The following is a 57,671-nucleotide window of genomic DNA, read 5'->3' on the forward strand; positions in this document are numbered from 1 at the left end:
CCTATTTGAGAGAACTAAATTTCAAAATGACAAAGAACGTTTTAGGCTTATTGAGCCAAATTTGTTTAATTTTTAATAACGTCCCAATTTTAATGGGACACTAGTGGTTTTACTTGATAAATAAATTATTGATTTTATGGATTGTAGAGAGCAGAATAGCGATCATTTCTTATTGCGATACACACATAACCATTATATCATAGCTGTTTGCAGTTCTAGTTTATTTTGAGGTTTTTTTATAGTTTAGAGGCTTCATTAGTATTATTTGTTTATTTTAACAAGCTTTAGTAAAATTTAACTATCTGCATCAATTTTGTATTTAACTAAATGATTGCTGAGAATGTATTTCTTACTTAATCTGCTATTAAAAGTTGAATGGAATTATATTAGTATTCCATTAGTTTATTCTGCATGATTTTTTAGTCATTATAAAACCATTACTGGTACTTTATGAAGCTGCTGAGTGTTATTATTTTCTTTATTGGTATTTCATACAATGTTTATTCAAATAAGAATGAATCGTATGTGTTTAAGCATATTTCTGTTGAAGATGGTTTGTCGAATAATTTTGTGAAGAGTATCTATAAAGATCATTTTGGTTACTTATGGTTTGGTACTTTAGACGGAATTAACAGGTATGATGGAGCTGAAATAAGAACATTTAATGGTTATTTTCCGAAAAATACGACAAGTGTCACCTCTATCTTTGAAGATCGTCATGGTAAAATGTGGATTGGTACAGAAACAGGACTTTTTTACTGGGATAGAATAGCCAGCACGTTTACGAAATTTAATAATGAAAAATTAGGGGATAAAAGAATTGATAAAATATTGGGCTATGGTAAGGATAGCTTGTTATTTTTTTCAGGCAGCGATTTCTTTTTTATAGATTCTCAATCGTTTGAGTTACACTCCATTTCCTTTCATAAGGATATTCATAATCTACTTAATCATATAACTGATTTTTATGTGGCGGATGATCAATTATATATTTCTACAGAAGGTGGGTTTATTGAATATGATTTAATGGCTCGAAGTTCGTTACTATATAATGAATCAAATTTTGGTGAAGATGATTGTTTGCATTTTTCCTGTCTGACGAAATATAATAATTTACTTTTTTTTGGTACTCCAAGTAAAGGGGTGATAAGTTTTAATCTTGAAACCAGGAAATTTTCGAAAATAGTGGGTACAGAGGGAAGTATTGTTTTATCACTTTCATGTTCTGAAGATTGTTTATTTGTTGGTACGGATTCTAATGGATTATTAGTTTATGATTTTAAGCAAGAGCAAATTAAGAGAATTGAACATGACGACAATTTCCCATCCTCCATTTCTTCTAATGCTGTATATTCCATATTGATAGATGAAAATAAGACTTTATGGACCGGGACTTATGCCGGAGGGGTTAGTTTTTCTTCTTTGAAAGACAATAGTTTTAAAATATTAAATTCGGTAAAAGACGTTTCGTTTTTTAATAAAAGCGTTAGATCCTTGTGCTTTTGCGATTCAGTTCGATTGATTGGAACCAGAGATGGTATGTATGTGTTAAATGGTCAAGAGAGAGTTAAGTATTTTTCAATGCAAAACTCTGTATTAAAAGCTAAAATTATATTGTCGATGTTTCAGTATAATACTGAAACAGTATTGGTAGGAACATATAGTGGAGGTATATACGAGTATTCTTTTAAAACTGAAAGTCTAAAAGAATGGAAGGCGGATTGGTTTAGTGGACAGTGTATTTATGCGTTTGAACAGGATCGCCTTGGAAATTTATGGATAGGTACTTTAGATGGGGTTTTTAAAGTTCATGATAATAACGTAACGAAGTACGATGCTCAAAATAGCCCAATTCAGGAAAAATTAGTATATGCTTTAAAAATTGATCGTTTAAATCGTTTGTGGGTTGGTACTGATAAAGGAGTTAAAGTTTACAGTAATTTGAATAATAAATTAGTGCGGGTAACTGATTTTAAAGCTTTGTCCGGGTATAAGGCAAACAGCTTTTATTGCGACTTGGGAAATATGATGTGGGTTGCTGTAGAAAAGCATGGACTTTTTGGCATTAATGAAGATCTTGAGGTTGAACTTAGTATCTTGAAAGAAGATGGTTTATGTGATAATTCTGTTTCAAGTATTATTGAGGCTGAAGCAGGGGAATATTGGATAAGCACTTTAAAAGGAATAAGCCGTTATAGTTCATATAATCATTCGTTTGATAATTTCTTCTTTTCAAATGGTTTGCCTGGTTTGGTGTTTAATCCAAATGCTGTTATTAAAGACCAGTTGGGAACTCTCTGGTTTGGAAATGAAAAAGGATTGGTATACTTTGATCCTAAGTCTATTAAAGAAAATACAAATGAAAGTAATCTGGTACTTACTGATATTTATATTGGAGGCAAACAGATTAATGAGAATTTAGTCAATAGACTTGATATTCCGGTTGAAAATGTTGAAGTCTTAAGATTAAGAGGAAAAGACAATAATATTGGTTTCAGATTTATCAATTTGTTTGTGCCGCTTGCTGCAGAAACCAGATATGCTGTAAAGTTGGAGAAAAAGAATTCTGATGACAGTGAATGGATAAAATTGGATTATCAAAGAAAGGTGTACTTTAATTCTTTAAAACCAGGAGAATATAAATTTTATATGGGGGTTGTGGATAGAGCAGATTCGGTGTTGCCTAATAGTGTGAAAGTTTTAAGAATTCGAATTGCTTCTGAATGGTATCAGAGTCTTGCCGTTTTTTTGGCTGTGCCCTTTTTTTTAATCATGGCTGTTTTTCTTTTTATTTACTTGATAAAAAAAGCCCGTAAAAAATTGGCAGCCTATAATGATCAGACTAAAGAAAAGTATGAGTTTTCGCGTTTGGATGAATCTCACAGCAGTAAACTTTTTTCAGAAATTAAAAATTATTTGGTTTCCTCGCAGCTATATTTAAATTCGGAATTAAAAATTGCAGATCTTGCTAAATTAATGAATTACTCCACTCAGGAGATTTCGCAGGCAATCAATCAAAATTTTGGACAGGGATTTACCGATTTTATCAATCATTATCGGGTATTGGAAATTAAAAAGGAAATGAAAGATCCGGCAAACAGGAATTTAACTCTAACTGCAATTGCCGGGAAATGTGGATTTAATTCAAAATCATCCTTTTACAGGGCATTTAAAAAAGTATCTGGTCAAACCCCAGCTGAATATTGGACTGAAATACACGACAAGTAAGCTGAAATTTCATGAAACATTCAACAAATGTTAGACAAATGGTTTATCTGTAGTTGTATCTAACTCTTTAGCCTTTTCTATAGGTTCCGAATTGGTACATTTCTCAAATGTGTGCTGGAGTTTCCTTGAGTAATATCGTAGAGGTTAAAAGTAAGTAATGAGTAGTTCTGTAAAAGATTCATTTAAACACAGCAATAGCAACAATTTTAAATATTGCATTGTGATAAGTAGTTTATTAAACCTTCATACATGTTACTACTTGTGTTAAGAAAAGTTTTAAGTGGAAAATTGTCTCCTTGAGCTCCTTTTAAATTTTCGTTATGACAAAACAATTGGCTTAAATCGACATTTTAAGTTGAATATTGTCATGTTTAATGAATCTATTATCTTTTTTTATTTTCTCAAAATGTAGCTTGACAGAGGTTGTTTTCAAGCGTTAATATTGAGTGTCAGATTGTAATGTGACACTTATTATACTTTGCAAACAATAGATAATAAGTATGTTATGTGTTGTTGTTTTTTTTATTCCGTTTATCTCTAATGTTCTGCTATGGCGTTTCACTTTAAAATGACACAGTATAAAGTTTGTTTCATTATATAACTCCAAACCAATTTCCAGCAATAAAAGTTTACAAATATTAACAATTGGTCTAGTTTTGATGATATCAACGTTAACGTTTGCGTTTTGGCGCAACATGATAAAACTAGTTAGTATTGTCTTCTAAATTAATATGAACTTAAATTTAATTTTCATGATTAAATCTATTAACTGTTGCAGCAAAAGGAATAGCAGATTGCTCAACATTAAAATCTGGTTTAAACCTATTGCAGTAGCATGTTTGCTGATGCTGCAGGTATTAAACGTGCAGGCAGTGTTTGCTAAGGATAGTTTCGACGAAAGTAAGGCCGAAACCATGCAGGCTGAAAAGAAAGTCAGTGGTAAGGTGGTAGATGATCAGGGTTTTCCGGTTCCTGGTGCTTCTGTAGTTATAAAGGGAACAACAACTGGAACAATTACCGATATTGATGGTAATTATGCAATTACTTCCGAAATAGGATCTGTTTTGATATTTTCTTTTATAGGTATGGAAACGCAGGAGGTAGTGGTTGGTGATCAATCGCTTGTTAATATTACTCTTCTTACTTCATCTATTGGTCTGGAGGAAGTGGTGGCCGTAGGTTATGGTATGCAAAAGAAATCTACAATGACTGGTGCTGTGGAACAGGTGTCTTCTAAGGCGCTTGAAAGTAGAGCTGTTTCTAACCCAGTACTTGCTTTGCAAGGTCAAACTCCTGGGCTGACAATTACCAGAACATCTTCCCGTCCGGGTAATGAGGATATAAATATGCAGGTTCGTGGAGCTACTTCTGTAAATGGGGTTAGTCCGTTAGTGGTTATCGATGGAGTACCTGCAGCAACCGGTAATGCATTTTTTTCAATGAATCCCGATGATATTGAAACGGTGACGGTATTAAAAGATGGAATGGCTGCCATATACGGATCGAGGGCTGCCGGTGGTGTTATTCTTGTAACAACGAAGAGGGGTAAAGGCAAAATGAAAGTTGATTACACCGGTAATGTGCGTATTAATACACCCGGTATTAAAACTCCTACTGCAAATATGCAGGAATATGCGACTTTGTGGTTAGATGCTAATGCACAGGAAACATCACCTCTTTGGTGGTTTGCCGGAAAGGACGAAATGTTGAGAATGCAGCAGGGAATTGAAGGAATATATTCTACGACACACTGGGGCGATATATTTATTGGTCAGGGTGACAGATATCCTGAATTGTTTCAGACACGTACTTCACAACAGCATTCTTTAAGTGTTTCAGGATCATCAGATAAAACGAACTATCGTTTTTCAGTTGGTTATGCCAATAATGTGGGAAATCTTGCTACCGCTTACGACGGGCAAAAACAGTACAACCTAAAGTTGAATTACGATTTTAAAGTTTCTGATAGAATAACTTTAACGTCAGGTGTTACTTATCAGAAAGATCATACATCTTCCCCTTCAGGAGGGATCGACTGGTCAATGACTTCTCAGGATCCTCCGTTTTTTCCGGCTAAAAATCCTTATGGACAATGGCATTCTAATTTTGGAAATGCAGGGAATAGAAATGCGACAGCTCTAACTACCGATGGTGGAAGAGATGATAAATATAATAGCTTAACAAGAATTGATTTGAAAGTTAATGTTAAACTAATAAAAGACCTTGAATTTGAAAGTTCTGCTTCAATTCAGGAAAACCAATTTAGAAGGGAAATTTATAAATTGACTGTTCCGCTTTATACGTGGGATGGAGATCCAGCTGCCGGTTCGCTTAATTCAACCTCCAGTATCAGTGCTGAGACTCAAAATATTTACTATCAAAATTACAATTCTTTATTGCGTTATACCAAAGAGTTGGGCAATCATCGTATTTCAGCATTGGCAGGTGTTTCTGCAGAAAAGAACGAATTTAAGAAACTGTTTGCCTCTCGTTCACCCATTACAGACAATGGAGTGTACGACCTTAATGCGGCAGATTATACGGACAAAGCCGGCAATAGCGGTGGTAGAAACCAATGGGGATTGTATTCTTACTACAGCAGGTTAAATTACAGCTATAATGATACCTACCTGTTTGAAGTACTTGGACGCAGCGATGCATCTTCTAAGTTTGCAGATGGTTCAAGGACAGCTAATTTCTTCAATGTTTCCGGAGGTTGGGTATTAACGAACGAAGATTTCGTGAAAGATCTTAACCTAAGTGCAATTGATTTTTTGAAGTTAAAGGTCAGTTATGGTGAAACCGGTTTACAGTCTGGTATTGGTTTGTATGATTATTATTCAACCATTGGTTTAGGTACTGTTGTTTTAGGAAGCACTCCTGCAACTCAACCTTCGGCCGGTATAAGTGGAAATGGATTAAGTATGGATCCTTCAACTACCTGGGAACGTGTAGCGATGAAGAATATTGGTTTTGAAATGCGTTTGTTGAACAACCGCTTGTCTGCCGATTTTAACTATTACGAAAAACTCAATGATGGGATGTTAATTAGACAGACCTATCCTTCTATACTAGGAGGAACAGCTCCATATTCAAACAGTGGTGAATTAGAAGTAAAAGGTTGGGAAGCAATCGTGAATTGGAGAGATAAAATTGGTGATTTTACTTATAACATAGGTTTTAATATTACCGACAGTCGCAACAAACTTGTTTCATACGAAGGAGCAACGACCTTTAATGCAGGATTGAATGATAGAATAATTGGTCGTCCGTTGGGTTCTTGGATGATGTACGAAACAGATGGATTTTTCCAAAGTCAGGATGAAGTAGATGCCTACTATGCCAAATATACAGGTGGTCCGAGTGGGGATGCAGATTTAACGGCTTTGAAAGCAAGTGATCCTACAGCAACCTTACGCCCGGGTGATGTTAGAAAGGTTGATTTGGATGGCAATGGCTATATCAGTGCATTGGGAGATCCTGCTAAAGATAAGGGTGATTTGAAATACATGGGGGATAGTGCTCCGCATTTTGTTTTTGGTTTAAATTTGGGGGCTTCGTGGAAAGGTTTCGATTTTAGCGCTTCTTTCCAAGGAGTAGGCAAACAGTATATCCAACGAGGAGATTATTTGGCATACCCATTTAATGCAATTTGGTGCAATCAAAATGCTTCTTTTATTGGGAAAACATGGACACCCGAAAATACAAATGCTTCTTATCCACGCTTAAGTACGTATACTACTCGCAACGGATACAATTATAAAAACAATGATTTTATGTTGCAAAATAACCGTTATGTCCGCTTAAAATCATTGATTATAGGTTATACTTTACCAAAGGAGTGGCTTACAAAAGCAAATATTGAGCGGGCAAGGGTATTCTTCTCTGGTAATGACTTGTGGGAAAGTACTTCGATTAAAGATGGTTACGATCCTGAGCAGGGGATTGGGTCAAATAACGCAGGATACCCATTTATGAGAACATGGTCATTGGGTGTTAATCTTAGCTTCTAGCCTAATTTATTAATTGATCAATAAAATGTAATATGAAATGTCCATGACAAGGATATTTTGACACACAGAGGGATGATTATTCCAGCATGGTAAGTTCCATATGGCAAATCAAAAACAAATTATAATCATATGAAAAAAATATCAATTCTTATAGTTACAGGTTGCCTGATTATACTGGCAGTTTCATGCAGGAATGATTTCCTGGATTTAGCTCCGCAGGATCAACTGACCGAAGCATCTTATTTTAAAAATCCTGATCAGTTTAAAGCTTCCACAGCTTCATTTTATGATAAGATGATAAGTTGGAAAAGTGTTGACAATGTTAATGTTTTCGCTTATATGGATTTTGGATCTGATCTTTCTTCTAATGTAAAAGACCGTGGTTATGCCGGACAAGGGAGTTACGGACTTGGTTCTCTTACTTTACCAGACAATGATCAGTTTTGGGATAATTCTTACAAATATATTCGTAGTGTAAACCTTTTACTTGAAAAAGCCAGAGCCTATGAAGGCGATAAGGATGATATCAAACAGTATGTAGCTGAATCAAAATTTTTTAGGGCATGGCATCACTTCTTTTTACTGCAGCGTTTTGGAGGTGTTCCAATTGATACTGTGGTAATTGATTTGGATTCCCCGGAATTGTATGGTGCGCGAAATAGTCGATACGAGGTTGTAGACCAAGTTCTTGCCGATTTGAATGCTGCGATTCCAAATCTGCCTACCGAACAGACTATTCCTGATGCAGACAAAGGCCGCGTGAGTAGATGGGCTGCCGAGGCATTTAAAGCCCGTGTTGAGCTTTATGAAGCTACCTGGCGGAAATATACCGGTACTACTACCGATTTTACAGGTTCTGCCGGGCCTGCTAAAGATCAGGTTACAGAATTTTTGACTGATGCTGTGGCTATGGCAAAAGATGTAATGGATCATGGAGGATACGAGTTGTGGGATTACAACACCGGATTAAACAACAGGAGTAATTTTTATTTGTTCACGATTGACGGAACTGGTTCTAACCCAATGGGATTGGATAAGCCAAGCAATAAGGAATTTATTCTACAAAGTATATACGATTATGAGTTACGTCAAAGTGCTGTTCAAATTACCCGTGAATCATGGAGATTAACACCTAGCCGAAAACTGATGGACATGTATTTGTGTACCGATGGTTTGCCTGCTGATAAATCGCCTTTGTTCCAGGGATATTCCGATGTAAGTAAGGAATTTGAAAACAGGGATTACCGAATGATATCCAATGTTTTGGGAGATGAATCTATACCTGCTGCAGGATCTATGAGTTTAACAGATGGGGTTCTCTATGGTTTTGGTAATTTTAAATTTACGAGCTGGAATTTTACAGAAAATTCTTATCGTCCGGATAACACAGAATCATCAAACTATCCTCAAATACGTTTGGCCGAAGTTTTTATGATTTATGCTGAAGCATTGTATGAATTAAACGGTAGTATTAGTGATGCTGACCTTGATATTTCTATCAATTTAATTCGGAAAAGAGCAGGTGTTGCAGCATTAACAAATAACTTGGTTTCTGCTAATGGCTTAGACATGCTAACTGAAATCAGACGCGAAAGAGCATTGGAAATGTACGGCGAAAACAATCGTTTTAATGATTTGAAACGTTGGGGTATTGCTGAAACTGAATTGAACCAGAATGTTTGCGGTATGGTAGTAGGCGATGCTTCTTATCCAACCGATTTTAAGGATGCAGCGGGTGTTGCGACAGATAAATACACTCCAAATAAATATGGGTATGGCGAAACTGTTGTAAAAACTGCAGATGGCGACTTGAATTGCCTTGTGATAATGCCTGCTTCCAGCCATGATTTTCAGCGGAAACATTATTTGTTCCCATTACCAACACAACAGTTGCTGTTAAATCCAAATCTTGTTCAAAATACAGGATATTAGGAGTATTGTAATATTTAATGAATTAAAAACATAGTATTTATGAAATCATATATAAAAAACATCCAATTCTTAGTGGTGTTTATGGTCTTAGCAGTCATATATAGTGGTTGCGATAAAGATCCCGAGATAAAGATGTATACTTATCCTGCTCCTCTCCCAACTGGGTTTAGCCCAGCCAGCGGATATGCAGGTACTTTGATTACAATTGAAGGTTCCGATTTTGGGGATTATAAGAACGCAGTCTCAGTATTTTTTAATGGTGTTGAGTCCGATTTGATCGTTTCATGTAAAGATGATGAAATCGTAGCACAAGTTCCTGACGGTGCTATTTCTGGGAAAATATCATTAAAAGTATGGACGGAAATTATTGATTCTATTGGTTCATATATAGTTATACCATCCTCTAAGGTATCTTATTTAAGCTCTGAAAGAGGTAAACCAGGCGATGAAGTTTCAATAATCGGTGAAAAATTTGGTACTGATATGGCAGATGTACAAATTTTTATAGGTGATGCCGAAGCTGTAGTGACTTCAGTTTCAGACAATGAAATAAAATTCACAATTCCTGATGCCAGTTCTGGAGCATTGGTATTATATGTAGGTACGCAAGTGATTCCTGTATCATATTTCCTTATTGGAGATGAACTGTTAACGGGTACACTTATTGGGCATAGTGGTTCTTGGGGCGATAATCCGGCAACATATATTACTGCTGCAGTTGATGGAGATATAACCACTTTTGTTGATGGTGCAACCAAAATCGGTTATGTAGGTTATGATGTTGGCGAAGGAAAAACAGCATTATTAACTTCTGTTCGTTATGTACCGCGTGCATCTCATCCGCAACGTATGACTGGCGGAGAAATTCGTGGAGCAAATGATCCTACACTTTTTGATGCTGTAACATTATATACAATTACAGAAGAGCCAACTGTTGAGGTTTATACTGAGGCGGCTATTACTACCAATGAAAGTTACCGATACATCTACTATTACTCAGATGAGGGAAACTGCAATATCGCCGAAATTGAATTCTATGGGAATATTACTGATGCGGTTATACCAGAAGGAAAATTTATGTTTGAATTTGATGATCCAACTGCAGCTAATTATTGGGTAGGCGTAAACAGCTCGACTCCCACAAATGTAATTGAAGACGGTAAATTAAAAGTGACTTTTAATGCAAGTCAGTTTGAAGGAACAAACAAACGCCGTGCCGATTTAAAATATGTTGAAGGAGGAATTTTCCCAGGCGATTCTCCAACAGGAGCATGGAGATATTCATCAGAGTATCCTATTCTGGCTTATAAAATTTCGTTTACAGGTACAGGTGCTGCTGCCCCGGTTGCGGGTAATATTAAATTAGATAGGTTTGATAATAAAAACAATTCATATTTAGTAGACTTCATTTCAGACAACGTTATCTATTATGATATATCTACTGTAATTACTGAGAGTCAGGATTTAGCTTCATGGCAACTTAAGATTGCAGATATAACGTCGACAGAAGAAACAGGTTATGAGGTAGATTGGATAAGAACATTTAAAAATAAAGAAGAGTTACAGGCATTTATTGGTCAGTAAGTAATTATTAAAAATCATGCCTGAGCATATAGTGCAGGCATGATTTTTCAAAAAAATTGGAATAATACTTTAACTCATGAAAAAAATATTTATTGCATTTTTAGTTGTCCTGCCATTTCTCATTTTTGGTTGCGGTGGCGGAGATGGATCTGCTGTTGTTGTGGAAGAAGAAAAACCACCAGTTGTAGAGGAAGAAGAATTTCCGATTGATCAAAACAAAACTTTTATACATCCGGGAATGCTTCATACAAAGTCTGACTTTGACCGAATAAAGTTGAAGGTTAAAGCAAATGCTGAGCCATGGCTGGCTGGCTGGAATATGCTGATTAAAAATTCGCACGCCAGCTTATCTTATAAGCCAAATCCTGTTGTAAAACTGATTCGGGGAGGAAATTCTGCGGAAGAACCGGAAGCTGATAATTACAGTCGTGCATTTAACGATGTTGCAGCGGCTTATCAGTGTGCTATCCGTTGGAAAATAACAGGTGATGATGCTTATGCCGATAAAGCTGTTCAGATTCTAAATGTATGGGCATCTACTTGCGAAAGAATTAGTGGGAACTCTAATGTAATGCTTGCAGCAGGAATTTATGGCTATCAGTTTGCTAATGCTGCAGAAATTCTGAGGGACTATGAAGGATGGGAGAGTGCAGACTTTGAGGCTTTTAAACAATGGTTGCTGGATGTTTTCTATCCACTTAGTTCTGATTTTTTAGTTCGGCATAATGGCACTTGTATTAGTCATTACTGGGCAAATTGGGATTTAGCAAATCTTGCTAATATAATGGCTGTTGGTATATTGACCGACCGGGCAGATATTTATAATGAGGCCATTGATTATTTAATTAATGGAGATGGAAATGGGCAACTAAAAAAAACAATTTATTTTATTCATCCTAGCGGACTGGGTCAAATACAGGAAAGTGGGCGTGATCAAGGGCATGCGCAATTATGTATTGGCCTGCTTGGAACTATTTGCGAAATGGCCTGGCACCAAGGAGATGATTTGTATGGTTATGATGATAATCGGGTACTGAAAGGAGCTGAGTACGAAGCAAAGTATAATTTTGCAAATTTAAGTGTTCCTTTTGAGCCTTATAATAACTGCGAAAATTGGAGTAGTACTGAAATTAGTCCTGATGGAAGAGGTAGTTTCCGTCCGATCTGGGCTAGATTATACAATCATTATGTTGTGGAGAAAGGACTTTCTGCTCCATATATTGAGTTGGCAGCTCGGGTGCACCTCCCAGAAGGTGGAGGTGGCGATTACGGACCAAACAGTGGAGGTTTTGATAATTTGGGTTTTGGGACGCTAATGTATTCATTGGAAAAATAAATTAGGAGATGTTTAAATCAATTTAAAAAAGAAATATATCTATCCTATTTTTTTGTGAGATTCTTGTGGGTGAGTTGTGGAAATGATAGCATGGTTATGGTTCATGATTCAAGCAATGACGACATTGTTGTTACCGTCAATAAAGTTTTTGTCTATCCTATACACCATGGATAATTTCGACAGGATAAAAGCGAAAGTGAATGATGCGAGGAGCCATACCCGTTCGAATGGAATAAGTTAGTTGCGAATAGTCTTTTTCTTCACCATGCAAGGTCTCATCAAAATGCCATTTGTTGAAAAGTTTCAAAGGATTAAAGTCATGCTAAAAAAGCAATTGGGATTCCTGGTGCCTGATTAATATGAAACAACTACAGAAATCCATAGCAAGTTTGAATAGGTAGATGAAAGAATCGGTTTTACAGACAGAAAGTTGATGTAATCCGTTTCCTAAAAGAATAAAAAGAATGGAAAAAAGATTTAATAAAATTGTAACTCTCTTTGCAGGTCTTGGACTATTGGTTTCATGTGTTTCCGAAAATAAGATAGAGGAAACTTTTGGAGCAAAAAAGCTGGTGGATAACTGCGTTGAAAAAACTATATTGACTATTAATGGCTTGACTGATGCAGATAGTCTGCCACGCAATATTTTGCAGGGACAAACTGAATGGAATAAGGTTGGTATTCATGACTGGACTAGTGGTTTTTGGCCTGGAATTCTATGGTATGCGTACGAAGCCTCAGGCGATTCAACAATTTTGAGCAATGCCCGTAAGTTTACCGAGCCTTTGTATGGGGTGTTGGATGTTCCGGTAGACAATCATGATTTGGGTTTCATGCTGAATTGTAGTTTTGGCAATGGTTACAGACTAACAAAGGATTCTGCTTATCATGATTTTTTGCTTGTGGCAGCTGATTCATTGGCTACTCTGTTTAATCCTAAAGTAGGAACAATTCTTTCGTGGCCTGCCATGGGTGAAAAAATGGGTTGGCCTCATAATACCATTATTGATAACATGATTAATCTGGAGTTGCTGTTCTGGGCATCGAAAAACGGAGGCAGTCACGATTTGTATGATATGGCGGTACGTCATGCTGAAACCTGTATGAATACTTTGGTTCGACCAGACTATACCATTTATCACGTAGCTGTTTTCGATACCATTAACGGGCATTTTATTAAAGGTGTGACTCATCAGGGCTATAGCGACAATTCGATGTGGGCCCGCGGACAAGGATGGGGAATATATGGTTATACTATGGTTTACAGAGAGACAGGCAATGAAAAATTTCTGGATTTGGCAGAAAAGCTTGCTGATAAATTTATTGAGCGATTGCCCGAAGATGGAATACCATATTGGGATTTTGATTGCCCATCTATACCCAATGCACCTAAGGATGCCTCAGCAGCAGCTGTTGCGGCCTCGGCAATGTTGGAACTTTCGACTTTTATGAAAAACGAAGAATTAACAACTAAATACAAGGATGCTGCTGTTTCCTTGCTAACCAGATTATCATCAGATGATTATTCGAGTAAGGATAAAAATAAAGCAATGCTGATGCATTCTACTGGACATTATCCAAATGGAAGTGAAATTGATGCTTCGATTATTTATGCTGATTACTATTACATGGAGGCTTTAGTGCGGTTGAAGAAAATGAACGCTAAATTGTTATCAGATAAGTAGGGTTGAAGAGTTAGAAACAGATAAAATGAAACGAGCAACGATAAAAATGTTTCTCACACACGAGGATGACTATTAGAGCGAGTTCCATATGACAACTGAAAAACAAAATTATAATCACATGAAAAAATATTTGGAGAACTGCAGCATAAATTTAAAATCAGGCTATTTCTTTATGAGGATATTGATACTGACCTTATTTATGGTGAGTACAATCTCTATTAAACCGGCGTATTCAATTGATAGCTTACTAGTTTATCCTGCTCCTGAAGGCGCAATTCTGAATAAGAATTTTACCGTTAGTGTGAGAATTCCCGGTAAGGAATGGCAGGAGATTTCTTCGTATTTGGTTAAAGTGGATGAAGTAAAAGAAGCCAATCATCATGTCGAAAATGCTTCGATGAGTTATTTCGACTTTTCAGGAGAAGTTGAAGTTGCTGTAACATTTAATAAAGGAACTATTCATTCAGGTCGGGTGCGTCCGCTGTCATACGGTATTGAATCACAGATAACAGGGAATACTTTACTATTTAAATTGAATCGTCCCCAAAATCTTTCGGTTGAAGTGAATGGTGACATTTTTCACAACCTCCATCTGTTTGCCAACCCAATTGATGAATTCATTCCTAATAAAGAAGATTCTAACCTGATTTATTTTGGTCCAGGTATTCATAGAATTAAAGGAGGTAAACTAAAAGTAGCATCTGGCAAAACAGTATACTTGGCGGGGGGAGCCATCCTGATGGGGCAGGTTCTTATCGAGGGGGTTCATGATGTGAAGTTACTCGGGCGCGGAATAATCGACCACTCTGTTAAAATGGGCGTTCGGATTGCCAATTCTCAAAATGTTGAGGTCGAAGGAATTTTCTGTACACAGTGTGCAACAGGAGGATCAGATAGCGTAGTTATCCGCAACGTTAAGAGCATTAGCTATTTTGGTTGGGGCGATGGGATGAATGTGTTTGCAAGCAACAATGTTTTGTTTGATAGAGTGTTTTGCAGAAATTCAGATGATTGTACAACAGTTTATGGAACCAGATTAGGATTTAAAGGGGGATGTAGTAACATAACCATGCAAAATTCCACGTTATGGGCAGATGTTGCCCATCCAATACAAATTGGTACCCATGGCAGCACGCCAAATCCAGAAGTATTGGAAAACCTAAATTATATCAACATCGATATACTTGATCATAAAGAAGCTCAAATCGATTATCAGGGATGTATGAGCATTAATGCCGGAGATAATAATCTTATAAGAAATGTAAGGTTTGAAGATATCCGTATAGAGGATTTTCGGCAAGGTCAACTGTTGAATTTAAGAGTGTTTTATAACAGCAAGTATTGCACTTCGCCAGGGCGGGGAATCGAGAACATCCTTTTTAAAAATATCACTTATAATGGAAATAATTCTGAAATTTCTATTATTTCAGGTTATAATGAAACAAGGAAAGTTAAAAACATTGTTTTTGAAAACCTTTTAATCAACGGCAGATTAATTACAGACGATATGCCGGGAAAACCCAAATGGTTCAAAACAGGCGATATGGCAAGGATTTATATTGGGGAACATGTTGAGGGTATTGTGTTTAAGAACAAATAAGAATATAATCAAGATAAACTTTTGGAATGTATCCCCTCTCCCATTCAGGTAAATGTGCCAAATGTAGGGCTTATTAGTAATTGAAAAAACTATAAAATAAATTCAGCATGAAGATTTTTTTCATAGATCACAGATTAGGTTTAATATTAATTAGTTTATTGATGATTGCATCCCTTCCAGGATGTAACCATCATCAAAAACCATCATCAAAAAATGAGTTTACAAATAAATCCAATTATGTCTCAAAAGTATGGAAATCAGATAATGAAGATGGCACCTACACCAATCCGATAATACATGCTGATTATTCCGATCCTGATGTGATTCGTGTTGGAGACGATTATTTTATGACTGCTTCAAGCTTTAATAGTAGTCCGGCTTTACCCATTTTGCATTCTAAAGATTTAGTCAACTGGCAAATAGTCAATCATGCTTTAAAACGACTATCACCAAATGAATTTTTCAATATTCCACAACATGGTAAAGGGGTCTGGGCACCCTGTATCCGGTTTCATAACAATGAATATTACATTTATTGGGGCGATCCTGACCATGGTGTATTTATGGTAAAAACGACTAATCCATTCAACGAATGGGAAGCACCAGTTTTAGTAATGAAAGGCAAAGGAATCATAGATCCCTCGCCTTTATGGGACAGTGACGGTAAAATGTATATGGCAACCGCCTGGGCTGGAAGTCGTTCGGGTATTAACAGTGTGCTTACCATCTGGCCATTAAAAAATGACGGAACCGAAGTGATTGGAGAAGGAAAACATATATTCGACGGGCACGACCATCACCACACAATTGAGGGACCCAAATTATATAAAAAAGGAGATTATTACTACATTTTTGCTCCCGCTGGTGGGGTAACTAATGGTTGGCAAACAGTTTTGCGTTCCAAAAACATTTATGGCCCTTACGAAGAAAAAATTGTAATGGCACAAGGAACTAGCTCCACCAATGGGCCGCATCAGGGGGCATGGGTTGAAACACAAACCGGAGAATCATGGTTTCTCCATTTTCAGGACAAAGGTGTTTACGGACGTATTATACACCTTCAACCAGTAAACTGGATAAATGATTGGCCGGTTATTGGGATAGATAAAGATAATGATGGATGTGGCGAACCTGTTACAGTTTTTAAAAAACCGAATGTAGGTAAAACCTGGCCTGTGTGCTCACCACAAGAAGATGATGAATTTAACTCAGACACATTGGGTTTGCAGTGGCAATGGGCTGCCAATTCTAATCTAAAATGGAGTGTATTAATTCGAAATCAGGGTTATTTGCGTTTGTTAGCCTATCCCAAAACTGAAGTAAATCAACGGCTTTGGGATGTTCCTAATTTATTGCTGCAAAAATTCCCTGCTCCATCGTTTAAAGCAACCACCAAAGTAAAACTGACCCTTGAATGGGAAATCTGGCAAGGCAAAAAAGCAGGGTTAATGATATCGGGGAATGATTACAGCTACTTGTCCATTTCAAAAGATGAGACGGGCTATTTAATCAGTCAAGTAGTTTGCTTAGACGCTAATAATGGCGGAGTTGAAAAAACGATAGTTAGTGCACGACTCACAAAAAATGAAGTGTTTTTGCGTGTAAATGTTTCAGGGCCAGATGCTGAATGCAATTTCTCGTATAGTGAAGACGGTGAAAATTATTTTCCAATAGGTATTACGCATAAAGCTAAACCAGAATTATGGATAGGGGCAAAAGTTGGACTATTTTGTACTGCCGAACCCGGGTTCAGAATGGGGGGATATGCTGATTTTGATTGGTTTGTAATTAATTAATAGGTTAAAAGTCTGCGCTTTGATTTGAAAGTAAAAGATGAATTGAAAAGTTTACTAAATAACATAAAATGAAATATTTGATTTGGTTTATTTTGCTCTGTTTTTCTTCGTTACTACATTCGCAAATACTAAAAGCTCACCATACATCAGATGGTTTAAATAATACTGTGCAGAACGATTATTATACTTATGATTATAATGCCCCCACTTCGCTTTCAAATGTTTTAAATGCAAAAGGAAAATCTTTAACAGATTGGATAAAACCAATGGAAGGTCAGGCATTGACCTTTATGATCAAGAATCCTCACAACGGAAAAGAATATCAATTAATTCCCTTGTACAATCTGTATCAGCAATAATGTTTGGTATACTGAAAGCTGCAATAATTAAAACATAAATGCTTAATAATTATGAAAAATATAAAACTCATTTCTACTGCAATTCTTTTAATCCTGCATATTGTAAGTTACACTCAGGATTCTAAAAAACAATTATTTTTACACCCCGGAGGATTACACACCCAAGCCGATCTTGACCGAATGAAAGCGAAGGTCGCTGAAGGAGCACATCCATGGATAGAAGGGTGGAATATTCTGATAAAAGACCATTTAGCTCAGAATAGCTTTGTTGCATCTCCTAAAGAGAATATGAACATTAGGCAGGTAATGTCTAAAGATGCCCATGCCGCATATCTAAATGCAATCCGTTGGTACATTTCCGGAGATGAAAGCTATGCTAAATGCGCAATACGTATTTTTAATGACTATTCATCTATTGTTAACCAAATTCCGTCAGGTGGTCGAACGGATATTGTTGGACTTGGAGGAATAGGTATTTCAGAATTAGCTATAGCTGCAGAAATTATGAGGATCTATAGTGGCTGGAAGAGTGTTGACTTTGATAGATTTAAAGTTATGATGATCAACTACTTCTATCCTGTTTGTCATGATTTTTTAGTGAACCATAACGGGGCATGTATAGATTACTATTGGGCTAATTGGGATGCAAATAATATTACAGCTCTAATTGCCATAGGTGTATTATGCGATAATCAATCTATTTATGATGAAGGAATTGAATATTTTAAATATGGAGCAGGTGCAGGTAGCATAAAACATGCAATTTATTATATCCATGAAGGTAATCTCGGACAATGGCAGGAAAGCGGGAGAGATCAGGAACATGGACAATTAGGAGTTGGACTTCTAGGTACGGCCTGTCAAATTGCCTGGAATCAGGGAAATGATCTTTTTGGGTATGATAATAATCGCCTATTAGCAGGAGCAGAGTATACTGCTAAGTATAACCAGATGCAAGAGGTGCCATTTAAATTTTATAATAATTGTCAGCCTGCAAATCATAAATGGCCCGCAATTAATGGCCGTGGCCGTTTAGATGATCGTCCTGTTTGGGAAATGCTATACAATCATTATGTTATTCGCCAAGGATTATGTGCACCTAACGTGCAAAGAATGGCAGAACTAATGCGTCCAGAACATGGCAGTAAAGATCATTTTGGATATGGTTCACTTACTTTTACATTAGAGGAATCCAGCAGTACACCACATCCAATTCCGGGTAAATCTGAAGATTTAAAGGCTACTGCCGGTGTTGGAAAGGTATTTTTAACATGGCAACCACCTAGTGATTTTACTTCAACAGGATATGTTATACAACGAGCTGAAAGTATAGATGGTAACTATGATACAATTGGCTCATGGTATGACAATACTTGTAATACATATACTGATAATAGTGTGTCGAATGGTACAAAATACTATTACAAAGTTGCGGCACTTAACCAGTCAGGTATAGGAGAATTTTCATCTGTTTCCAGTTCTAAACCACAGTCTATAACAGTTTTGCCATCGAAATGGAAAAAGGTTGATATAGGAGCTAATATTACTGGAAGTGCTGAATTTGCTGATGTAGCAGGATCAACTTTTATCGTATCCGGGAATGGTAATAAAATTGGAGATACTGAGGATAATGTTACTTACTGTTATACAAAAGTTTCGGGCGATTATATTATTACTTGTCGTATAAGTGATATAGCCGGATCATTAGCTAAATCTGGATTAATGATAAGAGAAACTTTAAAATCAAATTCATCAGCTGTTACAATGACCTTAGGTGAAGTGGGGGGTAGATTTTCGCGTATGGGATACAGGAATTCAACCGGTGCTGATATGTTATCTACTTTAGGCAATACTTATACCTGGTTACCGGCTTGGTTTAGACTTGAGCGTAAAGGAAATACATTTACAGCTTACGAATCCTCAAATAGTCAAACTTGGTTTAAGGTTAAGAGTGTTGAGATTCCCATGTTTTCATCCTATTACATTGGATTGGCAGTGGTTTCTCAGGATAAAAGATCAGAAAACAAAACAACATTTGATAATTTTACATTAGATGCAGTTAAGGAGTAATAATATATCTCAAATATTGAGGTAACATAATATTAAATGCTATGGAAAATATATAAAATAAAATGAAAATCAATAATTTGGCTCTTCTAATTTTGGTAGGTGTTTATCTGTTAGGTTGCAGTCCCAAAACCGACTCTAAAATATCAAATCCTATTGTAGACGGTTACTTTGCCGATCCTTCCATTGTCTTATATGAAGGCAAGTATTTCATTTATGCTACTATCGACCCATGGGGAAGTGATGAACTGGCAGTATTTGAAACCACCGATTTCAAACAATTTGAACAGAAGCACATCAACTGGCCTACCAAAAAGGCTTGTACCAGTCCTACATCAGGAAACAGCATGGTATGGGCGCCATCGGTTATACAGGGAACTAAAGAGCAGTTTTATATGTATGTTTCAGTTGGTAGTGAGGTTTGGGTAGGAACTGCAAGCCATCCTCTTGGACCATGGAAAAATGCAAAAGAAGACGCTTCTCCTCTTATTCCTGGCAATATGATTCCCGGATATCACATGATCGACGCGGAATGCTTTATCGATGATGACAATCGAGCTTATCTATATTGGGGCTCAGGTTTAAATTGGGTGAATGGTAAGTGTTTTATGGTTCCTCTCGCCGAGAATATGGTTGATTTCCTAAAAGAACCTTTAGACGTAACACCTACTGACTTTTTCGAGGGACCTTTCATGATGAAAAAGAATGGAACTTATTATTTGATGTTTTCTAACGGGAAAGCAATAGATCATACTTATAACATTCGATATGCCACAGCGAAGAGTCCTTTTGGTCCTTTTGAGAAAGGTATAAACAATCCTATTATTGAAACCTCTGCTGATAGTACAACTTATGGCCCCGGTCATCACTGCGTATTCTCATTTAACGGTCAAGACTATATGCTCTACCATCGTATTTTCCCTCAAAAAGAGAGTTATGTGCTTAGACAACTTTGCCTTGATAGTTTAAATTTCGATGCAAACTGGAACATAAAAAAAGTTAATCCACAGGGGATAGCTTCATTTATTAATAAGTAAAAGAAGTAGAGATGAAACGAGCCATGAGGAATTCTTTCTTTACACACGGAGATGACTATCATGGAGAGTTTACCTGGCATTTTAAAAACAAATTATAGACATATGAAACACTTATTTTGGATATTCTTTCTTGGTTTTTCAACCATGCTACAGGCACAGGAACTCATCACTTATGAAGTTCCCGGTGGAATGTTTTACTCAGCACATAACGATGATTTCACAGTGAAAGTCCGCACCCCTGGCGGCGAATGGAAAGATCTTTATGAGTATAAAGTTGGGGTGGATATGGACACCCAAAGCACTGCATCGATGGTTTCATTCGATTTTACCGGAACGGTTGAAGTGCAGGTTCGAAAGAATAATGGATTGGTGAACGCAGTGCAAATCCGTCCGTTGTCATATGGAATTACTCCAAAAGTACAGGAGCGAATCATTACTTTTACGCTCGATCAGCCACGCAAAATATCGCTTGAGGTTAATGGCGACAAGCTACAAAACCTGCATATTTTTGCCAATTCAATCCTGAAAGACATACCTGATCCAGATGATCCGAATGTGATGTATTTTGGTCCAGGTATTCATCAACCCAAAGACCTGCCTGGCGATGTATTTCGCATCCCTTCAGGAAAAACAGTATTTGTTGATGGAGGTGCTGTTATAAAAGCCAAGTTGTTGGTTGATACCGCGCATGATGTAAAAATAGTTGGGCATGGCATTGTTTTTCAACCGGAAAGGGGAGTTGAAGTTCGTCATTCACAAAATGTGACCATTGACGGCCCCATATTCATTAATCCCAAACATTACACAATATATGGAGGCCAAACAACTGGTTTGACTGTGCGAAATATTAAATCGTTTAGCAACCAGGGCTGGAGCGATGGCATTGACCTCATGTCGTGCTCAGATGTAATAATTGACGATGTGTTTATGCGAAATTCCGACGATTGTATCGCTATTTACGGGCATCGATGGCAGTTTTATGGTAATGCTCAAAATTATCAAGTTAAAAATTCAACACTTTGGGCCGACATTGCACATCCGATAAATATCGGAGGGCATGGAAATACAGAAGCTGGTGGTGATACCATTGAAAATATAACTTTTACCAATATCGATATTTTAGAACACGATGAAGATGATCGAAACTATCAGGGGTGTTTGTCTATAGCCTGTGCTGATAATAATCTGGTAAGAAATGTGAGCTACAAAAACATCCGTGTTGAAGATTTTCAGGAAGGACAGCTATTTCATTTCAGAGTTGTGTATAATCCAAAATACAGCTCAGCTTCTGGCCGGGGAATTGAAAATATTACGTTGGAAAATATTGAATACAATGGAAATGGTGCAAACCCATCCACCATTCATGGATATAATAAGGACCGATTAGTGAAAGATATTCAGTTTAAAAACTTAAAAATTAACAGTAAGTTGATTGAGAATGCATCTGACGGTAGCGTTAAGATTGGTGAATATACGGATGGTATAAAGTTTAAAAAGTGATATAACATGAGTTCGATTATTTAGGTGTGTTTTACTATTTAATGCACCAAATCCCCTAAGACTTTTACCCGGAATTTTAGGAAGACTTTGTTCTTCTTTAAGGATTGGGGGTATTTATTTGATATATAATCAGGAATCGATAAAATCGAATTAAATTTATAAAGAATTGATAATTATGATGGAATGCAATAGAGTGAAAATTACTGTTTTGATATGGATCTGTTTAACTTTTGCACCATTTGTCAATGCTGCCGTTTACCAATGGTCGGTACCGATAACAAGCATAGTTTCTTCTGAAACTAACGAACATCCTACTGCCTTTTTGTGGATACCTGAGCAATGCACGCAAGTTAAAGCTTTGATTTTTGGCCAGCATAACATGTGTGAGGAGACCATTTTTGAACACCCCGCTTTTAGAAAAAAAATGTTGGAATTAGGCTTCGCTATTGTTTGGGTTTCACCTGGCATTGACCAGCAATGGGATGTAAGGAACGGCTGTCAACAGGTATTTGACACAATAGTTAAAGCACTGGCAGAAACAAGTGGGTATCAGGAGCTGGAATATGTCCCTGTTGTTCCGCTGGGTCATTCGGCAATGGCAACTTTCCCATGGAACTTCGCAGCGTGGAATCCCGACAGGACTTTAGCCGTTATTTCCTATCATGGAGATGCACCCCGGACTAACTTGACAGGTTACGGCAGGGAAAATCTTGAATGGGGCAGGAATCGTAATATCGACGGTATTCCAGGGTTAATGGTTGAAGGTGAATACGAATGGTGGGAGGCCAGGGTAAACCCAGCGTTAGCTTTTCGGATGATGTATCCCGAAAGTTGTGTTTCCTTTCTATGCGATGCAGGGCATGGGCATTTCGATGTGTCCGACCAAGTTGTAGATTATCTCTCTCTTTTCCTGAAAAAGGCTGCATTCTACCGTTTGCCAGATAATCAGCCGGGTGATAAACCAGTTCTTTTGAGAAACCTAAACCCACATGATGGCTGGCTTGCAGAAAGATGGCATCCCAATCAGAAAAAGCGGGCAAATACTGCACCTCTTTTTCAATATATAGGCGATGTGCATGATGCGTTTTGGTATTTCGATAAGGAAATAGCTGAAGCTACTGAACAATATTATGCCCGGACACGGGGCAAAAAAGAACAATACATTTGTTACATGCAAAATGGTAATTTATTGTCTTTTAACGAAAAATCGCATGCGCGGATTGCAGGAAAATTTGAACCCGAAAAAGATGGCATTACATTTCATCTTACAGCAGTATTTACTGATACCATACGAAGTAGAAGAATAGATGACCATGCTAATGGGAACCCGTTGATATCAAGAATTTGTGGGCCCGTAAAAAAAATCAACGACACCGCTTTCAGGTTGGATTTTTATCGCATGGGCTTCAACAATTCAAAGCGAACAGGTGATATATGGTTTATTGCCAGCCATCCTGGCGATGCAAAATATAAAAGTACTGTTCAGCAGTTCAATATGCGTATCCCTATTGCCAATAAAGAAGGAATGCAGCAAACTATTGAATTTCCGACAATAGAAAATCAACAAACCAACGTACAGTCAATTAAGTTGGGTGCAACGGCATCATCAGGGATGCCTGTCTATTATTACGTAAAAGAAGGTCCCGCTGAAGTAAAAGCTGGAAAATTGGTATTCTCCCAAATTCCACCTCGCAGCAAATTTCCAATAAAGGTAACAGTGGTGGCCTGGCAGTACGGGCGTATAATTGAGCCCAAAATTCAATCTGCAGAACCAGTCGAACAAAGTTTCCTAATCACAAAAAACTAAGTTCAAAAGATATTGATTATGAGAAAGATTTTTCTATTTGCACTTATTTGTTTTATTACCCATTCGCTGTTTGCACAGAAACACAGTTACTTGTTGCATACAGACGTTAATATCGCCCGTCTGAAAGAACAAATAAAGACCGATGTTGAGGTAAAAGAAGCCTGGGAAAAACAATTGCAAAAGGCCGAAGATTTGCTGAAACGCGATAGGAATGGTGCGCCTGATTTACAGATACTGGGCTTGGTGTATCGTATGACAGGCGACACCCGATTTGCCAAACGACTCAAACAAACCCTATTGTGGGAAACTGAAAGAACAACATGGGAAGGTCGGGAATTACTGCAGCGAAGCCCAGCTTGGAAGGGTGGTTTGGAAACCGCTCACGCTTGTTTTTTTATATCTGTTGGCTTCGATTGTGCTTATGAATATTTAAGCCAGGCAGAACGAAAGCAGATTGCAAAAGGGATAGTGCGCTTAGGAATTAAGCCGGCTATGGATGATTGGTTGAATTCCGACACCAACATTCACACCTTTGATACCATGGGGCACAATTGGTGGAGTGGTTGTGTGGATATGGCTGGTTTTGCTGCCTTAGCTGTGAGAAACGAAATTCCGGAAGCTAAAAAGTGGGCGGAAGAAATCTCTGAATATTCTGTGGAGTGGTTTAACTATGCAGGCAATGTTCTGCAAAACAAGCCGGTATCATTCGGTCGCAATGGCGGATTTTACGAAAGCATTAATTACGCCAACTTTGGTTTTTCGCAATACCTGCTTTTCAGGTTGGCACATCAGAATGTACTTCCAAAAATAAAAATGCCCAATATTCCTCAGATGGAACCTATGGCAGATTTCTTCATTCAAACAACTTATTACTCAAGTGAGGAGCCAATGGTAGTTAATTTTGGTGATGGCAATTCCCATCGAAATGGAAATGCTTGCGTGCTTTTGCTTTGGAATTTGGGTTTTCAGAAAGATCGTTATGCCTGGTATCTCAAGCAAACAAACCATGGAGATGATAAAGAGGCACTTACGATTGATACAGCAACTGGACTTATCCTAAATCCCGATCTTGCTGATTTGAAAAAGGACTATGTTCCGGAACTGCCCATAACACAACTCTATCCTGATATGGGATGGGGCATGTTGCGCGATTCCTGGAAAAGTGATGCTTCATTTTTAGCCGTTAAATCAGGCTTTACATGGAACCATTCTCACGCCGATGCCGGATCGTATATTCTCTTTCATAAAGGAAAAAACCTGATCATCGATTCAGGGCATTCAGGTTATAGTTCACCGCTTTACACGCAATACGATTGTCAGAGTGCCGCTCATAATGTTGTTTTATTTAATGGAGAGGGTCAACGAACAAAAGATGCGTATTTTGGAGTAGTCAATTCCGGAAGCCTTCATAACTTAATAGGAACAGACGATTTTAAATATCTTTTAGCCAATGCAACCGGGCCGTATTCGCATATCTTATCACGTAATTTTAGAAGTTTCATTTGGGTAGGTGATGTTATTTTGGTAGTTGATGATCTACTGGCTGATGAGCCCGGACAATTTGAATGGTTGTTGCATTACAATGGAGAGTCGAAACGCCATGGTCTCGACTTATCAGTAAAAGATGGCAATGCCGAAGTATTGGTTCGTCCTCTGTTCCCAGAGACCTTTCCCAATGGTGGTTTACCCCACGATTTTCCAGAGCTAATGCGTTTGCAGGAGAAATTGGGTTATAAAGATCGAAATACACAACAAGCATATTGGTCAATCAGCCATTTTGAGAAAACGGAACGAACAAAATTTATTTCGGCCATTACACTGAAAGATGAAGAGAACAAAGATAATTTGCCGGTAATTGAGCGTTTTCAAGGCAATAATTTCTTAGGTGTCCGCATCACACAAAAAGGAAAAATAACCGAGGTATATTTCAACCTGCTGGCAGATGGACGTTTGAAGCACCGTAACAGCATGATTAATATGAACGGATGGGAAACCGATGCCTACCTTACTGCAATTACTTTTAATGAAGGTGATGATAAATCAAAAGTGGAAAACATCAACGATTTATTTGTTACTCATGGAAGCTATGTAAGAAGAGACGGACAAGTATTAATACATGCGTTGTCTAAATACACAGCACTGGTAAAAGATTTTAACGGGCGGGCAGATGTTATTTTTCAAGGGCAGCCAATAGTAAGTTTTAGCCTTTATTCGCCAACAAAAAAATCATCACTAATAATTAACAGGAAGGTTTGCGAAAGTAGTTATGATACTCAAAAAGAATTAATTAAGACAATTATTAAATAGCTATGATTAAATTTAGTAAAGGCTTGGTTTTAGTATTGTTGGTAGTAAGCAGCAATATATATGCACAAAAAGTAATTGAATCCACAAAACAGGTTTTAAAGTCACCCAACGAAAAATATGTGTTTGAATTTTTCCAGAAAAGTACAGATAATGGAAAGAAACAGATGCACTATAAGCTTTTTTTTGATGGCAAACCTGTGGTTTTGGAATCCGATCTGGGAGTTCTGATTGAAAATAAGCTGTTTGAATCGGCTTTAGGAATAGAAAACGATCCCAGTGAGTTGTGGTGCGAAAATCTGGATTTTAAAGGTGTTGATCGAAATACAGTTGATGAAAACTGGAAACCGGTGTATGGCGAACGCTGTATGGTAAAAAATAACTACAACGAAATGGTGCTTCATTTCAACAAGTTTGGAGCGCTTGGTGATTTGGTAGAGGGACATGCAGGAACCTCTTACGATAAACGGCGAAGTTATAATATGGATCTTGTTGTACGGGTATATAACGAAGGTCTTGCTTTTCGTTACTATTTTCCGGAAACGGCTAACGGTTTGTTCTTACACATTGTTGGTGAGCAAACCAGTTACTCTTTGCCCAAAGGTACCATGGCTTGGTATGAAGCCTGGGCTCAGGGACCATACAGCTATTTGCCCTTGGAAAATTGGACTGGTGAATGTGAGCGTCCCTTGACTATAAATCTGAAAAACGGATTGTACGTAGCATTACTCGAAGCACAAATGATTGACTACAGTCGGGGTAAGTTTATTCTGGACGATGAAAAACCAAATGCCATTCAACTTTCTATGTACGGTAAAGTGGATGCGGTCAGACCTTATTTTACTCCGTGGCGGGTGATTATGGTTGCCGAAACACCTGGTGAACTATTGGAAAATAATGATATTGTATTGAATCTGAATGAACAAAATCAACTAAAAAACACATCATGGATTAAGCCGGGAAAAGTGATTCGCTCGAACCTTACAACCAAAGATGCAAAAGAGTGTATTGATTTCGCGGTTGAACGCAATCTGCAATATGTGCACCTTGATGCCGGTTGGTATGGATCCGAAGTAGATGTAACTTCTGATGCAACCACCATTGCTGAAAATCGGGATTTGGATATGCAGGAACTGGTTAATTATGCGGCAGGCAAAGGAATTGGTGTTTTTTACTATGTGAATCAACGGGCATTGTATAAGCATCTGGACGAAGTATTTGAACAATGTCGTAAATGGGGAATAAAAGGAGTGAAATTTGGTTTTGTTCATATTGGCTCAAACCGCTGGACTGCCTGGCTCCACGAAGCCATCAAAAAAGCTGCCGAATATCAATTAATGGTTGATGTTCACGATGAATACCGTCCGACTGGTTTCAGCCGAACTTATCCAAACCTAATGACTCAGGAAGGAATACGCGGCAACGAAGAAATGCCCGATGCTACTCACAATACAATTTTACCATTTACACGGTATTTGGCCGGAGCTGGTGATTATACCATCTGTTACTATAACAAAAAGATTAAAACAACTCATGCCCACCAATTGGCGCTTTCAGTTGTCTATTACAGTCCCATACAGTTTTTGTACTGGTATGATATTCCAAGTGATTATAAAGGAGAAAAAGAGATTGCCTTTTTTGATGCCGTAAAAACAGTTTGGGATGATACCAAAGTAGTAAACGGGGAAATAGGTAAATATATTACGGTGGCCAGAAAATCAGGTAGCGAGTGGTTTGCAGGGGCAATTACGAATAAGGAAGCACGCGAAGTGGAGATTCCGCTTTCTTTTTTAGAGAATGGAAAGAAGTATAAGGCCTGTATTTATACCGATGATGATAAAATAAAATCCTGTACTAAGGTAAAAATGTCGGAAAGCGAAGTAGATGCCTCAAAAACATTGAAATTTAAATTAAAAGAGAGTGGTGGTGTCGCAATTCATTTTGTGATGGAGAAAAATAAATAATGTCATAAAAAAACAGCAAGTTGTGAGTTACACGGATTAGCTCATACAATCAATTCTATATTCATTCAATCAAAATAAAAATGAAAAAATACGCGATAGGTGCCGATATAGGTGGAAGCCATATTAGTTGTGCATTGGTTGATATGTTCGAAGGGCATATTGTAGCCGATAGTCATACTGAAATTAAGATAGATAATAAAGCTTCTGCTAATGAGATATTAAACGGTTGGAGGGATGCCATAGCTTCAACGATTGAAAAAGCAGGTCGTGAAAATGTTGTAGGAGTTGGTTTTGCCATGCCTGGTCCATTTGCCTACGATAAAGGGATTGCTCTATTTGATGAATCGGTGGCTAAATTTCAAAAGCTCTATAACGTTAATGTGGCTAATGAGCTTGCCGATCGTTTGCAAACCAATGGTTCAATACCATTTCGTTTTATGAACGATGCTTCTGCCTTTGCTGCAGGAGAAGCATGGTTGGGTGAGGCGGTAAAAGTTACGAAAAGCGTTTCGATTACTTTGGGCACTGGTTTTGGTTCCGCCTTTGTGGCGGAAGGTCTTCCGGTTGTTGAAGGGGAAGGAGTTCCGTCTATGGGATGTGTTTGGCATCTTCCATTTAAAAATGGAATCGGAGATGATTATTTCTCAACCCGATGGTGCATTGCCTGTTGGGAAGAGTTATCGGGCAAAAAGGTAAATGGGGTAAAACCTATTGCTGATGCTGCATCAACAAATTCCAAAGCTAAAAGTCTCTTGGAAGAGTATGGCTCAAATATGGGTGAATTCCTGGGGCCTTGGTTAAAGAGTTTTGGAGCCGAAATGTTGGTGATAGGAGGAAATGTGAGCGGAGCTTATAACTTGTTTGGTACTGCCTTTGAAGCTGAATTGAAAAAACAAGGTGTAGATGTTCAAATTGCCATCTCAGGATTAAAAGAAGATGCTGCCATTATCGGTAGTGCCCGTATGTTGGATGATGCTTACTTTAAGCAGATAGAGCAGGTGTTGCCTTTAATGTAATAACCAAGCTATTTTGGGTATTGTGTGAAAAGCGTGAATCAATAGAAACTTGTTAACCTCTTCTGTATGTTGTTTCTAGATTTTAATAAAAATATTTTGTAAAGACGATGACAAATAAAAAAATAAACATCTCGCAAATTATGCCGGTTTTGTTTGGCTTTTTTGTAATGGGATTTTGCGATGTGGTTGGTATCACGTCAGCTCATGTAAAAGAAGATCTTTTGGGTGGATACGATCCGGCATTTAGAGATACACTTTCGAATCTTATTCCTGTGGCACTTTTCTCAATGTTTTTGCTTTTTTCTATTCCAACAGGGATGTTGATGAATAAAATTGGCCGAAAAAAAACAGTGATATTGAGTAATGCAATTACTATTGTGGCCATGTTTATTCCACTTATAGAGTATTCATTTGTAATGTCTCTTATTGCTTTTGCTTTGCTGGGTATTGCTAATACCATCTTACAGGTATCTCTAAATCCGTTAATCGCAAATGTAGTAAAAGGCGACAGACTAACCAGCAGTTTAACTGCCGGACAGTTTGTAAAAGCAATTTCATCATTTAGTGCCCCTTTTATTGCTGCATTTGCTGCTTCTCAGCTTGATAACTGGCAATATATCTTTCCTATTTATGCATTAATTACCTTGTTATCTACTATTTGGCTACTGGCAACGACAATAAAGGAAGATCGAATAGAAGAAAAAGCCAATTCGTTTGGCAGTGTAATGGCTCTTTTGAAAGATAAAACCATTCTGTTGTTATTCTTGGGGATATTGTTTGTTGTAGGTGTTGATGTGGGAATCAATACCGCTTCATCTAAAATATTAATGGAGCGTTGCGGTCTAAGTTCTATTGAAGCAGGTTACGGACCAAGTGTTTATTTTGCATTACGTACTTTGGGAGCCTTTTTAGGTGCAATAATTTTAGCCAAATTTTCTTCTTCCAAATTCTTTAAAATAAATATTGTAGCAGCGGTAGTTGCATTGGTGATATTAATTTTTATGCAAAACCAGTATGCTATTTTTGCTATTTTTGGTGTTATTGGTTTTTCCATTGCCAATATTTTCCCTATTATTTTTGGAATGGCTATTCAGGCTCGTCCTGATAAAAGTAATGAAATCTCTGGTTTGATGATTACCGGAGTTTTTGGTGGTGCTGTTCTTCCATTTCTGATGGGAATCCTATCTGATGTGATGGGATCTCAGGTAGGTTCTGTAATCGTTATTTTAGGCGGGGCGCTATATCTTACATTTGCGGCTTTTGCTTTAAGCACTAAAAAAGTATAGATTGAGTTGTTCTAAAATTGGTTGTCAGAAAAATAACTAATTTAAGGACGGGACAATTAATTTATTAGAAATTTCACAACCTGAAATTGTTTGTAGCTCCAATAAGTATATCTTGAACCAATCTGATTATAAAAACCGCATGAAACATTCGTTTTATGCGGTTTTTATATTTTAGGGATCAGTAGTGAATTTATGGTATTTATGCGGAGCAAATAAGATGATTGACGTATATTGCTGATTTAAAGTATTTTAATATTCTAGTTTATTGTATTAAATTAACATTTTCGACATTAATTTGTATCATAAAAGACACATGAGTTATCATTTCAACCCTTATCGTTAACAAATTTTAACAAGTTGGAGTAAGACCAGTGATATATTTGCAACATGTTTAATAACCGAGTTTTATTTAAATCAGATTTCTATGATGATTAAAAAAGCGAAATTAAAAATTCCGGTGCAATCGTTATCAAGGCAGTTGCTAATCTTTACTGGAATTGCGCTAATGTTGCTTTCAGCAACTGTGGCATATGGGCAGACAGAGCGAACCATAACGGGTGTTGTTGTATCTGCGACAGACAATACGCCAATACCGGGTACGAATGTAGTTATAAAAGGAACTACAATTGGTGGAATTACCGATATTGATGGAAACTACTCTATTCAGGTTAACGAAAACGATGTCGTTGTTTTTTCTTTTATTGGATTTAGATCTCAGGAAGTTCTTATCTCCAATCAGCAGGTAATAAATATTATATTGGCTGAAGATGTATCCAGCCTTGATGAAGTGGTTGCCATTGGTTACGGTGTGCAAAAGAAGAAATTGGTTACCGGGGCAACTATCAATGTTAAAGGTGATGATATTGCTAAAATGAATACCACAAACCCATTGCAGGCATTGCAAGGAAAAACACCCGGTGTGAATATTTCATCTTCTTCCGGACAACCTGGAGAAGAAGTGAAAGTGACCATCCGTGGTTTGGGTACCATTGGAAATTCAAAGCCATTGTATATCATTGACGGGATCGAAGGTGATATTTCAACTTTAAATGCATCAGATATTCAGTCTATTGATATTCTTAAAGATGCTGCTTCCGCTGCAATTTACGGTGCACAGTCTGCTAATGGTGTTGTTCTTATTACAACAAAAAGAGGCACGAAAGGTAAAGCACAAGTCTCTTTTGATGCTTATTATGGACTTCAAAATGTTGAACGAGTAGTTCCATTGCTGAATGCACAGGAATATAAAATAATTATGGATGAGCAAGAGATAAATTCTGGTCGCGCTCCATTCGACTGGGATGCTAAGGAAGGGAATTCTTACGATACCGATTGGATGGATCAGATGATCAAAAAAAATGCAAAGACCCAAAATTACTCTTTTAATATTAATGGTGGTTCAGAAACTTCAGTCTATTCCATATCATTAAGTTATGTTTCACAGGAAGGTATTATTGGCGGTTCGGGAGTGTCTAATTATGAACGCTATGGGTTCAGGTCAAACACTGAACAAAAATTATACAATGATGTACTTGTTGTGGGGCAGCATTTAAACTTGAATTATATTAATAATAAAGGGATTAGTGTTGGAAACCAATATAATAATACCTTACGCTCAGCCTTTAACGTTTCGCCTTTATCGCCGGTATATAGTGATAATAACATTTATGACAGTCCTTTTAACGATACCAGCAATTCCAATTGGAATAAAGGGGATGGTAATCCTTATGCTGCAATGATGACTAATCATAGTTTGAATAGAAACCAAAAAGTTTTTGGTGACGTTTATGCAGAACTTCAGCCGATTAAAAATATGAAGATTAGATCAACTTTTGGTGTTAATTATTATTCTGGCAATAGCCGTAGTTTTACACCATTATATCAATTTTCGATTTATTCGTATAATACAGATCATGAAACGATTCGCCAGAGTATGAATAGTGGAATTTCGCTAACGTGGACAAATACAGTTGGTTATGATTTTAAATTAAATAACGAACATGCTTTCAATGTGTTAATCGGATCTGAAGCTTTAAAATCAGAAGGGGTAAGTATGTCTGCTAGTAACTGGAATCTATTATCGCAATTCGATGATTTTGATCACGCTTATTTAGATAATACTACAGGAAAAGCTCATTTAGAAGATGAGACTGATCCTGATAATCGCACAATTATAACTACAAAAGAAGTTGGTGGCGCACCTAATTTACATTATCGACGTCTTTCTTATTTTGGAAGATTAGGCTATAACTACAAAGAGAAATACATACTTAATGCAACATTCAGAGCTGATGGTTCGTCCAGATTTGCTCATGGCTACCAATGGGGCTATTTCCCATCTGTTTCTGCAGGCTGGACCATTAGCAATGAGCCTTTTATGGCCTCAACAAATAATTGGCTTGATCAACTAAAATTACGTGTTAGCTGGGGACAGGTTGGTAATCAGGCAGTTCCTGATTTAAGATTTGCCTCACTTGTTAGTACTTCAACCGCAGTTTCTGGTGAAAATCCGGCAGCATTTTACAACTTTGGTAATGCTGGGGTAAATACTCCAGGTGCATTTCAGAAAGCATTGGCAAATCCAGGCCTGCAATGGGAAACATCACAGCAGACTGACATTGGTTTTGATGCCTATTTATTGAAAGCGCGTTTGGGAGTAAGCGGTGATTTTTATATTAAAGATACAAAAGATTGGATAGTACAACCTCCTATTCCAGCCACAGCAGGAGCAGATGCTCCATGGATTAATGGAGGAGGAGTGAAAAACAAAGGTGTTGAATTGTCTGTTACCTGGAACGATCATATGGGCGATTTTAAATATTCAGTCGGAGTGAATGGTGCTTACAATAAGAATACTGTAGGTGTGATTAAAACATCGGATGGAATGATTCATGGATTGAGCAACATGCTTTACGCTAATTCACCAGAGTTTTATCGTGCTGAAAATGGGCATGCCATTGGATATTTCAGAGGTTATCAAACCGATGGACTTTTCCAGAGTGGAGCAGACATAGCAGCATGGAAAGCTGAGGGAAAAGGAATTTTGCAGTCTGAAGTTATGCCAGGTGATGTTAAATTTGTTGATCAAAACACAGATGGTGTTATTGATGACAATGACAAAGTGGATTTAGGAAACGGAATGCCTAAAATAACTGGTGGTTTTACATTTAATTGTGAGTATAAAAATTTTGATTTTCGCGTTGATGCTTCCGGTGTAACGGGTAACAAAATAGTTCAGTCGTATGGCCAGATTGGTGGTCAGTCCAATTATACAACAGCTATATTACAGCGGTGGACTGGAGAAGGTACTTCAAACCGAATTCCACGTGTAACTACAAATAACATTAACTGGGTGTTCTCTGACATGTATTTACACTCCGGAAATTATTTACGTATAAGTAACATTAACCTGGGTTATGACTTTGCTGATTTGATTCAGATAAAAACCATCAGTCAGTGTCGTTTATATTGTTCTGTACAAAATGCATTTACATTTACCAAATATAATGGTATGGATCCTGAGATTGGATATGGGGTTGAAAATTGGGTTTCCGGTGTTGATTTAGGATACTATCCACGTCCCAGGACTGTAATATTTGGAGTTAATCTTAAATTTTAGAAGAATTAAATGAAAATTATTATGAAAAGATTCAAATTATATATATTGATAGCTGGATTGATAGTCACAGGTGTTTTTTCATCCTGTTCAGATACCTTTCTGGATGTGGAATCGAAAACAATTCTTTCCAGCACAAACTTTTACAAAACACAGGCTGATGCGGAAATGGCATTGGTGGGTTGTTATGATGGTTATCAAGTAAAGAGTACTGCATTTTCTATTTATTTACTTTCTGGAGTTGCATCCGACGAATGCTTTGGTGGTGGTGGTGCTAATGACGGCAGAGGTTTACAATTGGTAGATAGATTTGATATAAGTCAGTCTCCAGCAGATAATAGTATCTTAATCGATACTTGGGGTAAGTATTATGAGGCTATCTTCCGTTGTAACTCCTTGTTGCAAAAACTTCCGGGTTTAGAAAAATGGGATTCCGGCGATGCTACTACTGATTCAATAGTAAAGAACCGCATTGAAGGTGAAGCACGTTTTTTAAGGGCAATAGAGTACTTTGATATGGTTCGTCTCTTTGAAAATATTCCTTTATTGAGTGTACCTACCAAGGAATATGTTCCTCAGGCAAATCCTTATGATACGTATAAGCTGATCGTTAGCGATCTTATATTTGCTGCAGAGAATATACCTGCAGATGCATATCCCAGAGCGGAGTCTGCTACGAATGACGGGCGTGTGACACGTTATGCTGCAAAAGCAATGTTAGCTCGTGTTTATTTGTTTTATACAGGCTATTATGGCAAAGACGATCTGGGTATAACCAAACAATATGTATTAGAAGGACTTGAAGATGTAATTTCCAGTAACGAGTTTGATCTTGTTACTGATTTTAAAACGCTTTGGCCTGCTGCAAGTTATGTTCCAGATGAGGATAATAATACATTGGATAAGTCAGCTTATGCAGGTAAAGGGAATGTAGAAGTTGTATTCGCTCAAAAATTTAACAGCACAACAGACTATAACGGAAATACGGATGGAAATCGTTGGCTTGTGATGATGGGGATGCGTAATACAAATTTCTCTCCTTATGGTAAAGGCTGGGGTGCTTGTACTGTAAATCCTCAATATGTTAATTCTTTTCCATCAGGAGATACCCGTAGGACAGCTTCTGTTATCGATATAGTTGGTGAAGGAATTGAAAGTTCATTTGATATTAATGATCAGCGTGAATATACAGGGTATACCGTGAAAAAATACACCCCGACAGCATTGCCAGATGGAACATCGGATACCGGTGGGGCAAAAGATTTTCAGATATCTCAGGATCAGGATTATATATTAATTAGATATGCAGATGTACTGCTTATGGCAGCTGAACTAGGTTCTTCAAATACCTTGGAATATTTCAATAAAGTGCATACACGTGCAGGTTTAGATGAAGTAGCATCAATTACTCAGGATGATATTATGACAGAGCGTAAATTTGAGTTTGCTTTTGAAGGTATCCGTTATTGGGATTTGTTGAGAACAGGAATAGACAACGCTGCAAATGTAATTGCAGCTTCAGCGCAAACAGTGAAGAGTGCCAACGTGCCGGATCAAGTAACTTATGATGCTGCTCAGATTAAAGCTACTAGAGGATTTATGCAGATTCCTAATACTGAGATCACGCTTTCAAACGGAACGTTGACACAAAATCCGGGATGGTAATTAATAAACTTTAAATGATTATTATTATGAACAAGATATTAAAATTATTTTCGATATTGTCTTTGGTGGCAATGATGTTCGCAGCTTGTACACCTGATGAATATGAATTGCAGGCGCCATTGGACAAAAGTGCGGTGAAATTCTCCGTAACAAGAAGCGAGCAGAATCCAAATGTATTTTATCTGAATAGTGAAACTTCTGGTGCTCAGCCTTATTGGGTTACACCTGTAGGTACATCCATAAAAATGAAAGATACTATAAATATTCCTTTTCCCGCAACGGCAGCCGAGATCTTGTATACAGTAGAAAGTCCAGGAGGACTGGTTACAGCTGATCCTTATATTTTTGACATTACTACCATTGATGAAGAATATGTGAGTGATCCGATGTGGTCAAATCTGACAGGAGGTATTGGAAATTCGAAAACATGGGTGTTAGATTTGGATGCAGATGGTGTAAGTAAATATTTTGCAGGACCCTTTTATTTTGGTGGTCCTGGATGGGAATGGGCTCCTGCATTTTCTGATATTCCCTGGGCAGGAGTTTCAGCTGGCGATTACGGAACAATGACTTTTGATTTGATTGGGAATGCGAATTTTACTTGTGACAATAAGATGTTCCCTGAGCTTTCAGGAACCGGTACATTTATGTTGTTTCCAGGTAAAAGTGAACTGATTACTTATGGTGCAGAGGTTATTCATGATCATGCTCAAGGTGATGGAATAGCAAACTGGAACGCAAAAATGACTATCAAGACTCTTACTGCAGATCAGATGCAGCTTATTTGCTATAAGGATCCAAATAATTGGTTAACATATAACTATATTACCAAAGATTATTACGATTCGCATTAATAGCTAGCAATTATTATTGAAAGTTTTAGAGGCTGATTGTTGAACTATTTATTTGCACAGTCAGTCTCTAGTTTTGTTGGCGTTTTGTAAATATTAAGGGGGTAGCTGATTTGTACCCCAGTGTGCTATGAAAATGATGAAGTATAAAAGTTTTCATGTCTGAGAGAACTAATCTTCGCTGTTAATAATTCAATATCTCCGGGGAGATTATTTCAAGAATTAATAATCCCGGGTGAGTCTACTGTATTTGCCCGGTTTTTTTTTCTTGAACTTACCATGATTTTTAAAGATTATATGAGAAACAAAATGAAAAATCAGTTTAAATATTTTTAAGATGAAGACAATTATTCGCGTTATTACTTGTTGTCTCATTGCTTTCCTGCGATGACGATGGTGGCTCGAATGATACCAAGGAGGAAATTGTACCGGCACTGTTGGCAACACCTTCCAGTCTGAATTTTGGACAGGACGGTAGCACCGCAAGCATTTCCATTACTTCCAACACGGTCTGGACCATAAGCAGCAACGCCTCCTGGTGTGTATCGACCCTACAGACCAGCAAAGGCAATGCAAGTATTAAGATCAATGCCGAAGCCAACGATGCGGAAGAAGAAAGATCGGCAACGGTTACAATCAGTGCCAGTGGCTTGCTGCCCTTTTACTGGGATACGGGCGGCGCCTTGGACCGTTCAAATTATACCGTGAAAGACCGGCGCAGCCTCGATACCCTAATGGCCGGAGCTGAATAAAAACAGGCAATTTGAATAAATAGAAAAACAGTAAGGGGAATTTTGGGTGGTTGCTGTTTGCCGGCAAAGCCTGGAACGCTATAGAACCCGAAATGAACTGTGGAATACACTGTCTGAATTCCCCTCAACGAATTTGGCGGATATGCCTGGATGTACAAACAGTCTGGGTTATAAGTCCGTTTTCTGTAGGTTCAATAATATAAATGCAAATATAAAATTAGGACAATTACAATGAGTAAAGAAAGATACATCGTGAAACAGGCAGCGTTTCTCTTGATAATGAGCTGTTTATTTATTTCCTGCCATCAGTCAGATTATAAACAAACGCAGGAGGGAGTACTAATATGGCCGGAAAACAGTAAGGAAGGTGATACGAAATTGATACAGCTTCAGGTTGTGTCGGATGAGATCATTCGTGTGGTGGCTACTCCGGAAGCAGAATTGAGGGATCGCAAAAGTTTAATCATTGTAGATCAAAAAGAACCCAAGGTAAAATATAACCTTGAGGTAAAGGAGAATAACCTTGAGTTGACTACATCAAAATTGAAAGTCAGAACTTCTCTGCAAACCGGTGAAGTTGGTTTCTATGACCTGGAAGGCAAGCCTTTGCTTCAGGAGCATAAAGAAACAAACAAGAAGTTTACCCCCATTTCAGTGGATGGTTTTAAAGGATATTCTTTTAAGCAAGTTTTCGATTCGCCTGATGATGAGGCTTTTTATGGTTTAGGACAACACCAAAGTGATGAATGGAACTACAAAGGTAAAAATGAGGAGTTGTATCAGTACAATACCAAAGTATCTATTCCTTTTGTTGTCTCGAATAAAAATTACGGTCTTCTTTGGGATAACTATTCGTTAACACGTTTTGGCAACCCTAATGATTACGGTCAATTGTCACAATTTAAGTTGTACAATAAAGAGGGAAAAGAAGGTGCTTTAACTGCAACATATACAACAGGAAAGGGTGAAGAATTTACAAAAAGGGATGAAGCAGATATTGATTATGAAAATTTGGAAACAGTGAAGAAGTTTCCTGCAGATTTTCCTTTTAATAATTCCAAAATTGTTTGGGAAGGAGAAATTGAAGCCAAAGAATCAGGTATCTATCATTTTAAATTGTATTATGCCGGATATACCAGTGTTTCGATTGGTGGTAAAGAAGTAGTTGGGGAACGTTGGAGAACAGCATGGAATCCGAATACTTATAAGTTTACCGTTGAACTTAAAAAAGGAGAACGTGTTCCTGTTAAATTGGATTGGAAACCGGATGGTGGTATTTCTTATGTCAGTTTGAAAGCATTAAGTCCTCGTCCTGCAGAAGAACAAGGTAAATTGGCTCTCTGGTCAGAAATGGGACAAGAACTTGATTATTACTTTATTCATGGCGATAATATGGATAAGGTAATTAGCGGATACCGTCAATTAACAGGGAAAGCAACTATTTTGCCTCGTTGGGCATATGGTTTTTGGCAAAGTCGTGAACGTTATAAAACTCAAGATGAAGTAGTAGGAGCGTTGGCTGAATTTCGTAAGCGAAAAATACCGATTGATAATATTGTAATCGACTGGTCATACTGGGAAGAGGATCAGTGGGGAAGTCATAAATTTGATGCTTCACGTTTTCCCGATCCACAAAAAATGATGGATGATATTCATGCGATGAATGGACATGCTATGATTTCTGTTTGGCCTAAATTTTATATCAATACGGATAATTATAAAGAGTTGGATGCGAAAGGTTATATGTATCAGCAAGCCGTAAAAGATAGTGTGCGCGACTGGATTGGGAAAGGTCACATTGGCTCATTCTACGATCCATATAGTCAAGGGGCTCGTCAGATGTTTTGGGATCAAATGAATAAAAACATCTATAAATTTGGTATGGATGCCTGGTGGATGGATGCGTCGGAACCAGATATTGTATCCAATTCGAGTATCGAATATCGTAAAAAATTGTCAACGCCTACGGCAATAGGTTCATCTACTGAATTTTTTAATACCTACGCATTAATGAATGCGAAAGGAATATATGAAGGGCAACGCAGTGTAGATCCAAATAAACGGGTTTTCTTATTAACTCGTTCAGGTTTTGCCGGATTGCAGCGATATAGTACAGCAACATGGAGTGGTGATATTGGAACGAGATGGGAAGATATGAAAGCACAGATTACTGCGGGAATGAATTTTGCTATATCGGGTGTTCCATATTGGACGATGGATATTGGTGGCTTTTGTGTTGAAAAACGATACGAAACAGCCAAAGAAGGAAGTGAAGATTTAAAAGAGTGGCGTGAGTTAAATACCCGTTGGTATCAGTTTGGTGCATTTGTGCCCTTATTCCGTGCCCATGGTCAGTATCCATACCGAGAAGTTTATAATATTGCACCGGAATCGCATAAAGCATATCAAAGTATCTTATACTACAATAAGTTGAGATATCGTTTAATGCCATATATCTATTCTTTGGCAGGACATGTTTATTTTGACGATTACACCATTATGCGTGCACTGGTAATGGATTTCACTAAGGATACCAAGGTAAATGATATTGATGATCAATATATGTTTGGCCCTTCTATTATGGTGTGCCCGGTTTATAATTACAAGCTGCGTGAGCGTGAGGTTTATCTTCCAAAAGGGAATTCCTGGTACAATGCTTACAACGGTAAAGTTTTTGAAGGAGGACAAACGATTAATGCTGATGCTCCTTATGAAAAAATGCCTCTTTTTGTAAAAGCAGGATCAATTTTGCCTGTAGGGCCAGAGATTGAGTACACCAGTCAAAAGTTAAATGCGCCGATAAAGTTAGTTGTTTATACTGGTACTGATGCTCAGTTTGAATTGTATGAAGATGAAGGACTAAACTTTAATTATGAAAAAGGCAAGTACAGTACAATCTCGGTCAAGTGGTCTGAAACAGACAAGAAACTAACTATTGGAGAGCGGAAAGGTGAGTTTGAAGGAATGCCTAAAGAGAGAATATTTACTATTGTGTTTGCCTCTGAAACCAATAAAGTAGATTTTAGTTTTGATAGCTACAAAGGCCAAGAAGTTAAGTATAAGGGGAACGCAATTCAAATCGAATTGAAATAGTTAACGTACGGGAAGCAATATAATCCCGGCAGGCAATTGTTTGCCGGGATTTTTTTAAGGTAAGTATGATGAATATCAGAATAATATTTTTTTTATTGTTGGCAATGCTAATTCAAGTGTCAACTTATGCACAAAAGGAAAGTGTACCCGAAAAAGGATTTGTAAGTTGGCTGCCTGCAGCCAAATGGCAAGATGCTTTACTGTCGGGTAATGGAACTATGGGAGCTATGGTGATGGGGAATCCGTTTGAAGAAACTATTATTCTCAATCATGCTTTGTTGTACTTGCCCAATGAAACTCCTTTAACACCGCCGGATATGACTCCATATTTGGATGAAATTAAACGTTTATCTTTTGAAGGGAAATATCAGGAAGTGGCCGAATTAGGTGTGAAAATTTGGAAAGATGCTGGTTATGGCAAGAAAAAATGGACAGATTCTTATGTGCCTGCGGCTAACCTAACGATTGATATGCCGGCGTCAAACGTAAAGAATTACCGGCGAATGGTAAATTACGAAACAGCTGAAGCCATAGTTGAATGGACTGACCAAAAGGGAACATTTAGCAGGAAAACTTTTGTTTCAAGGGCAGATGGTGTTGTTGTAACTCAAATAAAAGGAACAGTACCAATAAATGCTCAAATCTCTTTGCATAAACATCCGCACACCTGGGAGCAGAATGGTTTAATTGATTCACTGATTAAAAAATCGCAAACAAATATTGAAAACGATTTGATGCATTATCATGTGGAATATGGTAAGCCGCATTCGCATTCTCCGGATGGTTACGATGGTCTTTTAAAAGTGATTAACAAAGGAGGTGAGGTTTCAAAAATTAAGGGTTGTTATAAAATTGAAAATGCGGAGGAAGTAATCATTCTTACCTGCATTGAACCTTATAAAGGAACCAACGAAGAATCATTGTTAACCATTCAAAATAGATTGAATAATGCCGGCAATAATTATAATACTTTACTGGAGAGGCAAATAAACACTCATGGTGAACTGTACGATAGAGTTTCTTTACAGTTGAACGTTTCGGAAGAAGAAAAAGAAATGACTTCAGAAACATTGGTTTCAACAGTGAGAGGTGGCACCAGCGCAGGGATTATGCAGCGTCAGTTCGAGGCTGCACGTTACAACATCTTATGTTCTACAGGAGCTAATCCTCCAAATCTGCAAGGTATTTGGAGTGGAACATGGACACCTCCATGGTCGGGTGATTTTACTCATGATGGGAATGTAGAAGTTGCTGTTTCAAATCTGCTTAATGGCAATATGCCCGAGCTGATGATGGCTTATTTTGATTATCATGAGCGAATGATGGATGATTACCGAATTAATGCGAAACAATTTTATGGTACAAGAGGTATTCATATCGCAGCTCATACCAGTACGCATGGTCTTAATAATCATTACGATGAAACATGGTGCATGGAATATTGGAATGGTGGTGCCGGTTGGACAGCATCTTATTTTTACGATTACTATCTGTACACAAAAGACAAAGAGTTTCTGAAGAAGAGAGCTTTTCCTTTTATGAATGAAGCATTGATGTTCTGGGAAGATTTTTTAACGATGGGTGAGGATGGCAAATACATTGTAGTTCCTTCTTATTCTCCTGAAAATAATCCACTGGAGCGCCGTTGGCAGAATTGCATCAATGCAACTATGGATGTCATGATCATTAACGAACTAACCCGTAATTGGATATCTGCAGCTAAGATTTTGGGTCTTAGTCGAAAAGAGATACAGGAGAAAGAAGAATTTTTGGGTCATCTGCCCGATTATCAGATTAGTGAAGATGGTGTTTTACGAGAGTGGCTTTGGGATGGATTCACCGATAATCAGGCACATCGTCATGCCTCGCATTTGTACGGATTATATGAGGTGCCGGATCAAGATATTTTGGAGTCGGAAGCTTTACAAAATGCGGCTAAAAAAACGATTCATGAACGGATGAAGATTCGAAAGATGTACCAAGGTGGCGAAATGGCTTTTGGAATGTGTCATTTGGGTTTTGCGGCTGTAAATATGAAAGATAAAGCAACCGCATCCGAGATTCTCGAATACTTGTCTCGTTTTTATTGGACAAATAGTATGGCAACCACACATAATCCGGGTAATCTCTTTAATATGGATATTAGTGGAGGTTTTCCTTCATTAATCACACGCATGATTGTGACTAGTCGGCCTGGATATATTACCGTTTTTCCTGCTTTGCCTGATGACTGGAAAAAAGGAGAGATAACTGGAGCTTTGGCTCGGGGTAATATTAAAATAAAGCGCATTAAGTGGGATGACCGACAAGTTAAAATCCAGTTGTTATCAAAAAACAAACAGAAGGTAACATTGGAAATTGGAAATAGTATTCAATTGACAAATAGTAAAGTAAATGGAGCAAAATATAAAGTAAAAGATGGTAAATTGTTGCTTGATTTAGATCAGGATAAGATGGTTGAAATTGAGATTACCCGTTAATAAGAAGTAAAGGAACGAATATGAAACGTCCGTGTGACAATTGAATAAAAATTATAGATACATGAAAAAACTATTTATATATATAGGATTAACACTTGGAGTGATGACCAATGTAAATGCACAAAGTGATGCAAAAACAGAAAAGAAAATTGATGAAATAATCAATCAATTGACTCTTAAAGAGAAAGTAGCGATGTGTCATGCACAATCAAAATTTAGTTCTCCAGGTGTTCCTCGTTTAGGAATTCCGGAGTTGTGGATGTCTGATGGACCTCATGGAGTGAGAGGTGAAATAAACTGGGATGATTGGGGCTATGCTAATTGGACAAACGATTCGATAACTGCATTTCCTGCACTAACTTGTTTGGCTGCAACTTTTAATCCTGAGCTTTCTCATGAATATGGTGTAGCCATTGGAGAGGAGGCACGATTTAGAAAAAAGGATGTTTTGTTGGGCCCTGGCGTTAATATTTACCGAACACCGCTTAATGGCCGTAACTTCGAATACATGGGAGAAGATCCTTATTTGGCATCTGTTATGGTTGTTCCGTATATAAAAGGAGTTCAGGAAAATGGCGTTGCTGCTTGCGTTAAGCATTATGCACTGAACAATCAGGAAGAATGGCGCGGACATATCAATGTAAATTTAAGCGACAGAGCTCTTTATGAGATCTATCTGCCGGCATTTAAAGCTGCAGTTGAAAAAGGTCATGTTTGGTCCATAATGGGAGCTTATAATCAGGTTCGGGGCGAGCATTGTTGTCACAGCGATTTGTTGCTTAATAAAATATTGAAAGGAGAATGGAATTTCGATGGAACTGTAATTACGGATTGGGGTGGAACTCATGATACCAAACAAGCAGCTTTTAATGGATTGGATATTGAAATGGGAACGTGGACTAATGGATTAACTTCTTCTGCTAAGTTTGCTTACGACAACTATTATTTAGCGGATCCATTTTTGAAAATGATTCAAGATGGCGAAATTGACGAATCGGTTGTTGATGACAAAGTACGACGAATCCTGCGATTGATGTACAGAACCAATATGAACTTAAATCGGTCTCTTGGCCGCATGAATAATGTTGAACATACTCAGGTAGCACGAAAAGTTGCTGCAGATGGTATTGTATTATTAAAAAACAAGAATGAGTTTTTTCCAATTAATCCGGACACGAATATCAAGATTGCTGTAATTGGCGAAAATGCAACACGTTCAATGACCGTAGGTGGGGGTTCTTCAGAATTGAAAGCAAAATATGAAATATCACCATTGGAAGGCATTAAAAACCACTTCAAAAATGCGACTATCCTTCATTCAATGGGTTATGCTTCCGGACCATCAGCTTATGGACGTGAAATACCCTCTGAATTGAATGCCGATTCGTTGGTGAAAGCAGCCTTGGATGTGGCTTCCAAAGCGGATGTTGTTTTATTTATTGGAGGACTGAATAAAAATCATTTTCAGGATTGTGAAGGTGGTGACCGCAAGCATTTCGAATTGCCGTTTGGGCAAAGTGAGTTGATTGATAAATTGTTAAAAGTAAATAGTAATCTGGGACTTGTATTGGTTAGTGGAAATGCAGTTGAGATGCCTTGGTTAACGCAGGTTAAAGGATTAATACAATCATGGTACAATGGCAGCGAGGCCGGAAATGCATTAGCTGATGTAATTTCGGGCGACGTGAATCCTTCCGGAAAACTTCCCTTCTCCTATCCGGTTCAGCTAAAAGATAATGCAGCTCATTATTTTGGAGAGCTATCTTATCCGGGCGATAGTATTAATCAGTACTACAAAGAGGATATTTTGGTTGGTTATCGTTGGCACGACACAAAAAAAATTAAACCTTTGTTTGCCTTTGGTTACGGTTTATCTTATACGGATTTTAAGATATCCGATCTTACTACAGACAAGCAGATTTACTCTAAAGGTGATAAGATAAAAGTTAGTTGCATGCTTGCAAATACAGGTGAAGTAAAAGGATCAGAAGTTGTTCAGGTTTATATTGGTAAGCCAAAATCAAAAGTTGAGCGGGCTCTAAAAGAGCTCAAAGGATTTAAAAAGGTTTCTTTGAATTCAGGTAAAGAAGAACAGGTAGAGATTGAAATTTCTGTTGATGATTTAGCTTTTTACGATGAATCAATATCCGATTGGAATCTGGAAAAAGGCACTTATATTATTTATATTGGTAATTCCTCCGACAACACTATTCAAAAGCAGAAAATCAATATAAAATAGATAATTGGGGATGGTTTTTGCCATCCCTTTTGTATTTTAATCCTGAAATAAATTCATAAAACTTATTTATGTATCGATTAATTGGCATAATCCTGCTTTTTGTTTTATCAAGTTTCTCAATTCATGCAGAAAGACAGTATTCTTTCTTAAAGGTTAATAATGTTGATGGATTAGTTAACAACCACGTTAATTGTATTTATAAGGATACAAGAGGCTTTATTTGGATTGGAACAAGAGCAGGACTAAGCAGATTTGATGGGTTTCAATTTGTTAATTATACACATACAACAAAAGATACAACAACAATAGTCGATAATTACATTGAGAATATACAGGAAGATGTTGATGGAAATTTGTGGATTGGGACTTTGCAGGGGTATGTTGTTTTTGATGTAAATAAGGAAAGATTCTATAGGAATTTGTCAATGTTTATTGGACAAAAAGACTCTTCACAAAATATAGAAGATTTATACATTGATAAGAATAAACAGAAATGGATTAAGCCATATAATCAGAATTATTATCAGCGAGTTGATTCCCTTTCCGGTAAATTGATTAGCGTTTTTCCTGTACATGAAAAAGAAGAATGCTGTGTTGTGAATTTTCAACAAGCCAACGGAGATTATTATTATCTTTTAAGTAATGGAATTATTGAATGTTACGATGGGGTGAATTACAATCTTAAATTTAGAAATGATCATTTATCAGGGAAGTTGGGAGCCGATAGTTTAAGTACAGACCTATTTATTGATACTGAGAATGATATTTGGTTATATGGAAATAACGATGGACTATATAAATATCAAATATCAAATGATAAGTGGAATCATTACACGGTTCATTCAAATAAAATACGTTTAACAAGTAACATTGTAAAAAAAGTTATTCAAGATGATAAAGGACTAATTTGGGTTGGTACCGACCATGGAGGTATAGACGTTATTAATAAGTTTTCCGGAGAAGTAACCCAAATTTATCATCAATCCGATAACGATAAAAGTATTGCTCAGAATTCAATTACCGATTTATATATTGATAATAATAACATAATTTGGATTGGTACATTTAAAAATGGTTTGAGTTATTATCACGAGAGTATTCATAAATTTCCTCATTACAGGCATTTGCTGTCTGATCCATCAAGCCTGCCATATAATGATGTAAATTGTTTCGTAGAAGATAAAAAAGGGAATTTATGGATAGGAACAAATGGAGGTGGACTTATCTATTGGAATCGTCATGCAAATTCGTTTAAAAAATATCAATATGATGAAAATAGTCCCAATTCTTTAAGTAATAATGTCGTTGTAAGTTTATTTATTGATAGCGAAAATGAACTGTGGATAGGAACGTTTACGGGAGGGCTAAATCGTTTTAATGGAAAAATCTTTACACGATATCAATATTCACCAAATAGAAATAACGGTCTCACGAGTAACAATATATGGTCAATTAATGAAGATGATCAGCAAAATTTATGGATCGGCACCCTTGGCGGAGGTATCGTAATATTCGATCGTAACAATGAAATTTTTAAACCTGTTCCGAATAAAGGTAATGTGGATTTGCCAACAAAATTTGTTAAACAGATTTATAAATTGAACAATGGTAATTTCTTTATTGCAACAGAGAGGGGGGTGGTATTTTATGATCTTAAAGAACAGCGTTACAAGCATCATCCTTTTCTTGCAAGATCAACTCCGCTTCCTATTAGTAATAAAACAGTTAATGCGGTTTATGAAGATACCCGCGGTTTGCTTTGGATTGCTTCTCGTGAGGGCTTGATTGTGGTGAATCCAAATACCGGTTTTGTTAAGAATTTTACTGCATCAGATGGCTTATCAGAAGATTTCATCAGTTGTATTTTAGAAGATGAGTTTCAATCGATCTGGGTAAGTAAATCAGGTGGTTTAAGTCAAGTGGTAGTTAATCAGACTTTACCTGGAGAGGAATATTCATTTTCTATTTTTGATTACACGAAGGAGGATGGCTTGCAGGGAAAAGAGTTTAACACACAAGCTGCATATAAAACCTCTAAAAATGAATTGATTTTTGGAGGAAGCAATGGGTTTAATATGTTTCAATCCAAAAATATCAAATACAATCAGATTTTACCAAAAGTTGTATTTACCGACTTTCAAATTTTCAACATAAGCATCAAGCCCAATACCCCAATTAATAACAAAATTGTTCTTAAAGAATCGATTACCTCTGCCAAATCTATTGAGCTGCAGTACTCGATGAATGTTTTTTCCATCGAATTTACGGCACTTGACTTTTTTATTCCGAGTAAAATTAAATATCAATATAAATTGGAGGGATTCGACGATGATTGGGTGTCGTTGGATGCGAATCGAAATCGGGTGACTTACACCAATCTAAACCCGGGAGATTATTATTTTAAAGTTAAAGCATCTAACAATGATGGAATTTGGAATAAGGATTATGCAGAATTACGTATTATTGTGTTACCACCTTTGTATGCAACACCATTTGCCTACTTTATTTATATTTTATTAGGCATTGGAATATTGGGCTATTTCAGATATTCGATGCTTCGTAAAGAGCGCCTGAAATTTAATATTGAGCAAGGGCGCCTGCAAGCAGAACGCAATCATGATATGGATGAAATGAAACTGAGATTTTTAACGAATGTCAGTCATGAATTTCGTACACCATTAACACTGATTTTAACGCCTTTGGATAAATTGTTAAAGCAAACCAGATCCGAATCGGATAAAAGATTGCTTGATACCATTGAGCGAAACGCCAAACAACTCCTTAATCTGGTAAATCAATTACTGGATTTTCGTAAGTTGGAGTTGCATGGATTGCGATATAATCCATCTTACGTTGATATTGTTACTTTTTTAAATGACGTGACTCATAATTTTGAGGATGCCTTTAACAAGAAGCGCATCAAATTCACATTTGAGCATTCGACAGAACATTTTATATTCAATTTCGATAAAGAAAAACTGGAGAAGGTAATGATGAACCTATTATCTAATGCTTTAAAATTTACTCATGAAAAAGGGAATGTAAAATTAAAGTTGGAAATAAAAGATGAAGATGGAATTGTTAATATTATTATTCAGGATAATGGTGTTGGAATAGATGAAGAGGATATTGACAAAATATTTGTGCGTTTTTATCAATCCGAAAACAATAAGAAGCTTGGACTGTCTGGAAGTGGAATTGGATTGAATCTCGCCCGTGAGATGATTCAACTGCACAATGGTATTATTGAGGTGGAAAGCGAACGGGGTAAAGGAGCCAAATTTAAAGTGAGTTTGCCAATTGATAAAACAGTTATCATAGATAATGAAGATCTGGAAAGAGTAGATGAAGATTTTGTTAGGCCTGAACAAGAATCTGAAAGCAGTGAGAAAATCAAAAAACCAATTATTTTATTGGTTGAAGATAATATTGATTTCAGATCGTTTATGAAAGAAGCACTGCAGGAACAGTTTAAGATCTACGAGGCTCAGGATGGTCAAAAAGGATACGATACAGTTCATAAGGTACATCCAGATTTAATTATTAGTGATGTAATGATGCCCAATGTGGATGGTCTTGAATTGTGTACAATGCTTCGTAAAGATATCCGGACATCTCATATTCCGTTTATCCTTTTAACTGCACGAACTGCTGATGAGGATAAAATTAAAGGGCTGGAAATTGGTGCCGACGATTACATAACAAAACCCTTTAATATGGATTTACTCCTTTTGCGGGTTCGTAAATTATTGGAAAAAAGAAGTCAGTTCCAAAAGCAATTTCAAAAAACGGTTGATATAAGTCCAAGCGAAGTTCAGATTACTTCTATGGATGAAAAATTAATTAAAAAAGCCGTTGCAACAGTTGAAAAAAATATTTCAGAATCTAAATTTTCGGTTGAAGATTTAAGCCGTGAGCTAGGTATGAGTCGTGTTTATCTTTATAAAAAATTAATTTCGATAACGGGTAAATCTCCTATTGAGTTTATTAGAATTATCAGATTAAAAAGAGGAATGCAGCTTTTGGAAAAAAGCCAGATGAATATTGCAGAAATTGCCTACGAAGTAGGATTTAATAGTCCGCGTTATTTTAGTAAGTATTTTAAAGAAGAGTATGGTATTTTACCAACGGCTTATGTGAAAAGGCATAAGGAAGATGGAGAATAGCTGCATTTGATGTGGAATTAAAACATTTAGTTACCCTTTTGGAAACATTTGATATGTGAAAATATTGAGTTTGTAATTAATTTAGCCTTTAAATTGAAATGGAGTTATGAGTTCAAAATCTTTAGTTAAAGTAAGCCTTGTGCTTATGTTTTTTTATTTATTTCCTAATACTGCTTATTCCAATGTTTCATTGCCGGCTATTTTTGGCAACCATATGGTGATGCAGCAGAATTCTGAGGTGAAACTATGGGGTTGGGGCAAGCCGATGGAAAAAATTAGAGTAACGGCCTCTTGGGACAATGATACACTAAATACTGTGACCAGTAACAATGCAAAATGGTCGGTAACTTTAAAAACTCCTGAAGCAGGAGGTTCTTATTCAATAAAAATAGAGGGATACAATACTGTAGTTATCGATGACATATTAATAGGTGAGGTGTGGTTACTTTCGGGGCAGTCGAATATGGAATGGAAAACCAGCTTTGGAATTAATAATATAGGAAAAGAGGTTGAAAATGCGGACGATAATGAAATCCGTTTTTTTTCAGTAACACTTAAAACATCACCAACAAAGTGTATTGATGTTTCAGGTCAGTGGATGAAGTGTACGCCCGGGAGCATGAATGATTTTAGTGCTATTGGTTACTTTTTCGGAAAGGAACTGAATAAGGAACTTAAGATTCCTGTTGGGTTAATCAGCTCCAATTGGGGTGGAACGCCAATTGAAACATGGGTTCCGGAGCAAGAGATATTGGCTTCGAATGAGTTGACAGAATCTGCTCAAAAGGTGCCTTATTTTCCTTGGGCACCCAATATGCCTGGTTGTGTTTACAATGCAATGATAGCACCAATTATGCCTTTCCCAATGAAAGGAGTTTTGTGGTATCAGGGAGAAGCGAATGTTGATAATTCAGCAACATATACCAAAACCCTTGAGACATTAGTAAGAAGTTGGAGGAAAGGTTTTAAAACTGATCTTGCTTTTTATTATGCGCAAATAGCTCCTTTTACTCACTATGCTAAAGATGCAGGAGTAAAAATCCGTGAAGCGCAACGCCGTGCTTTAGAATCTATTCCAAATTCGGGAATGGTTGTAATGAGTGATATTGGTGATACTCTTGATATCCATCCACGTAATAAAATTGATGCAGGGAAGCGATTTGCACATCTGGCACTTAATAAAACCTATAAGTTGAGTGATTTTCCAGCATCAGGACCGCTTTTTAAGACTTTTTTGATTAAAGGATCAGAAGTAGAAGTAATTTTTGATTGTGCAGAAGGATTGCATTGTGAGAAAGCTGATTTGCCCTATTTTGAATTATCAGGAGAGGATGGAATCTGGTTTTCAGCTCAGGCTTTTATTAAAAATGATAAAGTACTTGTGAGATCAGAGGAAGTTAGGAATCCTGTAAATGTGAGATTTGCTTGGACCAATTCAGCCACACCAAAACTTTTTAGCAAGGATAACTTACCGGCTTCCTGTTTTACTACTATTGATTTTTGAAAACCATATAATTTTTATAAATGAGAACTATAGTAAAGAATTTTATTTTATTGTCCTGCGTGTTTGTTTTTGGATTTTGTAATGTTCAAAATCAGGATATTGCATTCGATCAGCCAAATTTAACTTACGAAGGTCGAATCCTGTTTCGACCCGATGCTGCGGAGCTTTCATGGTCGGGTTCTTCGGTAAGTATTCAATTTGAGGGAAGCAGTATTTCAGCTACTCTGCAGGATTTGGATACGGCAAATTATTACAATGTAATTGTGGATCGTAAGGTGATTTCGAAATTGCATACCGATACTTTGAAAACAAAATACATACTGGCCTCAGGCTTGTCTGAAGGAACACATCAAGTACAATTGTATAAACGCACCGAATGGGATAAAGGGAAAACATTGTTTTATGGTTTTGAATTACCCGTGGATGCAAAACTTCTGCCGGCGGAAACGCCAAAAAAGAGAAAAATAGAGTTCTACGGAAACTCCATTACCTCTGCGTATGGAAATGAAGATACTAGTGGAAAAGATCGTCCGTATGGTTATTTTCAAAATAACTATGAATCATACGCAGCTATTACAGCAAGATATTTTAATGCTCAATATCATTGTATTTCTAAAAGTGGTATCGGAGTATTGGTTAGTTGGTTTCCATTGATTATGTCCGAAATGTATGATCGAATCGATCCAGATGACTCAGTTTTAAAATGGGATTTTTCCAAATATACACCTGATGTAGTAGTAATTAATCTTTTTCAGAACGATTCATGGATCGTAAATATCCCCCAAAATGAGCAGTTTAAAAATAGATTTGGTAAGGAGGCACCCGATTCAACAACTATTATTGCAGCCTACAAAGATTTCGTAAGTTCCATTCGCGGTAAGTATCCACATTCGTCTATTATCTGTACCCTTGGTAGTATGGATGCAACCCAAGAAGGATCTAAGTGGCCTGGATATGTACAAACGGCAGTAAGTCAATTAGAGGATGATAAGATATTCTCTTGTTTTTTCCCGTTTAAAAATTCAGGCGGACATCCAAACGTTAAGGAACATCATGCAATGTCTGACCAATTAATCGGGTTTATTGAAGAAAATATTGAATGGTGATTTAGAGCCTAATATAAAAACTGCACTTAAATTGATATCATTAGCGTATTATTAAGGACCAAATGCAGTTGAGAGGTAGTGTTAGGAAACTAGTACTACCTCTCTTTACAAAAGTTATTCTGTTAATAATCGATCTTTGGTCTAATCAGAAGGCATTGAAAAAGTTTAGCTTACGGTTTAGGCAGGACACCAAAATTGAGAAGATCTAATAAAGATAAAATATGGCAAATAAAATTAGCTTACTGGCATTATTAATCAGCAGTTGGATTGGTGTTGTATCTGCACAGGAATATTTCCCAAAGAAGGATTTGATGTCTGTTGGTGTGTATTATTATCCAGAGCAATGGTCACCTGAACAATGGGAAAGAGATATCAAAAATATTGCCGGGCATGGATTCGAATTTATTCATATGGCAGAATTTGTCTGGGCTCAGATGGAACCATCTGAAGGCAAGTATGATTTCGCATGGCTAGATAAAGTAGTTGAGTTGGCAGATAAAAATAAGTTGAAAGTGATTTTGGGAACACCTACGCCTTGTCCTCCGGTATGGCTTGGAATTAAGTATCCCGAAATCTATATTCAAGATGGTAATTATCAATCTAAAGAACATGGCACCCGTGCAAATATGTCATTATCCAACCCGGTTGTTTTGGAGTATACACAGAAGATTGTGGCGGAAATAGCCAAACATTATGCACACAATAAAGCTGTAATGGGATGGCAAATTGACAATGAGCCAGAGGCTAAGGAAGATTACAGTCCGTCTGCACAATTGGCATTTCGGGAATGGTTACAAAATAAATATGCAGATATTACTGAATTGAATAAGGCATGGGGAACGGCATTTTGGAGTCAATTGTATTCATCTTTTGAGGAAGTTAGAATTCATAATGCTCAAAATGTTGGTTGGTGGGGTGCAAATCCTATTGCTTTATTGGATTTTAAACGTTTTACAGCTGATACGCAAGCGTTTTTTTTAGATTTTCAGGCAGAAGAATTGCGGAAATATATAGATGAGTCACAGTTTATAACCACAAACTATGTAGCAAAAGGCAGTCAGACGGATCCGAAAAGAAGTAAAAAACTTGATTTTGCTTCATTTACAGCTTATCCCAATTATGGAAGTGATAATTTGGGTGAGTTAGGTTTTCGTTTAGGGGATCACACCGTTTTAATGTATGCCAATGATTATTATAAGTCGGTAAATGGTATTACAGGAGTTATGGAACTGCAGCCCGGACAGGTAAATTGGGCGAATTACAATTCATTGTTGCAGCCAGGAACCGTTCGTATGTGGTTGTGGCATTGTTTTGCAGGAGGGAGTTCTTTTGCATGTACCTACCGATACAGGCAAGTACTTTTCGGTGCCGAGCAATATCATCACGGTGTGGTTCGAACCGATGGTGTTACTTTGAGTCAGGGAGGAGTGGAGTATGTTCAGGTTATGAATGAAATGAAGGAATTGAGGAAAGAGTACAGTGAAAAATCCAAAATACCTGAAGCTATTAAAAAGAGAAAAACAGCTATCATGTGGTCGTTTGATAACCTTTGGAATTTGGAAAGACAGAAACAAACCTATCAATGGGATACTTGGAAACACATGCAGCGTTATCAGGAAATTCTCCATTCGTTTGGCGCACCTGTTAGTTTTATTTCAGAAGAAGATGATTTTGATGATTTTGAATTTATTATTGTTCCTGCTTATGAGATGGTTGATGAGGCGTTGGTTCAGAAATGGAAAAAGTTCGTTTCAAAAGGAGGTAAGCTTATTGTTTCACCAAGAACCGGAGCTAAAGATAAAAATGCTCATTTATGGGAAAATAATTTATCTGGCATTATGAATGACCTAATTGGAGGAAAGATTCATTCATTTGATATGCTTCCATCCGGAAAACAAGGTACTATTTTAATGGATGGGAAAAATTACAAATGGAGTTCTTGGGGCGATTTAATTACACCAAATAATAATGTGGAAGTTGTGGCAAGTTATGCCGACCAATTTTATAAAGAAACAGCCTGCGTTTTAAAAAATAAAATTGATAAAGGGCAAGTTTGGTATATTGGAACAGAATCTGTTGATGGGGATTTGGAACGAAATATCCTGAAAAATATATATCAGCAAAATAATATTGTGGTAGAGAATTATCCTGAAGGTGTTTTTGTTCAGTACCGCGATGGTTTTATGGTGGCTGTTAATTATTCTTCCGATGAGTATATTTTAAATTATAATGGAGATTACCTGATCGGAGATAAAGTGCTAAAACCAGCAGATGTTGCCGTGTGGCGGATTGAAAAATAGATATTGAATGTTTTTATGAGATGTCATCATTACCCTATAATGATAGAATAGATTGAAATTTTAACCACGTAAAGTATTTATGTGGTTTTTTATAGAACCGATTTCTAAATTTGCGTGTGAGTAGAATTACTATAATCAGAAAATTTAAGCAGGAGCTGATAATGAAATGTTTCGCGGCAAAAATAGAAATATGCTAAAAAGAGAATCCCGACCTCAATAAAGTCGGGATATTTTTGTTCTAGTGGAGCTGCAGGGAATCGAACCCTGGTCCAAACACGCGATCAATAAGCTTTCTACATGTGTAGTGATTTATTAATTTTCGTATAAAGTTAGGGAAAGCACACCCGATACTTTATCTTATCTTCTTAATTTCGCCTGCTCCCCAAAGCGTGAAGCAGACTAACCCTGAATTGATAGCATCCAATTACTTACCGGAACAAGGTGGAACCATAAGTTGGATGTCTCGTCTCCACTCCTAGAGTGGTGATGAAGCATTAATCTACTTTATTCGATTAAGCAGCAAGAGCGTAGTTATTTTCGCCAATTAAAAAGTTTGATATCCGATATTTACGAGCTGGAATAACAACGCTCGACATGCTTACATACTAATTCATCATGCTGTCAAAATCCACGTCAGCCCCAGAATCGATGTAAAATTAGTAAAATTCACACATTTCACATGATTTTTTCATAGAAACCTTTCAGGATATGTATTAAATTTAAGTTCGTATCGATAGATCTTTAAGGATCAATTACAAACAAAGTCTATTTAATGATCCTTTATAATCTATAGTGGGAAACAACAGGTTCTGGAATTGTTAAACAACGAGTTTAATATCTGGAATGTGGATAATCGTTCTTTTTATTATTATCTTAATACTCATTACCTGCATAAAATCACACACTTGCATATAAATTAAGGAATCGTATGAACAAAAGAATTAGAATTGGAGTCCTTCGGGAAACTAAAAATCCACCGGATAGAAGAGTTGCAATACCGCCGGTAACAGGCTTGCAGATTCTTAATAAATATCCTGATGTTAGTATATTCATTCAGCCGAGTGATATTCGTTGTTTTACTGACTCGGAATACCGTGAGCAGGGATATTTTTTAACGGATGATTTGCGTGATTGTGATATTTTGATTGGAGTGAAGGAAGTTTCTATTCCAACTCTGATCCCAAATAAAACCTATTTGTTTTTTTCTCATACAGCAAAACAACAGCCTTACAATCGTGAATTGCTGCAGCAAATAATTAAAAGAAATATAACTCTTATTGATTATGAATATTTAACGGATAACAAACATCGAAGGCTTGTGGCATTTGGTCATTGGGCTGGCGTTGTGGGGGCGTATAAAGCACTTAGAGCCCGCGGTGTGCGTACCGATTTTTTCGATTTACCACCAGCTAGTTATTGCAAGGATATGGAGGAGATGTATTTACATCTGAAAAAAGTTAGTTTAAAACCCATAAAAATATTAATTACCGGAGGAGGTCGTGTTGCAATGGGAGCAATGCAGACCCTGCGTGTTTTAAATTTGAAAGAGGTTACACCGGAACAATTTTTACATGAAAGTTTTAGCGAACCAGTTGTTTGTCGGATTGATCCTGAATATTATGTGGAACGTAAAGACAGAGGTGATTTTAATCTTCAGGATTTTTACGAGAATCCGGAACAGTACCGATCAACATTCAAGCCTTTTACTAAAGTGACAGATTTATTTATTGCCTGCCATTATTGGGATCCAAAATCGCCTAAATTTCTAATTGGGGAAGACTATAAAGAAGAGGACTTTAGTATCTCGGTAATTGCAGATGTAAGCTGTGATTTAAAGGGACCAATAGCATCAACATTGAGGGCTTCAACAATTGCATCGTCATTTTATGGATACGATCGGTTTAATGAAGAAGAAGCCATCCCTTTTGTGGATAAAAAAAACGTAACAGTTATGGCTGTGGATAATTTACCGGGAGAGTTACCTCGTGATTCATCAATTGATTTTGGAGAGGCTTTGTATCAGAATGTGTATGAAGCCCTTTTAGCTGATGATCCGGATGGAATAATTGAAAGGGCAACAATTGCAAAAGATGGCAGGCTGACTCCTCAATTTGCTTATCTTCAGGATTATTTGGAAGGAAAGGATACCGTTACGGGATAAAAAGAAAGACCAAATGTGCATTTGGTCTTCTGTATTTTATAGATTTTTTAAGTCGGATATTGTTTGATCCGGATCATTAGCTCCAAAAACAAAGCTTCCTGCAACCAAAGCATTGGCGCCCGCTTCAATTAATTTTTTTCCTGTTCCCAAATTTACACCTCCATCAATTTCAATTACGACAGAAGCATTTTTTTCTTTGATTAATTCAGCTAGTTTTTCAACTTTAGCATAAGTGTTCTCAATAAAACTCTGTCCGCCAAAACCAGGATTTACGCTCATTAAAAGAACCAAATCAATATCAGTAATAATTTCTTCTAAAACAGAAACCGGGGTATGAGGGTTTAGCGATACGCCAGCTTTCATACCGTGACTGTGAATGTTCTGAATTGTACGGTGAAGATGAGTGCAAGCTTCGTAATGAACTGTTAAAATGTCAGCACCGGCCTTTTTAAAAGCTTCAACATATCTATCCGGATCAATAATCATCAGATGAACATCTAATGGTTTTTTAGCAATTTTGTTTATTTGCTCTACAACAGGAAGACCATATGATATGTTAGGTACAAAGACCCCATCCATAATGTCTAAGTGAAACCAATCGGCTTGACTGTTGTTTACCATTTCGATATCGGCCTTTAGATTTGTGAAATCGGCGGCTAGCAACGAAGGTGAAATTAATGTTTGCATTTGGTTGTTTACGTTTTGTTTAAATATGACGCAAATATAAGTAAAAAAGGATAAGAGGAGACAAATGAAAATTCACCATCTATTCTTATCCTTTTTTTCACCCTAAAATAAATATTATTCTCCTAAATAAGTTTTTAGTATTTTGCTTCTAAATGTTGTCTTCATTCGCTTGATTGCCTTCTCTTTAATTTGACGAACCCGTTCTCGTGTTAAGCCAAATTCTTTTCCAATTTCTTCGAGAGAGTACGGTGGCTTTTCATTTAATCCAAAATACAATCTAATAATAGCAGCCTCCCTTTTTGAAAGCGTTGATAAGGACCGATCAATTTCTTTGCGAAGTGAATCTCGAATTAGCTTTTTATCCGGACTAATCTCATCATTGCTAAGCAATATATCGTAAAGAGTATTCTCTTCGTCAGGGTTAATTGGAGCATCCATAGAGATGTGTCTTCCAGAAGCCTTAAGTGCTTCTTTTACATCTTTCGGACTCATTTCCAATATGATGGCGATTTCTTCGGGAGAAGGTTCACGCTGATA

The 57,671-nt window shown here is 37.1% G+C and carries 31 protein-coding genes and 1 other RNA gene (1 of these 32 running past the window's edge); 29 read left to right on the forward strand and 3 right to left on the reverse strand.

The window, feature by feature from the left end; all coding sequences use genetic code 11:
* Positions 1 to 450: 450 nt before the first annotated feature.
* The 28 genes from QUH73_RS05755 (at position 451) to QUH73_RS05890 (ending at position 54,286) form a co-directional block, all read left to right on the forward strand.
* A complete protein-coding gene (locus tag QUH73_RS05755; protein ID WP_289529497.1) occupies positions 451 to 3,228 on the forward strand; it encodes a two-component regulator propeller domain-containing protein in 2,778 nt (925 codons plus the stop codon).
* Positions 3,229 to 3,980: 752 nt separating this feature from the next.
* On the forward strand, positions 3,981 to 7,241 hold the full coding sequence (locus QUH73_RS05760; RefSeq protein WP_289529498.1) for a SusC/RagA family TonB-linked outer membrane protein: 3,261 nt from the start codon (positions 3,981 to 3,983) through the stop codon (positions 7,239 to 7,241).
* Between the two features lie 129 nt (positions 7,242 to 7,370).
* A complete protein-coding gene (locus tag QUH73_RS05765; RefSeq protein ID WP_289529499.1) occupies positions 7,371 to 9,173 on the forward strand; it encodes a RagB/SusD family nutrient uptake outer membrane protein in 1,803 nt (600 codons plus the stop codon).
* Between the two features lie 39 nt (positions 9,174 to 9,212).
* On the forward strand, positions 9,213 to 10,757 hold the full coding sequence (locus QUH73_RS05770; protein ID WP_289529500.1) for an IPT/TIG domain-containing protein: 1,545 nt from the start codon (positions 9,213 to 9,215) through the stop codon (positions 10,755 to 10,757).
* A gap of 76 nt (positions 10,758 to 10,833) precedes the next feature.
* On the forward strand, positions 10,834 to 12,093 hold the full coding sequence (locus tag QUH73_RS05775) for an alginate lyase family protein (RefSeq protein WP_289529501.1): 1,260 nt from the start codon (positions 10,834 to 10,836) through the stop codon (positions 12,091 to 12,093).
* Positions 12,094 to 12,557: 464 nt separating this feature from the next.
* On the forward strand, positions 12,558 to 13,778 hold the full coding sequence (locus tag QUH73_RS05780; RefSeq protein ID WP_289529502.1) for a glycoside hydrolase family 88 protein: 1,221 nt from the start codon (positions 12,558 to 12,560) through the stop codon (positions 13,776 to 13,778).
* Positions 13,779 to 13,896: 118 nt separating this feature from the next.
* Positions 13,897 to 15,378: a glycosyl hydrolase family 28 protein gene (locus QUH73_RS05785; RefSeq protein WP_289529503.1), complete on the forward strand. Its 1,482-nt coding sequence runs from the start codon at positions 13,897 to 13,899 to the stop codon at positions 15,376 to 15,378.
* Positions 15,379 to 15,485: 107 nt separating this feature from the next.
* Positions 15,486 to 17,174 (forward strand): glycoside hydrolase family 43 protein, encoded by a 1,689-nt coding sequence (locus QUH73_RS05790; RefSeq protein WP_289529504.1) that lies wholly within the window; start codon positions 15,486 to 15,488, stop codon positions 17,172 to 17,174.
* Between the two features lie 68 nt (positions 17,175 to 17,242).
* Positions 17,243 to 17,533 carry a hypothetical protein gene (locus tag QUH73_RS05795; RefSeq protein ID WP_289529505.1) on the forward strand — a complete coding sequence of 97 codons (291 nt, stop codon included), beginning with the start codon at positions 17,243 to 17,245 and terminating at the stop codon, positions 17,531 to 17,533.
* 51 nt (positions 17,534 to 17,584) lie between these two features.
* Positions 17,585 to 19,603 (forward strand): alginate lyase family protein, encoded by a 2,019-nt coding sequence (locus tag QUH73_RS05800; protein ID WP_289529506.1) that lies wholly within the window; start codon positions 17,585 to 17,587, stop codon positions 19,601 to 19,603.
* A 62-nt stretch (positions 19,604 to 19,665) separates the two neighbouring features.
* Positions 19,666 to 20,637, forward strand: coding sequence for a family 43 glycosylhydrolase (locus QUH73_RS05805; RefSeq protein WP_289529507.1), 972 nt, complete (start codon positions 19,666 to 19,668; stop codon positions 20,635 to 20,637).
* Positions 20,638 to 20,739: 102 nt separating this feature from the next.
* Complete coding sequence (locus QUH73_RS05810; protein WP_289529508.1) at positions 20,740 to 22,137, forward strand: glycosyl hydrolase family 28 protein; 1,398 nt, start codon at positions 20,740 to 20,742, stop codon at positions 22,135 to 22,137.
* A 175-nt stretch (positions 22,138 to 22,312) separates the two neighbouring features.
* Positions 22,313 to 23,944, forward strand: coding sequence for a hypothetical protein (locus QUH73_RS05815; protein ID WP_289529509.1), 1,632 nt, complete (start codon positions 22,313 to 22,315; stop codon positions 23,942 to 23,944).
* 18 nt (positions 23,945 to 23,962) lie between these two features.
* On the forward strand, positions 23,963 to 26,251 hold the full coding sequence (locus QUH73_RS05820) for a heparinase II/III domain-containing protein (protein WP_289529510.1): 2,289 nt from the start codon (positions 23,963 to 23,965) through the stop codon (positions 26,249 to 26,251).
* Positions 26,252 to 26,253: 2 nt separating this feature from the next.
* The gene (locus tag QUH73_RS05825; RefSeq protein WP_289529511.1) at positions 26,254 to 28,212 is read left to right on the forward strand and encodes a glycoside hydrolase family 97 protein; all 1,959 of its coding nucleotides are present in this window, start codon (positions 26,254 to 26,256) and stop codon (positions 28,210 to 28,212) included.
* Positions 28,213 to 28,292: 80 nt separating this feature from the next.
* On the forward strand, positions 28,293 to 29,228 hold the full coding sequence (locus QUH73_RS05830) for an ROK family protein (RefSeq protein ID WP_289529512.1): 936 nt from the start codon (positions 28,293 to 28,295) through the stop codon (positions 29,226 to 29,228).
* A 107-nt stretch (positions 29,229 to 29,335) separates the two neighbouring features.
* The gene (locus QUH73_RS05835) at positions 29,336 to 30,514 is read left to right on the forward strand and encodes an MFS transporter (RefSeq protein ID WP_289529513.1); all 1,179 of its coding nucleotides are present in this window, start codon (positions 29,336 to 29,338) and stop codon (positions 30,512 to 30,514) included.
* 424 nt (positions 30,515 to 30,938) lie between these two features.
* The gene (locus QUH73_RS05840) at positions 30,939 to 34,133 is read left to right on the forward strand and encodes a SusC/RagA family TonB-linked outer membrane protein (protein WP_289529514.1); all 3,195 of its coding nucleotides are present in this window, start codon (positions 30,939 to 30,941) and stop codon (positions 34,131 to 34,133) included.
* 21 nt (positions 34,134 to 34,154) lie between these two features.
* Positions 34,155 to 35,795, forward strand: coding sequence for a RagB/SusD family nutrient uptake outer membrane protein (locus QUH73_RS05845; protein WP_289529515.1), 1,641 nt, complete (start codon positions 34,155 to 34,157; stop codon positions 35,793 to 35,795).
* A gap of 26 nt (positions 35,796 to 35,821) precedes the next feature.
* Positions 35,822 to 36,649 (forward strand): hypothetical protein, encoded by an 828-nt coding sequence (locus QUH73_RS05850; RefSeq protein WP_289529516.1) that lies wholly within the window; start codon positions 35,822 to 35,824, stop codon positions 36,647 to 36,649.
* A 371-nt stretch (positions 36,650 to 37,020) separates the two neighbouring features.
* A complete protein-coding gene (locus QUH73_RS05855) occupies positions 37,021 to 37,398 on the forward strand; it encodes a BACON domain-containing protein (RefSeq protein ID WP_289529517.1) in 378 nt (125 codons plus the stop codon).
* A 231-nt stretch (positions 37,399 to 37,629) separates the two neighbouring features.
* Entirely contained in the window at positions 37,630 to 40,491 is a 2,862-nt protein-coding gene (locus QUH73_RS05860) for a TIM-barrel domain-containing protein (protein ID WP_289529518.1), read from the forward strand.
* 68 nt (positions 40,492 to 40,559) lie between these two features.
* On the forward strand, positions 40,560 to 42,971 hold the full coding sequence (locus tag QUH73_RS05865) for a glycosyl hydrolase family 95 catalytic domain-containing protein (RefSeq protein WP_289529519.1): 2,412 nt from the start codon (positions 40,560 to 40,562) through the stop codon (positions 42,969 to 42,971).
* Positions 42,972 to 43,032: 61 nt separating this feature from the next.
* Positions 43,033 to 45,210, forward strand: a complete 2,178-nt coding sequence (locus tag QUH73_RS05870; protein ID WP_289529520.1) for a beta-glucosidase — start codon at positions 43,033 to 43,035, stop codon at positions 45,208 to 45,210.
* A 68-nt stretch (positions 45,211 to 45,278) separates the two neighbouring features.
* The gene (locus tag QUH73_RS05875; RefSeq protein ID WP_289529521.1) at positions 45,279 to 49,376 is read left to right on the forward strand and encodes a hybrid sensor histidine kinase/response regulator transcription factor; all 4,098 of its coding nucleotides are present in this window, start codon (positions 45,279 to 45,281) and stop codon (positions 49,374 to 49,376) included.
* A 106-nt stretch (positions 49,377 to 49,482) separates the two neighbouring features.
* The gene (locus QUH73_RS05880) at positions 49,483 to 50,880 is read left to right on the forward strand and encodes a sialate O-acetylesterase (protein ID WP_289529522.1); all 1,398 of its coding nucleotides are present in this window, start codon (positions 49,483 to 49,485) and stop codon (positions 50,878 to 50,880) included.
* Positions 50,881 to 50,900: 20 nt separating this feature from the next.
* On the forward strand, positions 50,901 to 51,986 hold the full coding sequence (locus tag QUH73_RS05885; protein ID WP_289529523.1) for an SGNH/GDSL hydrolase family protein: 1,086 nt from the start codon (positions 50,901 to 50,903) through the stop codon (positions 51,984 to 51,986).
* A 221-nt stretch (positions 51,987 to 52,207) separates the two neighbouring features.
* Positions 52,208 to 54,286 (forward strand): beta-galactosidase, encoded by a 2,079-nt coding sequence (locus QUH73_RS05890; RefSeq protein WP_289529524.1) that lies wholly within the window; start codon positions 52,208 to 52,210, stop codon positions 54,284 to 54,286.
* 239 nt (positions 54,287 to 54,525) lie between these two features.
* Here QUH73_RS05890 and ssrA read toward each other — a convergent pair.
* Positions 54,526 to 54,927, reverse strand: a transfer-messenger RNA (tmRNA) gene (gene ssrA, locus QUH73_RS05895).
* Positions 54,928 to 55,214: 287 nt separating this feature from the next.
* Here ssrA and QUH73_RS05900 point away from each other — a divergent pair.
* On the forward strand, positions 55,215 to 56,447 hold the full coding sequence (locus QUH73_RS05900; protein ID WP_289529525.1) for an NAD(P)-dependent oxidoreductase: 1,233 nt from the start codon (positions 55,215 to 55,217) through the stop codon (positions 56,445 to 56,447).
* Positions 56,448 to 56,483: 36 nt separating this feature from the next.
* On the opposite strand, the gene rpe is transcribed toward QUH73_RS05900, so the two are convergent.
* Both rpe and QUH73_RS05910 read right to left on the reverse strand, forming a co-directional pair.
* Positions 56,484 to 57,134, reverse strand: a complete 651-nt coding sequence (rpe, locus tag QUH73_RS05905) for a ribulose-phosphate 3-epimerase (RefSeq protein ID WP_289529526.1) — start codon at positions 57,132 to 57,134, stop codon at positions 56,484 to 56,486.
* Positions 57,135 to 57,248: 114 nt separating this feature from the next.
* On the reverse strand, positions 57,249 to 57,671 hold the 3' end of the coding sequence (locus QUH73_RS05910) for a sigma-70 family RNA polymerase sigma factor (protein WP_289529527.1). It continues 444 nt past the right edge of the window; 423 of the gene's 867 nt are visible here — the last part of the coding sequence; the start codon falls outside the window, past its right edge; it ends in the stop codon at positions 57,249 to 57,251.

The organism is Labilibaculum sp. K2S (assembly GCF_030372765.1).
Taxonomy (GTDB): Bacteria; Bacteroidota; Bacteroidia; order Bacteroidales; family Marinifilaceae; genus Labilibaculum.

Coding starts and splice junctions, on each gene's coding strand:
- QUH73_RS05815 (WP_289529509.1), top strand. CDS start 22,313: ATGATGGAATGCAATAGAGTGAAAATTACTGTTTTGATATGGATCTGT.
- QUH73_RS05845 (WP_289529515.1), top strand. CDS start 34,155: ATGAAAAGATTCAAATTATATATATTGATAGCTGGATTGATAGTCACA.
- QUH73_RS05810 (WP_289529508.1), top strand. CDS start 20,740: ATGAAACACTTATTTTGGATATTCTTTCTTGGTTTTTCAACCATGCTA.
- QUH73_RS05780 (WP_289529502.1), top strand. CDS start 12,558: ATGGAAAAAAGATTTAATAAAATTGTAACTCTCTTTGCAGGTCTTGGA.
- QUH73_RS05790 (WP_289529504.1), top strand. CDS start 15,486: ATGAAGATTTTTTTCATAGATCACAGATTAGGTTTAATATTAATTAGT.
- QUH73_RS05840 (WP_289529514.1), top strand. CDS start 30,939: ATGATGATTAAAAAAGCGAAATTAAAAATTCCGGTGCAATCGTTATCA.
- QUH73_RS05805 (WP_289529507.1), top strand. CDS start 19,666: ATGAAAATCAATAATTTGGCTCTTCTAATTTTGGTAGGTGTTTATCTG.
- QUH73_RS05885 (WP_289529523.1), top strand. CDS start 50,901: ATGAGAACTATAGTAAAGAATTTTATTTTATTGTCCTGCGTGTTTGTT.
- QUH73_RS05835 (WP_289529513.1), top strand. CDS start 29,336: ATGACAAATAAAAAAATAAACATCTCGCAAATTATGCCGGTTTTGTTT.
- QUH73_RS05755 (WP_289529497.1), top strand. CDS start 451: ATGAAGCTGCTGAGTGTTATTATTTTCTTTATTGGTATTTCATACAAT.
- QUH73_RS05820 (WP_289529510.1), top strand. CDS start 23,963: ATGAGAAAGATTTTTCTATTTGCACTTATTTGTTTTATTACCCATTCG.
- QUH73_RS05850 (WP_289529516.1), top strand. CDS start 35,822: ATGAACAAGATATTAAAATTATTTTCGATATTGTCTTTGGTGGCAATG.
- QUH73_RS05775 (WP_289529501.1), top strand. CDS start 10,834: ATGAAAAAAATATTTATTGCATTTTTAGTTGTCCTGCCATTTCTCATT.
- QUH73_RS05765 (WP_289529499.1), top strand. CDS start 7,371: ATGAAAAAAATATCAATTCTTATAGTTACAGGTTGCCTGATTATACTG.
- QUH73_RS05890 (WP_289529524.1), top strand. CDS start 52,208: ATGGCAAATAAAATTAGCTTACTGGCATTATTAATCAGCAGTTGGATT.
- QUH73_RS05800 (WP_289529506.1), top strand. CDS start 17,585: ATGAAAAATATAAAACTCATTTCTACTGCAATTCTTTTAATCCTGCAT.
- QUH73_RS05870 (WP_289529520.1), top strand. CDS start 43,033: ATGAAAAAACTATTTATATATATAGGATTAACACTTGGAGTGATGACC.
- QUH73_RS05760 (WP_289529498.1), top strand. CDS start 3,981: ATGATTAAATCTATTAACTGTTGCAGCAAAAGGAATAGCAGATTGCTC.
- QUH73_RS05795 (WP_289529505.1), top strand. CDS start 17,243: ATGAAATATTTGATTTGGTTTATTTTGCTCTGTTTTTCTTCGTTACTA.
- QUH73_RS05865 (WP_289529519.1), top strand. CDS start 40,560: ATGAATATCAGAATAATATTTTTTTTATTGTTGGCAATGCTAATTCAA.
- QUH73_RS05875 (WP_289529521.1), top strand. CDS start 45,279: ATGTATCGATTAATTGGCATAATCCTGCTTTTTGTTTTATCAAGTTTC.
- rpe (WP_289529526.1), bottom strand. CDS start 57,134: ATGCAAACATTAATTTCACCTTCGTTGCTAGCCGCCGATTTCACAAAT.
- QUH73_RS05900 (WP_289529525.1), top strand. CDS start 55,215: ATGAACAAAAGAATTAGAATTGGAGTCCTTCGGGAAACTAAAAATCCA.
- QUH73_RS05825 (WP_289529511.1), top strand. CDS start 26,254: ATGATTAAATTTAGTAAAGGCTTGGTTTTAGTATTGTTGGTAGTAAGC.
- QUH73_RS05770 (WP_289529500.1), top strand. CDS start 9,213: ATGAAATCATATATAAAAAACATCCAATTCTTAGTGGTGTTTATGGTC.
- QUH73_RS05880 (WP_289529522.1), top strand. CDS start 49,483: ATGAGTTCAAAATCTTTAGTTAAAGTAAGCCTTGTGCTTATGTTTTTT.
- QUH73_RS05860 (WP_289529518.1), top strand. CDS start 37,630: ATGAGTAAAGAAAGATACATCGTGAAACAGGCAGCGTTTCTCTTGATA.
- QUH73_RS05785 (WP_289529503.1), top strand. CDS start 13,897: ATGAAAAAATATTTGGAGAACTGCAGCATAAATTTAAAATCAGGCTAT.
- QUH73_RS05830 (WP_289529512.1), top strand. CDS start 28,293: ATGAAAAAATACGCGATAGGTGCCGATATAGGTGGAAGCCATATTAGT.